64 protein-coding genes and 3 tRNA genes (2 of these 67 only partly in view) are annotated in these 56491 nt (G+C 51.6%); 36 read left to right on the top strand and 31 right to left on the bottom strand.

Features of this window, described 5'->3' with window-relative positions:
- Positions 1-263, top strand: the 3' portion of a protein-coding gene (locus DESMU_RS04740) for an MTH1187 family thiamine-binding protein (RefSeq protein WP_245526405.1). The gene continues 58 nt to the left of window position 1, outside the view; 263 of the gene's 321 nt are visible here — the last part of the coding sequence; the start codon falls outside the window, past its left edge; it ends in the stop codon at positions 261-263.
- A gap of 63 nt (positions 264-326) precedes the next feature.
- Here the strand turns inward: DESMU_RS04740 and DESMU_RS04735 are convergent, their stop codons facing one another.
- Complete coding sequence (locus DESMU_RS04735) at positions 327-1070, bottom strand: bacteriohemerythrin (protein WP_187286329.1); 744 nt, start codon at positions 1068-1070, stop codon at positions 327-329.
- A gap of 470 nt (positions 1071-1540) precedes the next feature.
- On the opposite strand from DESMU_RS04735, the gene DESMU_RS04730 reads away from it, so the two are divergent.
- Positions 1541-2500, top strand: a complete 960-nt coding sequence (locus DESMU_RS04730) for a TRM11 family SAM-dependent methyltransferase (protein ID WP_013562460.1) — start codon at positions 1541-1543, stop codon at positions 2498-2500.
- A gap of 5 nt (positions 2501-2505) precedes the next feature.
- On the opposite strand, the gene DESMU_RS04725 is transcribed toward DESMU_RS04730, so the two are convergent.
- The 8 genes from DESMU_RS04725 to DESMU_RS04680 all read right to left on the bottom strand — a co-directional run bounded on the left by DESMU_RS04725 (position 2506) and on the right by DESMU_RS04680 (position 8083).
- Positions 2506-2799 carry a transcriptional regulator gene (locus tag DESMU_RS04725; RefSeq protein ID WP_013562459.1) on the bottom strand — a complete coding sequence of 98 codons (294 nt, stop codon included), beginning with the start codon at positions 2797-2799 and terminating at the stop codon, positions 2506-2508.
- 69 nt (positions 2800-2868) lie between these two features.
- A complete protein-coding gene (locus DESMU_RS04720; protein WP_013562458.1) occupies positions 2869-3075 on the bottom strand; it encodes a 30S ribosomal protein S27e in 207 nt (68 codons plus the stop codon).
- Positions 3075-3362, bottom strand: coding sequence for a 50S ribosomal protein L44e (locus DESMU_RS04715; protein WP_013562457.1), 288 nt, complete (start codon positions 3360-3362; stop codon positions 3075-3077). Before DESMU_RS04715 ends, DESMU_RS04720 begins: the two co-directional genes overlap by 1 nt.
- A gap of 63 nt (positions 3363-3425) precedes the next feature.
- Entirely contained in the window at positions 3426-3698 is a 273-nt protein-coding gene (locus tag DESMU_RS04710; protein ID WP_048813459.1) for a MoaD/ThiS family protein, read from the bottom strand.
- Complete coding sequence (locus tag DESMU_RS04705) at positions 3682-4050, bottom strand: GNAT family N-acetyltransferase (protein WP_013562455.1); 369 nt, start codon at positions 4048-4050, stop codon at positions 3682-3684. The genes DESMU_RS04710 and DESMU_RS04705 overlap by 17 nt, the downstream gene beginning before the upstream one ends.
- Before the next feature lie 1174 nt (positions 4051-5224).
- Positions 5225-6352, bottom strand: coding sequence for a DNA primase (locus tag DESMU_RS04690; protein ID WP_013562452.1), 1128 nt, complete (start codon positions 6350-6352; stop codon positions 5225-5227).
- A gap of 214 nt (positions 6353-6566) precedes the next feature.
- Positions 6567-7055, bottom strand: coding sequence for a hypothetical protein (locus DESMU_RS04685; protein WP_245526404.1), 489 nt, complete (start codon positions 7053-7055; stop codon positions 6567-6569).
- A gap of 38 nt (positions 7056-7093) precedes the next feature.
- Positions 7094-8083, bottom strand: coding sequence for a helix-turn-helix transcriptional regulator (locus tag DESMU_RS04680; RefSeq protein WP_013562450.1), 990 nt, complete (start codon positions 8081-8083; stop codon positions 7094-7096).
- Between the two features lie 75 nt (positions 8084-8158).
- On the opposite strand from DESMU_RS04680, the gene DESMU_RS04675 reads away from it, so the two are divergent.
- From DESMU_RS04675 to DESMU_RS07185, 8 genes are all read left to right on the top strand, one after another.
- Positions 8159-8785, top strand: coding sequence for a hypothetical protein (locus tag DESMU_RS04675; RefSeq protein ID WP_013562449.1), 627 nt, complete (start codon positions 8159-8161; stop codon positions 8783-8785).
- Positions 8786-8860: 75 nt separating this feature from the next.
- The gene (locus DESMU_RS07190; RefSeq protein WP_013562448.1) at positions 8861-8998 is read left to right on the top strand and encodes a hypothetical protein; all 138 of its coding nucleotides are present in this window, start codon (positions 8861-8863) and stop codon (positions 8996-8998) included.
- Between the two features lie 6 nt (positions 8999-9004).
- Positions 9005-9535: a YkgJ family cysteine cluster protein gene (locus tag DESMU_RS04670; RefSeq protein ID WP_013562447.1), complete on the top strand. Its 531-nt coding sequence runs from the start codon at positions 9005-9007 to the stop codon at positions 9533-9535.
- 234 nt (positions 9536-9769) lie between these two features.
- Positions 9770-10576, top strand: a complete 807-nt coding sequence (locus DESMU_RS04665; RefSeq protein WP_048813507.1) for an aldo/keto reductase — start codon at positions 9770-9772, stop codon at positions 10574-10576.
- Between the two features lie 85 nt (positions 10577-10661).
- A complete protein-coding gene (locus DESMU_RS04660; RefSeq protein ID WP_048813457.1) occupies positions 10662-11180 on the top strand; it encodes an Lrp/AsnC family transcriptional regulator in 519 nt (172 codons plus the stop codon).
- 120 nt (positions 11181-11300) lie between these two features.
- Positions 11301-11981, top strand: coding sequence for an adenylate kinase (locus DESMU_RS04655; RefSeq protein WP_013562444.1), 681 nt, complete (start codon positions 11301-11303; stop codon positions 11979-11981).
- A gap of 5 nt (positions 11982-11986) precedes the next feature.
- A complete protein-coding gene (locus tag DESMU_RS04650) occupies positions 11987-12271 on the top strand; it encodes a hypothetical protein (RefSeq protein WP_013562443.1) in 285 nt (94 codons plus the stop codon).
- Positions 12272-12422: 151 nt separating this feature from the next.
- Positions 12423-12581 carry a hypothetical protein gene (locus DESMU_RS07185; protein ID WP_187286328.1) on the top strand — a complete coding sequence of 53 codons (159 nt, stop codon included), beginning with the start codon at positions 12423-12425 and terminating at the stop codon, positions 12579-12581.
- A gap of 1 nt (position 12582) precedes the next feature.
- Here the strand turns inward: DESMU_RS07185 and DESMU_RS04640 are convergent, their stop codons facing one another.
- The 3 genes from DESMU_RS04640 to aspS form a co-directional block, all read right to left on the bottom strand.
- Entirely contained in the window at positions 12583-13743 is a 1161-nt protein-coding gene (locus DESMU_RS04640) for an inositol-3-phosphate synthase (protein WP_013562441.1), read from the bottom strand.
- Positions 13744-13753: 10 nt separating this feature from the next.
- A complete protein-coding gene (locus DESMU_RS04635; protein ID WP_245526402.1) occupies positions 13754-14068 on the bottom strand; it encodes a helix-turn-helix transcriptional regulator in 315 nt (104 codons plus the stop codon).
- A 112-nt stretch (positions 14069-14180) separates the two neighbouring features.
- Complete coding sequence (gene aspS / locus DESMU_RS04630; protein WP_013562439.1) at positions 14181-15443, bottom strand: aspartate--tRNA(Asn) ligase; 1263 nt, start codon at positions 15441-15443, stop codon at positions 14181-14183.
- A gap of 493 nt (positions 15444-15936) precedes the next feature.
- Between aspS and DESMU_RS04625 the strand changes: the two genes are divergently transcribed.
- Positions 15937-16785 (top strand): hypothetical protein, encoded by an 849-nt coding sequence (locus tag DESMU_RS04625; RefSeq protein WP_048813454.1) that lies wholly within the window; start codon positions 15937-15939, stop codon positions 16783-16785.
- Here DESMU_RS04625 and DESMU_RS04620 read toward each other — a convergent pair.
- Positions 16783-16856: transfer RNA gene (locus DESMU_RS04620), tRNA-Met, on the bottom strand. The genes DESMU_RS04625 and DESMU_RS04620 overlap by 3 nt on opposite strands.
- A 164-nt stretch (positions 16857-17020) precedes the next feature.
- Here DESMU_RS04620 and DESMU_RS04615 point away from each other — a divergent pair.
- Positions 17021-17094 (top strand) — tRNA-Thr (locus DESMU_RS04615).
- Between the two features lie 30 nt (positions 17095-17124).
- On the opposite strand, the gene DESMU_RS04610 is transcribed toward DESMU_RS04615, so the two are convergent.
- Positions 17125-18669 (bottom strand): protein kinase, encoded by a 1545-nt coding sequence (locus DESMU_RS04610; protein ID WP_245526517.1) that lies wholly within the window; start codon positions 18667-18669, stop codon positions 17125-17127.
- A 76-nt stretch (positions 18670-18745) separates the two neighbouring features.
- Between DESMU_RS04610 and DESMU_RS04605 the strand changes: the two genes are divergently transcribed.
- Positions 18746-19582 (top strand): inositol monophosphatase family protein, encoded by an 837-nt coding sequence (locus DESMU_RS04605; protein ID WP_013562436.1) that lies wholly within the window; start codon positions 18746-18748, stop codon positions 19580-19582.
- Here the strand turns inward: DESMU_RS04605 and DESMU_RS04600 are convergent.
- Complete coding sequence (locus DESMU_RS04600; RefSeq protein WP_013562435.1) at positions 19579-20691, bottom strand: M24 family metallopeptidase; 1113 nt, start codon at positions 20689-20691, stop codon at positions 19579-19581. The two genes, DESMU_RS04605 and DESMU_RS04600, sit on opposite strands and share 4 nt — an antisense overlap.
- Positions 20692-20774: 83 nt before the next feature.
- Between DESMU_RS04600 and DESMU_RS04595 the strand changes: the two genes are divergently transcribed.
- Complete coding sequence (locus DESMU_RS04595; protein WP_013562434.1) at positions 20775-20984, top strand: hypothetical protein; 210 nt, start codon at positions 20775-20777, stop codon at positions 20982-20984.
- Here DESMU_RS04595 and DESMU_RS04590 read toward each other — a convergent pair.
- Positions 20950-21339, bottom strand: a complete 390-nt coding sequence (locus DESMU_RS04590) for a hypothetical protein (RefSeq protein WP_425358426.1) — start codon at positions 21337-21339, stop codon at positions 20950-20952. The two genes, DESMU_RS04595 and DESMU_RS04590, sit on opposite strands and share 35 nt — an antisense overlap.
- Before the next feature lie 832 nt (positions 21340-22171).
- Here DESMU_RS04590 and DESMU_RS04585 point away from each other — a divergent pair.
- The 5 genes from DESMU_RS04585 (at position 22172) to DESMU_RS04565 (ending at position 27836) form a co-directional block, all read left to right on the top strand.
- Positions 22172-23326, top strand: coding sequence for a pyridoxal-phosphate-dependent aminotransferase family protein (locus DESMU_RS04585; protein ID WP_013562432.1), 1155 nt, complete (start codon positions 22172-22174; stop codon positions 23324-23326).
- A gap of 64 nt (positions 23327-23390) precedes the next feature.
- Positions 23391-24341 (top strand): D-2-hydroxyacid dehydrogenase, encoded by a 951-nt coding sequence (locus DESMU_RS04580; protein ID WP_013562431.1) that lies wholly within the window; start codon positions 23391-23393, stop codon positions 24339-24341.
- Positions 24338-25105, top strand: coding sequence for an ADP-dependent L-serine kinase SerK (serK, locus tag DESMU_RS04575; RefSeq protein ID WP_013562430.1), 768 nt, complete (start codon positions 24338-24340; stop codon positions 25103-25105). Before DESMU_RS04580 ends, serK begins: the two co-directional genes overlap by 4 nt.
- A 210-nt stretch (positions 25106-25315) precedes the next feature.
- Positions 25316-26572, top strand: coding sequence for a glycosyltransferase (locus DESMU_RS04570; RefSeq protein WP_013562429.1), 1257 nt, complete (start codon positions 25316-25318; stop codon positions 26570-26572).
- Complete coding sequence (locus tag DESMU_RS04565; RefSeq protein ID WP_013562428.1) at positions 26553-27836, top strand: glycosyltransferase; 1284 nt, start codon at positions 26553-26555, stop codon at positions 27834-27836. Before DESMU_RS04570 ends, DESMU_RS04565 begins: the two co-directional genes overlap by 20 nt.
- 2 nt (positions 27837-27838) lie before the next feature.
- Here the strand turns inward: DESMU_RS04565 and DESMU_RS04560 are convergent.
- Both DESMU_RS04560 and DESMU_RS04555 read right to left on the bottom strand, forming a co-directional pair.
- Positions 27839-27939: transfer RNA gene (locus tag DESMU_RS04560), tRNA-Thr, on the bottom strand.
- Between the two features lie 52 nt (positions 27940-27991).
- On the bottom strand, positions 27992-28219 hold the full coding sequence (locus tag DESMU_RS04555) for a hypothetical protein (protein WP_187286327.1): 228 nt from the start codon (positions 28217-28219) through the stop codon (positions 27992-27994).
- Between the two features lie 151 nt (positions 28220-28370).
- Here DESMU_RS04555 and DESMU_RS04550 point away from each other — a divergent pair, with 151 nt between their 5' ends.
- A complete protein-coding gene (locus DESMU_RS04550) occupies positions 28371-29405 on the top strand; it encodes a hypothetical protein (RefSeq protein ID WP_048078690.1) in 1035 nt (344 codons plus the stop codon).
- A gap of 38 nt (positions 29406-29443) precedes the next feature.
- Here DESMU_RS04550 and DESMU_RS04545 read toward each other — a convergent pair whose 3' ends face one another.
- Positions 29444-30262, bottom strand: a complete 819-nt coding sequence (locus tag DESMU_RS04545; protein WP_013562425.1) for a D-aminoacyl-tRNA deacylase — start codon at positions 30260-30262, stop codon at positions 29444-29446.
- A gap of 222 nt (positions 30263-30484) precedes the next feature.
- Between DESMU_RS04545 and DESMU_RS04540 the strand changes: the two genes are divergently transcribed.
- Together DESMU_RS04540 and metG are read left to right on the top strand one after the other, a co-directional pair.
- Positions 30485-31183 carry a tRNA(Phe) 7-((3-amino-3-carboxypropyl)-4-demethylwyosine(37)-N(4))-methyltransferase gene (locus tag DESMU_RS04540; protein WP_013562424.1) on the top strand — a complete coding sequence of 233 codons (699 nt, stop codon included), beginning with the start codon at positions 30485-30487 and terminating at the stop codon, positions 31181-31183.
- Positions 31184-31277: 94 nt separating this feature from the next.
- Positions 31278-31604 (top strand): methionine--tRNA ligase subunit beta, encoded by a 327-nt coding sequence (metG, locus tag DESMU_RS04535; protein ID WP_013562423.1) that lies wholly within the window; start codon positions 31278-31280, stop codon positions 31602-31604.
- Here metG and acs read toward each other — a convergent pair.
- Genes acs through DESMU_RS04520 form a run of 3 tightly spaced genes read right to left on the bottom strand, consistent with a single transcriptional unit; the run spans position 31579 to position 34626 of the window.
- The gene (gene acs, locus DESMU_RS04530; RefSeq protein WP_013562422.1) at positions 31579-32964 is read right to left on the bottom strand and encodes an acetate--CoA ligase alpha subunit; all 1386 of its coding nucleotides are present in this window, start codon (positions 32962-32964) and stop codon (positions 31579-31581) included. The genes metG and acs overlap by 26 nt on opposite strands.
- 43 nt (positions 32965-33007) lie before the next feature.
- The gene (locus tag DESMU_RS04525; protein WP_013562421.1) at positions 33008-33592 is read right to left on the bottom strand and encodes a metallophosphoesterase family protein; all 585 of its coding nucleotides are present in this window, start codon (positions 33590-33592) and stop codon (positions 33008-33010) included.
- Positions 33589-34626, bottom strand: coding sequence for a hypothetical protein (locus DESMU_RS04520; RefSeq protein ID WP_245526401.1), 1038 nt, complete (start codon positions 34624-34626; stop codon positions 33589-33591). The genes DESMU_RS04525 and DESMU_RS04520 overlap by 4 nt, the downstream gene beginning before the upstream one ends.
- 38 nt (positions 34627-34664) lie before the next feature.
- On the opposite strand from DESMU_RS04520, the gene DESMU_RS04515 reads away from it, so the two are divergent.
- Positions 34665-35345, top strand: a complete 681-nt coding sequence (locus tag DESMU_RS04515; RefSeq protein WP_013562419.1) for an HAD family hydrolase — start codon at positions 34665-34667, stop codon at positions 35343-35345.
- Positions 35346-35591: 246 nt separating this feature from the next.
- On the opposite strand, the gene DESMU_RS04510 is transcribed toward DESMU_RS04515, so the two are convergent.
- Both DESMU_RS04510 and DESMU_RS04505 read right to left on the bottom strand, forming a co-directional pair.
- The gene (locus tag DESMU_RS04510; protein ID WP_013562418.1) at positions 35592-36770 is read right to left on the bottom strand and encodes a nicotinate phosphoribosyltransferase; all 1179 of its coding nucleotides are present in this window, start codon (positions 36768-36770) and stop codon (positions 35592-35594) included.
- 2 nt (positions 36771-36772) lie between these two features.
- On the bottom strand, positions 36773-37189 hold the full coding sequence (locus tag DESMU_RS04505) for a secondary thiamine-phosphate synthase enzyme YjbQ (protein WP_013562417.1): 417 nt from the start codon (positions 37187-37189) through the stop codon (positions 36773-36775).
- Between the two features lie 126 nt (positions 37190-37315).
- Here DESMU_RS04505 and hsp20 point away from each other — a divergent pair, with 126 nt between their 5' ends.
- From hsp20 to DESMU_RS04475, 6 genes are read left to right on the top strand one after another with little or no spacing between them, the layout of a single operon-like run.
- A complete protein-coding gene (hsp20, locus tag DESMU_RS04500; protein ID WP_013562416.1) occupies positions 37316-37894 on the top strand; it encodes an archaeal heat shock protein Hsp20 in 579 nt (192 codons plus the stop codon).
- Positions 37895-37920: 26 nt separating this feature from the next.
- Positions 37921-38439 carry a metallophosphoesterase gene (locus DESMU_RS04495; protein ID WP_013562415.1) on the top strand — a complete coding sequence of 173 codons (519 nt, stop codon included), beginning with the start codon at positions 37921-37923 and terminating at the stop codon, positions 38437-38439.
- A gap of 21 nt (positions 38440-38460) precedes the next feature.
- Positions 38461-39324 (top strand): uridine phosphorylase, encoded by an 864-nt coding sequence (gene udp / locus DESMU_RS04490; protein ID WP_013562414.1) that lies wholly within the window; start codon positions 38461-38463, stop codon positions 39322-39324.
- A gap of 2 nt (positions 39325-39326) precedes the next feature.
- A complete protein-coding gene (locus DESMU_RS04485) occupies positions 39327-40274 on the top strand; it encodes a carbohydrate kinase family protein (protein ID WP_013562413.1) in 948 nt (315 codons plus the stop codon).
- 2 nt (positions 40275-40276) lie between these two features.
- A complete protein-coding gene (locus tag DESMU_RS04480; protein ID WP_048813452.1) occupies positions 40277-41104 on the top strand; it encodes a hypothetical protein in 828 nt (275 codons plus the stop codon).
- Complete coding sequence (locus DESMU_RS04475) at positions 41088-41390, top strand: hypothetical protein (RefSeq protein ID WP_013562411.1); 303 nt, start codon at positions 41088-41090, stop codon at positions 41388-41390. Before DESMU_RS04480 ends, DESMU_RS04475 begins: the two co-directional genes overlap by 17 nt.
- Here the strand turns inward: DESMU_RS04475 and DESMU_RS04470 are convergent, their stop codons facing one another.
- Entirely contained in the window at positions 41391-42320 is a 930-nt protein-coding gene (locus DESMU_RS04470) for a cation diffusion facilitator family transporter (protein ID WP_425358425.1), read from the bottom strand.
- A 120-nt stretch (positions 42321-42440) separates the two neighbouring features.
- Between DESMU_RS04470 and DESMU_RS04465 the strand changes: the two genes are divergently transcribed.
- Positions 42441-43415, top strand: a complete 975-nt coding sequence (locus DESMU_RS04465) for a UDP-N-acetylglucosamine--N-acetylmuramyl-(pentapeptide) pyrophosphoryl-undecaprenol N-acetylglucosamine transferase (protein ID WP_148222813.1) — start codon at positions 42441-42443, stop codon at positions 43413-43415.
- A gap of 648 nt (positions 43416-44063) precedes the next feature.
- Positions 44064-44861 carry a nucleotidyltransferase family protein gene (locus DESMU_RS04460; RefSeq protein WP_245526400.1) on the top strand — a complete coding sequence of 266 codons (798 nt, stop codon included), beginning with the start codon at positions 44064-44066 and terminating at the stop codon, positions 44859-44861.
- Here DESMU_RS04460 and upp read toward each other — a convergent pair.
- Both upp and DESMU_RS04450 read right to left on the bottom strand, forming a co-directional pair.
- Complete coding sequence (upp, locus tag DESMU_RS04455) at positions 44810-45475, bottom strand: uracil phosphoribosyltransferase (protein ID WP_013562407.1); 666 nt, start codon at positions 45473-45475, stop codon at positions 44810-44812. The genes DESMU_RS04460 and upp overlap by 52 nt on opposite strands.
- A gap of 32 nt (positions 45476-45507) precedes the next feature.
- Positions 45508-46530: a DUF7343 domain-containing protein gene (locus tag DESMU_RS04450; protein ID WP_013562406.1), complete on the bottom strand. Its 1023-nt coding sequence runs from the start codon at positions 46528-46530 to the stop codon at positions 45508-45510.
- A gap of 77 nt (positions 46531-46607) precedes the next feature.
- Here DESMU_RS04450 and DESMU_RS07180 point away from each other — a divergent pair, with 77 nt between their 5' ends.
- From DESMU_RS07180 to DESMU_RS04430, 5 genes are read left to right on the top strand one after another with little or no spacing between them, the layout of a single operon-like run.
- Positions 46608-46778, top strand: coding sequence for a hypothetical protein (locus DESMU_RS07180; RefSeq protein ID WP_013562405.1), 171 nt, complete (start codon positions 46608-46610; stop codon positions 46776-46778).
- 2 nt (positions 46779-46780) lie between these two features.
- Positions 46781-48220 carry a sodium:solute symporter family protein gene (locus tag DESMU_RS04445; protein ID WP_013562404.1) on the top strand — a complete coding sequence of 480 codons (1440 nt, stop codon included), beginning with the start codon at positions 46781-46783 and terminating at the stop codon, positions 48218-48220.
- Positions 48221-48275: 55 nt separating this feature from the next.
- Positions 48276-52256, top strand: a complete 3981-nt coding sequence (gene rgy, locus DESMU_RS04440) for a reverse gyrase (protein WP_013562403.1) — start codon at positions 48276-48278, stop codon at positions 52254-52256.
- A gap of 5 nt (positions 52257-52261) precedes the next feature.
- Entirely contained in the window at positions 52262-53158 is an 897-nt protein-coding gene (locus tag DESMU_RS04435) for a nitrilase-related carbon-nitrogen hydrolase (protein ID WP_013562402.1), read from the top strand.
- A 38-nt stretch (positions 53159-53196) separates the two neighbouring features.
- Entirely contained in the window at positions 53197-53550 is a 354-nt protein-coding gene (locus tag DESMU_RS04430) for a hypothetical protein (RefSeq protein ID WP_013562401.1), read from the top strand.
- Here DESMU_RS04430 and DESMU_RS04425 read toward each other — a convergent pair.
- From DESMU_RS04425 to gatE, 4 genes are all read right to left on the bottom strand, one after another.
- Positions 53547-53945 carry a translation initiation factor IF-5A gene (locus DESMU_RS04425; RefSeq protein WP_013562400.1) on the bottom strand — a complete coding sequence of 133 codons (399 nt, stop codon included), beginning with the start codon at positions 53943-53945 and terminating at the stop codon, positions 53547-53549. The genes DESMU_RS04430 and DESMU_RS04425 overlap by 4 nt on opposite strands.
- Positions 53946-54056: 111 nt before the next feature.
- Positions 54057-54965: a helix-turn-helix domain-containing protein gene (locus tag DESMU_RS04420; protein WP_013562399.1), complete on the bottom strand. Its 909-nt coding sequence runs from the start codon at positions 54963-54965 to the stop codon at positions 54057-54059.
- 22 nt (positions 54966-54987) lie between these two features.
- Positions 54988-55338, bottom strand: a complete 351-nt coding sequence (locus tag DESMU_RS04415; protein WP_013562398.1) for a hypothetical protein — start codon at positions 55336-55338, stop codon at positions 54988-54990.
- A 477-nt stretch (positions 55339-55815) separates the two neighbouring features.
- Positions 55816-56491: the 3' end of a Glu-tRNA(Gln) amidotransferase subunit GatE gene (gene gatE / locus DESMU_RS04410; RefSeq protein ID WP_013562397.1), read on the bottom strand. It continues 1241 nt past the right edge of the window; the window shows 676 of its 1917 coding nt (coding positions 1242-1917); its start codon lies off the right edge, out of view; it ends in the stop codon at positions 55816-55818.

Raw genomic sequence — 56491 nt, 5'->3', positions numbered from 1 at the left:
GGGTTTTCGAATCACTAGGGCTCAAGCATGTGTTAACGGCTTCAGCCACGATAATAGAGGTGAATAATGTAGAGGAGGTGTCTGAAATACTTAAAGCGGTGATCGACGTGCTCACGCATAAGGGCGTTAGAAGAATACTAATAGATCTATCCATAGATTACAGGGTTGACAAGGATCTCTCAATAGAGGGAAAAGTGGCATCCGTGCTCGAGAAGCTGGGCCCAGGGACAAGGGTGGCTGAAGCCAGTGGACTCCGACGGTAGGTTCTTCAGTAGCGGTATAGTTCATGGATGCATGGTGCTGGAAGCAGGCTTAAAGCCGGGTGTTCACATGCCGCACGTGTTCTTGAGGAACTCTGCTATATCCTTGTCGTCTCTCAACATGTAGTCAAGGTATGAGGCCATGTACTCGTAGAGCTCTCCGAACATTGCCACGAACTCGGAGGCCCTGCCCGCTGCAGTCAACTTGTCGAGTACTTCCTTGAACTCCCTGTGTCTTTTCATATGCTCCTTCATCTTCTTTTTATCGTAGCCGCATCTAGCCATGTATTCCTCCTCAATCTTGAAGTAGAGTAATATGTAGTCGTATGCCTCTTTGAATGCTTCAGTTATCTTGTCAGGCTTCCCCTCCACTATGTACTCGATAACACCGTTGAGTTTTTCGAACATTACTCTATGTGCGTCATCCATGGGCTTGAATCCCAGCCCATACTTCTCCATCCATGCCGTGAATGGAGAGAGAACCCTGTAGATGGAGAGTTCCTCGACATCGCCCAGGGATGTGAGAACACTGCGATCCCTGCAGGCGACAGGGTTACCCGATGATTTTGAAAAACACTCAGCGTTGAGGACAACCCTGCCCTTGGAAAGTATCCTCCGGCAGAAATCCCCTGTGCACCCCTCTACGAGGTAGTATTCGTTCGATGAAACATACTTCTCCAGGATGCCTGGGTCTATCCTCCTATCCCCGGTTCCAAACACTTCTACGGACTCTAACTCTAAGTAGCGTAGTAGCTTGTTTAACGGGATCTCCTCCATCACTCTTTCAATATCCTCATCCTCTCTAACCATGAAAATGTTGGATGCCATGTGATATCACTGTATAAGAAATGATCTTGAACGCCATTATTATACATTGAGGCTGAAAACGAGTATGTGAAACAAGCTACTCGCCGCCTAGCGGAGGACGCAGGGCGTGCTGTTGAAAAGCATTGAATCCATAGTGCCGAGTCGCAGAGATGATGGGGGCGGTGGGCCGGGGACCCGGCCTAGAGCCGGATCCACCTGGGGATGTAGCCCTAAATCTTCCCCGCCTCCTAGAGTAGGGGGCCGGCGGCCAGTGTATGGTTTAAAAAACTGGTGCCTAAGTGTAGACTCGATCCCCTTTGTAGGTTCTCCTTAGCTTCCAGGCCCTACGCGGCATGCTTCCCGGAAACTTAGACGCCTTTGATTAATTAAGCATTAAGGAGCCCCCGTCATATAGTATGTGGGTCGCATAGCATCCGTGTTGAAGGCTTGTACTATGGGGGAGATAGTCAGCTATGAGGGAGGTAACTGTTGGAGAATACCTGGATTTCGTTTCAAGGAACAGGAGAATCATTGTTGGAGGCCAAGAAGTTGATCTTAGCCCGATTGAGGTTAGAAGGCTTGAGCCCTCCGCGGATGAGCTAACCGATGTTTCCACAACCATATGGAGTTTCCCTAAGAGGGGTTCCTGGGCCACTCACAGAGGTGACTACAGGGGTAATTGGCCTCCCCAGATGGCTAGGGCACTCATATTAGGCTATACGGAGCCAGGCGAGATTGTTCTAGACCCCATGGCTGGCTCCGGGACCACATGCATAGAGGCAGTCCTCCTCGGGAGAAAATGCATAGCTGTCGACATAAACTATAACGCTGTCATGCTAACCCATCACAGACTCTACTATCTTGTCAACGCGCTGAGAAAACAGGGAGCCTTGCCCGGCTTAGATGCTGGGGGAGAAGGCACTGGTGTACAGGGATACAGGGTTTTCCACGGTGATGCTAGGAGGCTTGATGAGATAAGAGATAACACGGTGGACCTGGTTGCCACTCACCCACCGTATTTCAACATAATAGGGTATGGAGGCAATGTAGACGGGGATCTCTCCAATGCTAGAACGCTTGAAGAATACCTGGAGTGGCTCAGGGAGGTGGCTGGGGAAATATACAGGGTTCTTAAGCCAGGCAGGTACTGTGGGATCCTCATCGGCGACACAAGGGTGCACGGACACTATGTTCCGATAACACATTACGCCCTGGAAGTCTTCCTGGACGCGGGCTTCATACTGAAGGAGGAGGTCATAAAGATCCAGCACAAGATGAAGACAACTAGGGAAGTTTGGAACAGGCTGAGGAAGAGAAACTTCCTCTTGATCTACCATGAGAAGCTATTCGTATTCAGGAAGCCAGGCGTGGGGGAGGACACGGGAAAACTTAGGTACAGTATGAAGCTCCCTGTGGTTAAACTAATGGTTTAAGTGTTTTACGCTGATGGCTTACTCTCGCTCGCGTTATCCTTGCCGGTGTTCTCCTCGAGTTTTTTCAGCTCTGCCTCTATCTCCTTCTCTATCTCCTCAATGGGTTTTGGTGGAGGCGTTGTAGCCAGTGTGTACCCTATCCAACCCAGGATCCCGAAGACCCCGGCGACAGCCACCATTAATGTTATCTGTATGAGTAGGCTTGAGTAGGGTGTCAGGAACAGGATGTACGCGTAGACCACTACGACTACTACTGATAATGCGAGTAAGCCCCATCCAACCAATTGATCCCTGCCCATCCCGTGGCACACCTCTATACATCAATAGATGTGTGATCCAGGGCTAAGTATAAAAACACAGCGGGTTCGCTAGCCTAGCTCAGCCACTATCTCAGCCTTATCCTTAAGTATCCTGGCCTTTCCACCGGTCGGCTGGACAAGCTGTGTTCCACACACCTTGCAACGGGCTGGGAAAGATGCATGGCTGAAAACCACGTTTTCAGCACCGCAGACTTTGCATATAACCTTGTAAAACCTGCTTCTGGGAGCCGGTATCAGTATTCTCTTCTTCTTCACTACTTACCCACCTCAGCCAGCTCAGCCTTCTTGAGCCTTATGCCCTCCCTGTGGATCGTGTAGCCGCATTTCTGACACTTAAGCTTTAACACTGTTTTCTTCGTCACCTTCGCAAACCGTTTTTGCTCAGGCTTCCTCTTTGAACCATAGCCCTTCTTCTTCCTCGCGTACCTTCTCTCTCCCTCAGCTAAACTCCTCCTTTTCCCATGCTTGTATATTGTGACGCTGTGCTCAGTGTGCGTTCTACACCTGGGGCAATACGTCACAATAACCTTTGGTATCTTCAAGCCTGCAACACCCGTAAACACTCAACTACCCAGGTATGGGTTGAGCAATTTAAAAACATTGCTTCACCCCCCTGAAACCGGGGGCATCAAGACTACTTCATCCATGTCTCTTAAAGGGGTGTCCATTCCCTCCTCAGGCGTCCTAGAGTTGTGGAGGACTATTATCCCTGACTCACCATGTAAGAGTTCACCGATGAGCCTGGATAATGCGGTATGCCTCTCTCCAAGCATTTTCACGAGGTCTCGGAGCCTGCAGTTGTCGCCTACCTCAACGACTTCTTCCCTCAAACCGGTTTTACTCTCCAGCCACAGCATGTACTTAACTCTTACCCTCACTATTTTTCTCCCTCGCAAGGGCCTCCTCGTAGAACCTCTTCCACTCCTCCTCCGTTAACCCCCTGTACTTCTCTAGCAGTACATCTCTCACGCCGGGGTTCTTCATGAAGTAGTATACTGCGTAACTACATATCGGCTCAACAAGCCAATTGTTCTCCCTGGCCAGCTTCAACGCGTACTCCATGAGTCTCCCGGCTATCCCCCTACCCCTGAACTGTGGCGGTGTATACGTTGATATAAGCTTCATGACGCCGCCTTCAACACTGTACTTTATGTAAGCCTTGCTTCCATCGGGCAGCCTGGCATATATCACGGTTGACGTGTGCGAGACCTGGTATTCATCTGCACACATGTAGAATCACCTACCCTGCTTCTACTGATTCAAGGGTTTTATAGATGTTTAACCATAGTAGTCAAGGACCCTGGATGGTGAGCGGCCACGGAGAAGAGTGCATGTGTAGCGATCCTGCTGGTGCTCGCAGCCTCCCTGATGACGCCGGGTGTCGCGGTGGATGCAGGTGTCGTGGAGAAGACATTGGTCTACGAAGCATTAGTCGACATAGTTGCCACAGGGATGCCTGCTAGAGAGATATCGGGGTCCAGTGAGTATTCGTCTCTCTCGATATCAATAGCATACAGGATTGAGGAACACGTGAACATGACGCTTCTCGAGCTGCAACCGGTTTCATGCATTGTTGAGATAAAGGTTCTATCGGTCTCCGCGTCGCCGGCGTCCCTCACCAGTATACTGGGCAACGTGTCCTCACAGGGAAACCTTCGCCTGGAGGGAGAGGACTGCTTTAACCCACCCTTGATCCTTAGTTTCAGGAGTGGTGAGGCAACTCTTGAGAAACCATTGAGGAACGGTACGGTTATCGGTGTAGTGAGGCTTGACGTGGACGCGATCCACATGGTTGGCGGCAACCCCTTTCCCTCCATGGATCAAACCAACCACACTAGCTTCTGGAGCATCTACTATGAGCCTTTAACAACAGCCCTAGTGTACTACACTTACACGTACAGTGAGAAGAGCCCGTATGGTGGTTCATACTTCTACTCCGTAACCCTTTCTCTCATCAATTACCGGGATGCATTCGGCGACCTCGTAAGCAGGAGCGTCATGGAGTTGAGGTTCCTTAACTCCACTGTTAACCCCAGCATAATAGTAGTATACCCCTCGCTGGTTGCACTTAAGGGATCGCATGAGGGCTCCATGTATACTATATCCTTTAATGAAAGCACGCGGTGCTTCATACTAGTAGGCCCCTTCGACTCCTCGGTGAATTTCACCTCGAGCATCAGTATGTTGAAGTACACGTCTCTAAACGGGCTCACAGTGTACTATAGTGTGCAGAAGGAGCCATGCGACACCATATGGTTTAACATCACGGCACCCATCAGCAACGGGAAGGATGTGCCTGGAAGCGAGAAGGGGGTGCCGCCGAGTTACAGTCCACCCAGCATTGATGCAGTAGTCTTCACTATACTGGTGGTCTCAATAATTCTCTACACCATATACTCCGTGATCAGCTGGCTTGTTGGGAGGTACCATGGATTGATCCGGGGCGGGCAGACCTCAGGTTATACCTATATACCGCCAAGGGGTTCCTTCCCCCCTTACACTTCCCTTCCACCGGGCATATCCCCATGGATTTCATCTTCTCGCAACTGTAGGGCATGTACTTCTTACCGCTACCCCTTACACCAGATATGTGCTCTATTTGATACCTAGCTATCTTCTCATTGAAGTCCGGGGTTTTTCTAAAGTATTCTAGAATGGAGTCGACGTCGAGCCCTATGTTGGCTAGGAATGCAGCTAGGTTGAATCTCTCCTCATGGCTCGGGTTTCCCCCTGACTCTATGATCCCAATTATTCTCAGGATGCATGGAGGAAACTTCTCCGGGGCCACTTCTCCAGCCTTACCATACCCTTGTTCAACCCGGAGGGTTTTAAACCACCCTGCCTCCGAGAGTATTTTTCTCGCTTCCTCCAGGAAGAAGCCTAGGTCTATTCCAAGTGTACCTATGCCAACGGATGCATCAGACACGATGTAGCCGGTGATGGCTTCCTCGAGCACCCTTACCACGGTCCTCTTATCCATGTATACTTTTCCACCTTCCACCACATTGTTTTCGAGACTGTACGATGGATCCTGGGACAGCCTCCCGGAGACTATCCCAGCATACTCAGCCCATGGGAGAGAGTAGTTGAGCGGGGTGAAGAAGCCTTTAACCCGCTTCCTCCCCGTGGACTCCCCGAAGACGGGTAGGGTTGGCGGGTTCTCAAGATACTCCAGGTGAAGGCCTATCCTGCTCGACAGCGAGATCAATACAGAGTCCTCTTCCTCCATGAGGCTTTTCCCAGCGGTTTTAGCGTATGCCAGTGCCACCCTGTTAACCAGTCTCCTGTCGCCGATGGCCTTCGCCACGGCGAGTAAAAGCCTGTAGCAGGCAACGCTTTCAGCATCATCTATGAAGACACGTGGATCAATCCTCATCTCTGCATGAACTATGCTCCTGAAGACTATTGGGAAAACCTCGCGAAGCCTATCGCTCAGGGAGTCTATCACTATGGAGAAACCTGCCTCATCAGGTAGCCCAAGGTCACTGGGCCTCGCGACAAAAGGGTACTTTACAAGGTTCAGGTACCCCATTTCAAACACCTCAGTAGGGTCGGTTCAAATCACCGGTCATGCGATGACGTATTCATCACCTTGATCACGCCTTAACAGCGATCCCTGGGGGTAAGCCTCCTACACGACGAGTAAGCGGGCTCAGCGCTTTGGCCCCACATCACTTGTCAGGCGACCTCCATCAATGGAGGTCCCCATACATCATTCCCGCATGATATAGCTATGTGGAGGGTAGCTAATTAATCCTTTTCTCTATTTCGAAAACTATTCTCTCGTATCCTCTTACTCTTACACCTGCATCCACGGTGAACACGAGGATCCTGTTGTTGGCTGACAACATGTAGGGGACTCCTACATCGACCTCGGTGAATCTACCGGTAGGGGGGAGAATCCAGTAAACCCTGTAACCGTATTCAGCCACCTCCTCTTCATATCTATCCTCGAAGACGTTTACGCCTTCAACCAGCTCGCCCTTGAAAACTATTGTGAAGACTACATAGGGGTGATCCATGCTCCCTCTGAAGCCTACATCCACATCTAAAACCCTTGGGAAACAGGGTTTACCGTTAAGCCTCACATCCTCTAGATCCAGGTAGAACTGCATGTTTCTGGCAAGGGCCTCTTTCTCCTCGAGGAGTTCATCCCGCGTGAGGCTCGCATAGTAGTGGTCTGGGTCATAGTAGTCGAAGACCACTGTCTCATCTATCCAGCCTGATTCCCTCACATGGAAAAAGCCCATTCCGTAGAGGGGTATGGGTCCCTCTACTTCTTCCCCGCTATCTTCCTGTATGCCTCCACACCCTTATCCGTTAGCTTCAGGTAGTTGTATTTACCGGTTCGGTCGACAGCGATATATCCTTCTTCCTCAAGCCTCTTGATCCTCCTGCTGACGCTTGACTTGGGTGCCCCGGTTCTATTGGTTATTTCAGCCTGCGTTAAGCCTTCCCCGCCAGCCTCCCCAAGGATCCGTATAATGCTTCTTGAAACCGGGTCGTTGAGCACATCCGCGGGCTCCACGCCCCCTATGCTCTTAGGCCTTCTCAGTATCAGGTAGAGTATTATTGCGACAGCTGACACGGCTGCAATTACCAGGGCGACTATAAGCAAGTTGATGGGTTGGGCTGGGGCCGGGGGTACTCCAGGAGTGGTGATCGGTACCGTGAGCACTATGAAGTACACTGCTGGTGAAGACGCTTTGATGATCGTCATGTTATTGGCTACTTGGATACTGTAGTCAGCGGCCCTGGGGTAGGAGTCCACTGTGGCGTTGTATACTCCTAGCAGGTACATCTCCACTGAGGGACTTATACCGCTACCACTGTACTCAGTTAAGTCGAGTGTCGCAGTGTAGGAGCCCACTGAGACTTCCTCGGTTAAGTTGCTGACAGAGAAATACATGGTTACTGAGGATACGTTGACAGCTGTTATCGAGGCGTAGCCAGTGGTATCATTGTACTCGACTAGCAGGTAGCCTGTTGCCGGGTAACCCGTGTAGTTCAACAGCTCCAGGGATGCATCACTGAAAACCTTCACAGGTAGGTCTGGGATGCTGAATGCCTGCTGACTGGCATCCGGGGTCATTGAAACAGTTACTCTGAGTGTACCTACTCCTTCGGTGGGATCGTAGAAGACTATGTACTCAACGCTTGTGATTCCCGCTGGCAGCCCGTATGCAGGAGACGGGTAAGCGAGGGTAAATAACAGTACCAGGAGAACCAGGATAAACACTATGCTCCTCATGGTTAAAACCATCCTCCGCCACCTGTTTCTTTGGATTATATAAGCCGGGTTAATAATCGTAATCTACGCGAGTGGTGTGTAAGCGGGATGTGGGTGTACGATGAACTATACAGTTGCCCCCTGGTAGTGATCCTTGGCTCCTTCACGCATAGAGGTCACACTGGGTGGGTTACACTACCTCTACTCAACTATAGGGTGGCGTTGCTTAGGAAAAACGGGGAGTGGCGGGTGGTCTCAAACATCGACTGGGAGCGGGGATACGTGAGGAGCATGGAGGCATGTCGGAGTATAGCTGGGGAAGCAGTAGAAGGCTTCAATGTGGAGCTGGATCTCGCGGTTCACACCTCATTCTACGGGGGGATAGGCTCATACATCCTCGGTGAAACCGGGTTGCGACCCCTCTCCATCGACATAGTTAACACAAGGGTGTTCAAGTTCTACTTTAAGCCGAGGGAGGGGGATCCCCGTAAGCCGCCTGAAGGAAATATAGGGGACTGGCTCCTCCTGCAGGCAGCGCTAAGGGAAGGGTGGGTGAAGCCCGTGGCGGAGACGTGTAGAGCACTGGGATCTATCAGGGATGGAGTATGCGTGGTTGAGGCGGACATAGGTGATATAGCTATTGCAACAAGCATGATCCAACTGGACGGCTGGCTCAGGGTGACCCCGGACAACTCTCCTCTCAGACACGTCGTGGCCGTGGAGAGGATTAGCTAGCAATGCCTCCGATGCGAAGCTATAAGATGGGCCTTACGCATAGTAGTCGATGAAAGCGCTTACAGGTGGGCCTGCATGGCGGGGAAGGATGATAGGGATGGGAAAAAGAAGTTCATTCCAGGCGTCATACTTGACGATGCAGACGAGGATGTAGTGTATAGTCTAACCGGCGATAAGTGTAGTCGGTGCCCGTTGAAAGGCTTCTGCGGGTAATGCGTGTTGGAGCGCGTTGTCTCAAAGGGTGAAAGGGTAAGGTACAGGTGTATTAGAAGCGGTACGTGTTGTAGGAGCGGGCCTAATGTGGCTTTAACGGCTTTCGATATATGTAGGATCGCTAGGTTCCTGAACACTGAGTGGAGGGGCCTCAGAGGTAGATTCATATATGTTGTCATAGCGGATCAAATCCCGATACCGGTTCTACGGGGGATCAGTGATAGATGCGTGTTCCTTAAGACCGAGAACAGTGTACCGTCATGCAGTATTTACCCAGCGAGACCCATGAGATGCAGGCTATTCCCCTTCATACCTGTCTCCCCATCTATAAGGGATAAAATGTATGTGTCGAGAATATGCCCCGGCGTAGGCGTCGGCGAGGAGTCTGAGCCACCCTGGGGCGACCTAGAGAAGTTCAGCGATGAGTCGACAACTCATTACAAGCTCCTCTACGAGTACATCTTCAACAAGGGCTATGAGCCCCTCCAAGCACTGGAAGCAGTCATAGATGAAGTATGCTCTCGTACCGCGTGGTGATTTTCGAAGCATCGACATGACAGGGTCGCCGCCCCTAAACCATCCTCCGTGATTCCTTCAGCACGCCGATGGAAAAGCTTATAGGGATTGAAACATTATCTTAAAGCTTGAGGCGGCTTTAAGCATTCGCCTTGCAGCCGCCTCACATAGGGCTCACGGGGTCCAGCGGTTGCCTCAGAGATGCTGGACCCTGGTTCAGGTTGGAAATACAGGTACCCGGGGATCAGGGTCGTCATGTACGAGTTCACCGAGTGGAAAATCATAGGCTCAGACCGCGTCTCAGCCATAGGGCTCGGTACATACGGCATCAGGAATTATGAGAAAGCATTTGAAGCCTTTACATACGCCTTAACCCACGGGGTTAACCTTGTTGACACAGCTGAAATGTATGACACTGGGAGAGCCGAGGAATTCGTGGGCAGGGTTGTAAAGGCGGTTGGCAGAGACGGGGTCTTCATAACCACCAAGATGCTGCCCAACAGGCTTGAGGACAGGGAGAGCATTGTGAAGGCAGCTGAGGAGGCGTTGAGGAGACTGGGAGTGTCCTACGTGGATCTCTACCTGATCCATTGGCCTAATGAAAGACTCCCCATAAGTGTCCAGGTAAGGAACTTCGAGGTGCTCGCAGAGAGAGGGTTGACTCGATACATTGGTGTAAGCAACTTTGAGCCAGCTATGTTGAGGGAGGCGATAGAGTCAACGGGTAGGCACGAGATCGTTGTAAACCAAGTGCACTATAGTGTGATAAATAGACACTACGTGGAGAAGGAGCTTCTACCGTTCTGCATTGAAAGGAAAATCACCCTCCAGGCGTACACCCCGCTTGAAAGGGGGAGTGTAGTGATAAATAGCGCGGTGAAGAAAATGGCTGAGAAATACGGGAAGACCCCTGTCCAGGTAGCATTAAACTACCTGATAAGCCACTCCAATGTTGTTGCAATACCGAAGGCGGAGAACATGGTGCATGTAAAGGAGATACTGGGCTCCATAGGCTGGTGGATGAGGGTCGAGGACCTAGAGTACTTGAGAAAGTATGCGTAGCTTTAGCGTCAAGCAGCGGCTTTCCCCTAAGACACGTGACGAATACATGGTATAAAATCCGGTTTAAAGTAATGATCTAAAAGCGGTGAACAAGGGCTTGGAAAACGATGGCCTAGAGCTGACGCGGAAACTTGTTGAGAACCCGAGGATAAGTATAAGGAGGCTTGCAAACGAGCTAGGCGTCAGCTACATCGCCCTGAGGGACAGGCTTAGAAAACTATCACATAAGGGATTGATAAGCTTCACTCTCTCAGTATCCCCGCTTCTAGCCGGGTCGGTTGCAGCAGTCGTCAGGGTACATGGTCATAGAGTGGACGACATGCTCTCAAAGGCATCGAGGTGCAACAGGGTTATAGCGGGATTGAAGATGGGTGAGGGAGAAGCAGTACTCGTGATCTACGGGAGGGATAAAGGCGACATAGTATCCGTCATAGACGTGTTAAGGAACAATGTGGACGGCGACGTCGAGGTCGACATAGAGTATGGTAGATTGCCCCTGGATTTCAAGGTGCAGATAAGGAATCCGCACCCAGACTGCAACAATACCTACTGTAATAGCTGCCTTCCTCTGCTCAGAAACAGGAATGGAGGCAGAAACACGTAGGACGCGGTGTACACGTGGCTGGATGATACAGGTGTCCTCCTGCAGCGGGTTCAGAATTAAATATCCTGCTTCACAATGGGGATCACAGGTGCAGTAACCAGGTATTCAAGGGTGTCCAGCTTGAGGATAGTATTGATAGGTGCACCTGGAGCTGGAAAAGGCACTTATGCCCAGATCATTAGGGACAAGTACTGCATCCCCCATATATCTACGGGGGACATTCTCAGGGAGGAAATAGCTAAAGGCTCCGAGCTTGGGTTGAAGGTTAAGTCATACGTGGAGAGAGGGCTCCTGGTTCCAGACGAGATCGTGATAGAGGTTGTAAAGAGGAGGCTGGAGCAACCGGACGCAGCCAACGGCTTTGTGCTCGACGGCTTCCCGAGAACCCTCGAGCAAGCCAAGGCACTCGACAGGATGACGCGTGTCGACGCAGTAATACACTTAGTGATCTCCGAGGAAGTAGCTGTGAAAAGGCTGAGTGGTAGGAGGATATGCCCTGTATGCAACAGGGTTTACAACATATATTACGAGCCCAAGCCGCGTGAAGATGAGAAATGCGACTACGACGGTGCCCAGCTGGTTAGGAGGCCTGATGACGAGCCGGATGTTGTGAGGAACAGGTATAAAGTGTTCTACGAGACCTTCGCACCCATAATAGATTACTACAAGAAGACGGGGAGACTAATAGAGGTTGACTCCAATAGGTCGGTTAGAGAGGTGTATCCGGCGCTCGAGGAAACCCTTAGAAGGGATGGTATTCTCAAGTTGAAGCCGTGTAGGGAGGAGAGCAGGACAGGGTAGTAGTGATGCATGTGGATAAAAGAGACGAATATGTGAGAAGCCTCGTATTGAAGCTCTACAATGGAATAGACTACTATTTTCATGGAGACGAATTAAACAGCGAGGGTTGGAAGGTATTCAACGAGATAATATACCATGTTATGAGGAGCAAGCCATGGTACAGGAAAAGAATAAGGGATTTGAGAAGGAGGCCTAGGGCTGAGGACATATTTGCATTCACAAGCGAGGCATACGGTGTTCCACCGGATTCTAGCGGTGGGTACATGGATCGGGAAGAGACTGTTCACTGAGTGAAGGTTTTTAGGCTGGTTCAGCCGCTGGAAGCACTGGAGGCGTGGCGGTGAATGGGGCTCTGCCGGATACGTGTTCCCTCGCCTCGATGACGGTGGAGTGGCCATTAGATGCATGGGTATGTCCCTGGTTCCCCGTGGGGCGGGCCCCGTGGTGCCCGTTGATGCAGCCCCCGGTGAAGTACTGAGAATAGATAAGGTATCGGAGGGGAAGCCCGTGCCCAAGACGACTACAAGTACCCAGAGCGTTCTAAGCGACTGGGATTACGGGCAGCCACGGAGTGAACATGACAGTGGAAAAAGCCATTGAGTTATCTTCTAGCTTGCTGCATCCTTGGATCGCTTATTCCAAGCCAGTTGAGCAACCCTTGGAATGCATGGTACTTCGACACGGCCTTTGACCCTGGGGGACCCGGCCTCTTCATGTAGAAGGCGTTGACCTCGTAGATTGAGCCATACGCCTGTCTATCGAGAGCTATCCTCCCTATTCTACTTAAGTCGACCAGTAGGCCTGCTAGAGCCGGGCTGTCATTTATCCTCATAACCACGTAGAATTCGTCTTTGAACTCGCCGAAGCTATAGTATTCAACTATCATGGCAACGAACTTCTTGTCTCCGAGGGGCTCTAGGTAACCGGTTGGCCTAATATAGTTCGGTGCGTCATAACCCAGTATGTCTTCAACTATTGCACTCTTAGTCTTCTTCTTCATGATGTTTCTCTCCGGCAGGTTTAATGCGAGGAAGTCTGTGTTACCTCCTATGTTGAACTGTGCTATATCGATAACCTTCCTATTCCTCTCATACATGTGTTCAAGCAGGTCGGCTGTGAATGGTGTGGCACCGGTGGAGCCATCGTCACCGAACACAACGCATCTCCGTTCACTGCAGAGCTTGATGAAGCCTGGGTCATTGGCTATAGGGGATGGTATAGCGTTGACGAATGCAACAGGCCTGTACTTAGCGGAGTAGAGTGTTGCTGCATAGGCATAGGTCTGGCTAGCCGTTAGATCACCGTTTAGGGCTCTCCTCTCTATTTCACCAGCGTTTCCAACGGGCTCAACGGGCTCGGTGGTCATGATGTTTATCAATACATCTATGTTGAGGCTCCTCCACTCATCCACCAGCTCGTTGATTGCTGCCTCAATACCCTTGTCTTCTTCTCTCCCCCTGGCCTTAAACGGGAGCCCCTTCATGCTGTTCAGGTGGATGCCCCTGCTTACAACTATGTCCTTCAGCGAGCCCGGTATATGGTTACCTGGATAATCCCTCTTAGCCAGCTCGTATACTGTTTTCCCAACCTTAGATTCATCTACATCGTATGATGCGACTATCTCTATATCGTCGTATTTATAGGGGAGCCAATTCCTCAATGGGACCCCGTAGTCTGGTATTTCATTATTCTTCAGCTTCTCCAATCCTACCTCGAAGTGCAGTGCAACCAGGCCTTGACCTATTATAGCTACATGGATCACTCCAACCACCTCATATCTTGAGCTTGCTAACCACCTCCTCGAGGAAAAGAAGGGCTTTCCTAAACGCGTCTACCCCTCTCTCAGTCACGGAGTACACGGTTTCCTCACCCTCCTGCCTCCTAGCTAGGATTCCATCCCGGCTCATCCTGTATATGACGGTGTACACTGTTACAGCTGGAGGATCTATGCCGAATCTCTCTCTGAGCCTGACTTTTACATCATAGGCCTTCAGGGGTTTCCCCTCGTCCAGTAGTATTTTCACTATGTAGAGCCATAGGTTTTCCACGGTGAGCTTTTTTACGAGCCGGGTGTACGCTCTAGGCATGGACATGGCTTTTACCCTATATTCACGATCACAAATATAGAGGCCAAGGGGTTAAAAACTATACGGCCCCAGAGACCCCGCTCCCAGCGGGTCAAGAGGAAGGGTGGTTTCCTCAGGGAACCAGCCTTACACGATCCCTGACGAAGAGTATGGCCTCCCTCACGTTTTCCAATCCAAGCATCCTCATCAGTAGTCTTTCAACACCGAGCCCGAAGCCACCATGCGGTGGCATACCGTACTTGAATGCCTCGAGGTAGAAGTCGAAGCTAGCTGGGTTCAAGCCCTTCTCCCTCAGGGCTTCTACAAGCCTCTCATACCTGTGCTCCCTCTGCCCTCCGCTAGCTATCTCCAGTCCCCTGTAATCAAGGTCGAACTTCCTCGTGTAGACCCCATTCTCCTCTCTCATGTAGTAGAAGCCTGTTGAAGACCATGGGAAGCCTACTATGAAGTAGAGGTCGTGTCCTTTCTCAGCCATTATCTCCCCCAGCTTCTTCTCGGCTTGATCGCTTAGGTCTTCCGTGTCCGAGACCTCGATTCCCTCGCTTCTAAGTATGTCTACGGCTTCCTGGAACCTCAGCCTTTTGAAGGGGGTGGACGGTTTTCTAAGGTTGACGCCGAGCACTTCTAGCTCTTCAGCATTGTTCCTTGAAACATAGTCTATGATGTAAGCTACAAGGTTTTCAAGGGTGTTTAAGACGTCCTCCAAGCTGTTTATGAAGCCCTGCTCTACATCTATACCCCATGACTCGTTCAGGTGCCTGGTGGTATTGTACTTCTCGGCCCTGAAGTAGGGTGTAATCTCATAGACCCTTGTGAAGCCGGCCATTAACATCTGCTTGAATAACTGGGGGCTTTGACTCAAGTAGGCTTCGTTCTCGAAGTATTGAACCCTGAAGAGGGTTGCACCGCCCTCGGCACCCGCTGCAACTATCTTCGGTGTCTGCACCTCGGTAAACCCGTTGGACGACAGGTACTCTCTTGCCGCGGCTAGCATCGCGCTTCTCACCCTGAAGATGGCTTTCTCAACGGGGTTTCTGACGAGAAGCCAGCGGTACTTTATCCTTGTGTCGAGCAGTGCCGGCACCTTGCCCATGGTGTCAACGGGGAGGGGTTCAATGGGTTTTGCATAGACCTCTATCTTTCTGGCAACATATTCTATCCCCCTGACACTCTTCTGTTCTTGTGCCTCCTCGCCCTCGAAGCATAATGCTGTGCCTACGTCGAGCTCCTTTCCCACAGCATATAGTTCCGGCTCTCTTTCCTCCTTCAACACTACGACATAGGGTTTTACTCTGTCACTACTCACCTCAATGATGACTACTCTGCCGATAGCCTTCTTCCTAATGATCCACCCGCAGATCCTTTTCAAACCCATCCCGCAACACCGTGAAACTGCATCACCAACCACTATAGTGGCGACGCATTCTTAAAATCATTGCATCCACAAGCCTTGTCCCCACGGGAGGGCTTGGTGGGCATAGAGTTGTGCTTGAAAAGTTTATTACGGCTTAAACATGTTTAATCAGATCCGTCGGGTGGCTGAATACCCCTGAGCCCGTGACCAGGCAGCCCGGCTGCCAATATGCCTAGCAGGCTATTGAGTAAGCCGGGCAGAGCCCCCGAGGGCTCCAAAGGTATCTAGGGGGCGAGCCTGGTTAGGATACCGGGGGTAGGCTACAACCATGCCCCGCCCTGGGTTTCACCAGGGCGGGCTATTCTTTAAACACGTGTCGAAAACCACATGGCCCCTAATCCTCTGGAAGGGTTTCACCTGGGTGCTTCCCTAGTTTCTCCCTCTGTTCCCACGCTCCATCAGCTGGCTTAAGCTAGCGGTGTTTGTTTTAACCCATCGTTTAGTTAATAGATGCATGGTGAGCCCTGTGGGTGCTTCAGTGGTCTTAAGGCTAAGCCGGAGGTGTGTTAAACGCTTAGCAATACTCCTAGTCGTGGTAATCGCGGCGTCATGGTACTTGCTAACGGTTTCGCCGCCGAGGCTGATGCTTTCACAGTATAGTGTCGTGATTAAGGAGAGGTATGGAGAGGTCTATCTATGGGTGAATGCAAGTGGCTATATTACCCCGCCGAAGACCCTGCTGAGCGCTAATGACACGTTGAAGCTGAGTCTCCGTATAGGTGATCACACCATGCCTATTGGTGAGGTTCACGTTGTTGAGGGCGTTGACATGTATGACGTAGAGTATGTAGGCGGGGTGCGTCTACCCGTAGATGTAGAGAACCTCACCGCTATTACCAGTGTAAAGCTTGATGCAGGGTTGAAGGGATACGAGCCCTATCCACCCTCAGTATTAACGAGCCCTGAGCAAGGGCACTGGCTCCTCGTATTCTACTCGCCGTACCTGCTTAATGTAACGGTTAACCTATACGTGCTCCCAGTGGATCCCGCCATAGAGATACATAATGAAGGGTGGGGCTTCTACAAGTGCACCATAGAGGTTCACGGAGTAGACGGCCTAGCCAGCAGGATCGAGAAGCAGCTACCTCCCGGCTCCACTGTAAACCTGAGCATAAGCGGGATTGGGATACCTGTGTTCACTCTGCAGGAGGTTTCATTAGGCCCCTTTGTCTTCACGCTCACCGATGGGCGTCTAGCACTGGATCTCGGTAGATACATAGCATGGGTGATCGCGGTGGAGGCATCGGTTCTATCAGTGCTAATGCTTGTAGTATGCAGGAAAAGGCCGAGGAAAAGGAAGTAGCGGGGGGTGGATTTGAACCACCGACCTCGGGGTTATGAGCCCCGCGGGCTACCTGGCTGCCCTACCCCGCTATGGAGCCCCGCTGCATCTAATTAATGGTGTATGAGGGGTTATAAGGCTTTATCAATGAGTCGGAGACATGGGGGGAGCTTAATTGCGTGGAGCGATGGGTTCGCGTATTCCTCGGCGAAATAAAAAAATATAATCCCAGCCCCCCATACATTAAGCCAAGCCTGCCGCCGTAGCTCAGCCTGGTGGAGCGCTGCCCTGGTAAGGCAGAGGACCCGGGTTCGAATCCCGGCGGCGGCTCCTACTCCACCCTTATCCTCGGCGATGCTTCTATGTTTTCAACGCAAGTATTCCCGAATACCCATCCTCCAGCAATGCCTCCTCCAGGGCTTTGAAGGCCTCAATAGGGGAGCCATAGCGTCTATCCGGGTTGAGGCTCAGCGTCCTTGCTAAATACTCTGAGGTCTTCGCCCCAATCTTATTCTTCAACAGCTCAATAATCCTGCTGAACTCTTCTTCAACCAGTTTGTCGAGGCTGCGGAGGGCTTCCCGGTGATCAATCTCTCCTTTCAGCAACTGTTCGAGGATCCCTCTTGCATTCTTCACATATTCTTCGAGGCCTGGTTCCCCGGGTAACTGTGCTTTCACCCCGTGGAGCGTCTGCAGGATAGCCAGGTTTAACTGTAGGTATGGTGTGACCGGCTTACCCAGCAACACCAGTAACGCTGTGGATGACGCCGTAAACATGCTGCTCATCCATGTGAGTCGCCCGGTCACCAGGGTTAAGGGGTCAATGGTCTCCAGCCCCCTGTATAGTCCCCTGTAAGGTGAGTCAAGCCTTTGCACATTGCTGCAGCCCGTCAGCAGGAACCTGTGCCCCGTGGGCTCGCTCTTGTCCTCCACGAGCCATATGTCGCTGGGTCTCAGCGTGTTCAACCCGTAGCCAAGTAAACCCATGACTGCCGCTAGCCCTGAGAACCTGTGGAGGATAAGCAGGGAATCATTCGCATCGAGCCCGCCGCTCTTCAACCTCTCATAGAGGCTTACACCACCCTCGTAGGCCTCGATGATGCATGGCGGAGTATCGAGGTATTTCTGCTCATCCATTCCACCGTATTCAGCTATGATGCCCCTACAGGGGGCCATGTATCTAGTGAAGAATGCAAGCCTCTTCAATGTCTCGGCGTCAACTTCCCCGAGTTGTGGCCTCCGAAGGGACTCCTGTGCTAGGAGCTGGAAGCCCAGGGCGTCTGCAGCGTTTAGTAGTAGCATTCCGCTGTTCGGCTGATCCCATCTAGGCACTGTAATCAGGTAACGCATACCTGCGGGGTCCAGTGCGTCAAGCCTGAATGAATATTCATCCCCTGGTAGCACACTAGATGCCTTGAAACCATGGATCACCCTGTTAACCCATGCATCTGGAAACACTATTCTCGTTCTCAGTGCGTCCTCTAGGATGGATTTAAGCTGTTGTGGGAGGGCATCCGGGTTCACCTCACCTACAACTATACTGCATAACGCTCCCGGGGCTGATGATGCCTCAAGAAGCAACCTATAGGCTTCATCACCCTTAACGAGGACCCCGGGCGACTCCCCTAGGAGTGCTAGAACCAGGTCGCCTGCGAGTATGAGCCTCAGGGACTTCCTCTTTCTATCATATCTTAGAATGGAGTAAACAACGCTCTTCCTTTCGGAGAGGACACGTCTACTTGTCTCAACCAGTAGCGAGAAGGCTTCCCCGCATCCAGCCTCTCTTTCAGGCTCTATAATGGTGACTTTCCTCACGAGCATTGCGAGGTTAAGGGGGTCGCTGAATATCTCGCTGGCCTCGTTCAAGTACTTATGCGTCCTCAAGTATCTTGTCAAAAATGACACCTTCCCCGCTACTTTATAGAGTAAAAGCGTCAACTAAATAAAACTAACTCTCAATAACGCTGTCATGGTGCTCGGGATGCATGTAGACAGCAGCATAGTGGATGCCTCCAGGAGGATTCTTGCTGGGCTAAAAACGCTTCTACGTGAACACTATGGGGACGCATACTACGGCAACGTTGTAGGGGAAGGGGTCTCAGGCGATGTGACGAGACGCATAGATTTACTCGCGGAGGAATACGTTGTAGAAGAGTTCAGTAGAGCAGGCTTCAACACCTGGGTGATAAGCGAGGAGAAAGGAGTCTATAAGCTGAGGGAGCGCGCAGAGTACATAGTGTTGCTAGACCCCTTGGATGGAAGCCTTAATTACGCATCACAAATACCTTTCTCAAGCGTATCGATAGCAGTGTATAAGGCCAGTGATCCGCCTCCTCTACTTCACGAGGCCATATACGGCGTTGTTGCAAGCATCTTCAGCGATATACAGGTGGAGTACGTCAACGGTAAAGTACTGTATAATGGGAGAGTGTTCGAGCAACGTGCCGGGAAAAACACGGGATTCAAGGTGGCCTCAATATACTTCGACAGCGTTGAGGAGCTTTCGATTCTCCGCGATATGTTCATGAATCATACGGGTGGCTTCAAGCTGCGGGTAATGGGGTCGGCTGCACTAGAGGCAACGCTAGCTGCTCTAGGGCTAATAGACTACTTCATCTCGTTAACCGGGCGCTTGAGAAACACCGATGTAGCACTAGCTGTGGCAACTGCGGAAAGACTAGGAGGAAGGGTACTTGTGGATCCCCCCTTGAGCAATCTACGTGTCGACGGCGTGAAAATACTCAGGAGGCTGGCCATAGGTTCAAGCAGGGATGCCTTCATGGAGGAGCTGAGAAACAGGTGGTTTAGTGGAGGCTAGGCAACCAGTAATGGCTTAAGACGGCCTGAGAGTACTCTAGCCCCCTTCCTAGTCACCAGTACGTCTTCCTCCATTCTAACACCATACGCCCCGTTGAAGTATACGCCGGGTTCAACAGTGAAAACCATGCCTGGCTCTATCACGGTGGAGTTTCCAATCCTCAAGTATGGTGGTTCATGGACGACTACTCCTATGCCGTGTCCAAGCCCATGTATGAATTTCTCACGTAACCCGTGTTTCTCAAGCACTTTAACAGCTGTCTCAGCCACGTCGCCGGCCTTGACGCCTGGATATATGTGGTCTATTGACTCCCAGAGCGCCTCTTCAACGGCCTCCAAGCTCTTCCTCTCCTCGGGGCTCGGCCTCCCCCACGTGATCATCCTTGTGAGGTCGCTGCACCGGCCCCCGTGTTTCACACCTACGTCAACCAGTATTAGATCCCTCTTGCCGAGCCTCCTGCGACCTGGGAGAGTGTGGGGGTAGCTGTTATTGGGTTTGAAAGCTATGATTGGTTCAAAAGCATACTTCCCGACTCCCTCCCTGCGAACCCTCTCCTCGAAGACGCCGGCTAGTTCAGCCTCGGTGACCCCATCTGCCACGTTATCCTGGACAACTCTTATACCCTTGATGGTTATCTCGACTGCTCTCCTCACGGCTGCTATCTCTTCCTCATCCTTTATCATTCTATGCCTCCATATATCCTCCGATACATCCACTATCCTCTCAGCGGGGAGGCTCTGTAAGACTGCTGTAAGACTGCCGGGGTGCGATTTATCCACGCCCACCCGGTTGCTTGAGCCAGCTATCTCCTTCACTATATCTGGGTAATCCTTCTCAGAGGCCTTTACATCACTCGGCTTCAAAGTCTTAGTGACGGCCTTAACCTCTATGCTACCGGGCAGTGAATCCCTGTACCTGTAGTATTCTAAAAGCGGCACGTAGAGGCTTATGCTTCCTCCCCGGGACACATGGAGCATCATGACGGCATCGGCTACTGCTTCAACGCCAGTATAGTACTCTATGTTCTCGGGTGACACTAGTATCAGGTCTTGGAGGCCTTTCTCCTCCATTAGGCTGAGCAGTTTCCCCAACCTGCTTCCCGTACTCATCGTGTGCACCGGTGGCTAACTATAATGTTGCAAGTATAAATAGGGCTCCGCTAAGGATCTACATGGATGCATGGTGAGCAATGATGTCCACGGAGGTAAAGTGCCCCAGGGACGGTAACACGATGATACTGGTTCTGGAGTCAGAGAAACTCAGCGATGGCACAGTGAAGGCTTATTTCAGCTACAGGTGCCCTATATGCGGCTTCAGGCTGGAAGCCGAGAGGATCGAGGTGACGCGGGGCGAAGGAGTGCTCAGCGTCAAGAGGACTGTGACTCCTCAGCCTCCCGGCTAGGCTCGGAGCTCGCGGTTCTCCTCCCACTGCTGAATACGTCTTCAACAATATTCTTCAAGAGTGAAAGCGCCTCCATTGATTCTGCCTTAGCAGTATACTCGTCTACGCCTGTCTTCTCGAAGACAATGATGTACCCCTTACCCTCCTCAATCAGCCTTAGGATAACCTTGTTCAGCTTACTAGCCGGGATTCTCAGAGCATACTTGCCATCAAGCTTAGGCAACTCCCCAACGCTCTCTCCAACTAGCACATACCTGAGGCTCTTCCTGCCTTTGGAAACCACCACCTGCTTCAACCTGCCGGTGACACGTATCCAGCGGTTGCCACGTAGCTCCACATAGACCTCCACAGGCATCACCCCGGTGCAGACTACTACTGGTGAACACTGCGACTACCTGGTAGTCCACCGCTAACTATATGCCCACCGCGATTTAAAACCATGAGAGCGTCATCCAAGGGGTCCCAGAGTTCCCTCAGCTCAGTAGCAGAGTGCCTCCACTTCTACAATCACTAATATGCTTTTTGAACCCTCTCTATTGGTGCTGGTGTTGAATTGTATGCCTCGGCGGTGAAGTATTGCTCCAAGCCGGAGCAATCCATGGCCTCACCGATAGAGTAATAATCCATGGGCCCTAGGCCTAGTGGAAGTACATGAATGCGAGGCTGGCATGAAGAGGTGGGAGCGGCATTCAGGAATAAATGGAAAAGGTAATTAGGAGCGGTAGCCATCTGGGGCTGTTACCATTTAAATGGCTGGTGAAAACGTTTATAAGCCTTGGTGCTGCATGTTTCCCCTGGATGATGATTAATGAGATAGGCTTGTGGAGTCTAGCCGGGGTGCCCTGGCTGTGAGGGGTGAGCCGGGGCGGGCCCCACGGGGTGATGGGAGCACTGCTCCAAGCCCCTTCGGGGCTGGTTACCTGTAGATGGGAGCCCCATGCCGTTGGGCTCGACCGCCGCCCATGACCCCATAGTGATAGCGCGTGATCTGTGGGCGAGGCGGAAGCCCCTAGATACGATCGAACATAAATAGATGAGGATGAATATCTAGGGGCAAACGGCATGGGATGACCGGGCAGAGACGTACTGAGTTGTGATGTAGGTGGAGCGACTGGGACCGATTCCTTGTCCTCCATTAGCTAGATATTTTAACTGGGCGTTCAATAACTCTTCAAGGGGTGTGAGCCTTGAGCAGTTACATGGATGCTGTGAGGGAGGTTGAAAAGATCCTGTGGCCTAGGCCAATGAAGCTCTTCACGGCTGGGCCCGTAGCCTGTTTCCCCGAGGTTCTCGAGGCGATGAGGATCCAGCAGTTGAGTCACAGAAGCAAGGAGTACCAGGAGCTTCATAGAGACACGGTGAAGAGGCTTGCTGACTTCCTTCTCGCCAGGAAGGCGACGGTACTCCTAATACCGTCTAGTGGGACAGGCTTCATGGAGGCGAGTATTAGAAACGCTGTCACCCCGAAGGGGAAAGTGCTGGTAACCGTGATAGGAGAGTTCGGCAACAGGTACAGGGAGGCGGTTGAACGGAATGGGAGGGTGCCGGTCGTACTGGAGAAGCCACTGGGGAAACCAGTCCTCCCAGAAGAGCTGGATGACGCGTTAAGGAAGAACAGGGATGTTGAAGCGGTCACCATAACGTACAATGAGACTAGTACAGGGGTCTTAAACCCGTTGAGGGAGCTGGCTAAGGTGGTTAAGGAGCACGGTAAGCTACTGTTCGTGGACGCTGTGTCAGCCATGGGTGCAGCCGACATAAGGGTAGATGACTGGGGAATAGACATTGTTTTCGCAAGCAGTCAGAAGGCTTTCGGCGTCCCACCAGGCCTAGCGATGGCTGCTGTGAGCGAAGAGGTGTTCGAGAAAGCCAAGAGTATCCCTGAGAGGGGCCTGTACTTCGACCTCCTAGAGATAAGGGAGTTCCTTGTAAAGCAGTGGTCGACGCCTACCACTCCACCGATCCCCCAGATAGCCGGGTTGAACGTGGCGTTGAGGATAGTTGAGAAAATGGGTGGAAGAGAGAGGTGGCTTGGAATGTATGCTGAAAGGGCTGAGAGGATCAGGAGGGGCGTCCAGGAGCTGGGGTTAAAGCTCTTCGCCGAGCCAGGCTATTACAGCCCCACTATAACCGTCGTGTATAACCCGCCCGGCGTGAAGGGTCCCGTAATATATGAGGAGCTGAGGAAGAGGGGGATAGAGATAGCAAAGGGGTATGGGAAAGTAAAGGATGAAACCTTCAGGATAGGGCACATGGGGTATATAACTAGTGAGGACATAGACGCGTTATTCAGGAACCTGAGGGAGGTACTGATATCACTGGGTTTCAAGCCCGCGGCATAAACATGAGTTAACGGGTTTTTATTCTCTTCAACCCGTTAATATTATACATGTAGGTGCATGCGGGATGAGTACTCCTACAGGGTACAGGGTGCTGGTTGCAAGCCACATACATGAGAAAGCACTGGAGACACTGAGGGCCAACGGGTTCGAGGTGGTTGTAAGGGAGGAGCCAGGCGAGGACGAGCTGGCTTCACTGATAAAGGGGTTCCATGCATTAATAGTACGTAGTAAGCCGCTGGTGTCTAGGAGAGTAATATACTCGGCTGACTCACTCAGGATCATAGCGAGGGCTGGCGTTGGACTGGACAACATAGATGTGGAGGCGGCTAGGGAGCGGGGGATAGAGGTAATCAATGCACCTGCTTCATCAACTATGAGTGTCGCTGAGCTAGCTGTCGGACTAATGATCTCGGTGGCGAGAAAGATAGCCTTCAGTGATAGGCGCATGAGGATGGGTGAATGGCCTAAAAAACACGCCGTGGGAGTTGAACTGCATGGAAAAACCCTGGGGATAGTGGGCGCTGGCAGAATAGGGTCAACCGTAGCAAGGATCTGCAGGTTCGGCTTCAACATGAACATCATTTACTACGACCCCTACAGGAACGAGCAGCTCGAAAAAGAGGTGGGGGCTAGATACGTGGACTTAGACACATTGCTAAGGGAATCCGATGTAGTCTCAATACATGTGCCGTTAACACCTCAGACACAGCACCTGATAAACGAGGAGAAGCTGAGACTCATGAAGAAGACGGCTATACTCATCAACACGTCTAGGGGGCAAGTAGTCGACACAAACGCGCTTGTCAAAGCACTCAAGGAGGGTTGGATCGCGGGCGCTGGGCTAGATGTGTTCGAGGAGGAGCCACTGCCAAAGGGTCATCCATTACTAGGGTTGGAGAACGTTGTGTTAACACCCCATATAGGTGCGAGCACGGTGGAGGCTCAGGAGCGGGCTGGGATAGAGGTAGCTGAGAAAATAGTGGAGTACTTTAAGAAGCATGGTGCACGCCTATGAGTAGTAGCACCGGTAAGGTGATAATAAAGCTGCCTAAAACCAGTATACCATACAAGTATGTGGAGCCCGTCCTAATAGAAGTCGACAAACTGGTAAACCATGAAGAGCTTGTTGATGCGAGACTCAGGGAGCTCATGGATAAAATCCGTAGTGAGAACGCGGTCGACATGCCCATAGTGGTGACACCTATACCTGGCACCGATAAATACTTGATAGTCGACGGACACCACAGGTGGGCAGCTGTTAAAGCACTTGGTTACAGGAAGATACCGTGCATAATCATAGACTACTTCAGTCAGGATGTGAAGCTGAAGACCTGGCTGCCTGGCATAATAGGCGATGTGAAACCGGTCCTCGAGGAAGCCGCCAGGAGAGGGCTTGGGGTGGCGGAGTGCAGGTACAGTGTTGACACCAGCGGAGACATCGATGCGAAACTATTGGAGGAGTCATCCTTCATAGTGCTCGGGAGAGACCTGTGTAGAGCTATAAGTGGAGGCGTTGAAGGGCAGAAGATAGTGTCGCAAGTACTGAACGAGCTCAACATGAAGGGGCTTTTCACACTGGTATACTACGGGGAGCTTTCAGAGGCACTGGAGGACCTTAAGTCCGGCTGGCTTCACTACCTCTTCATACGTAAATCCCTCACGAAAGAAGACGTGATGAGATATGTGAGGAACGGAGGGGTCTACGCGCCGAAGACCACTAGGCATATACTACCCTTCTACCCTGCGAAAACCTATACTCCACTAGATGCACTCCGCTAGGATGAAGCATCCCATATACCACCAGTTTGCTTTCTCCCCCTCTTTTATTACCCTCATCCACTAATGTAGTCTCACAAACCAGGCTTCCAGCCCTTTGAAAGCAGGGAGCCCGCGAGCCCTCTGGAGGAATAAGCTTTAAGGCTGGAGGGGCCTGCGACATGTTGACAGTGTGGCTGCGTGAAAAAGCCTTGTTCCCATGGTGGGGGCACCGTGACTAAGAGAGTTAAAGCTGTGGTTGGCCCCTTTACAACCATCGTAGGCGGTGCCGAGCTAGTTAAAGCAGAGGCATCTAGGGTTCTCTGCAACATGGGCTACAGCGTCGTGCTCGCCGGCCTCACCCATGTGGAACTACGGCACCTACCAGTCGACGTCTCAGCGACGGGTTGTATGGAGTTCAACTATTTACTGCCATGGTTTCCTCAAGCACTCGGCCTGTATCAGGTGCACCTGGCCAGCAAGGCTGTTGAGAAAGCGATACGGCTTCACAGGCCCTGCCTGGTCTTCATAGACAGCGAGGGTTCAAGAGTTATTGACGGTTTAAAGGAGAGAATGGGGTTCAAGCTGGTCAAGTATATTCACTTCCCGCACAGCCTCTATCTTGCAACACGTAACTGTAGTCGCACCGGGAGCAGGGTTCTCTCACTCTACTGTCGTGATGCATTATCCTACTCTAGGAAGTATTTCTCATCCATGTTTTGGAGAACGTATTGGGCGACGTACCTTAAGGTACTTGAATCAACATTACCGGAGAACCCTTTCCAGCACGCCGACCTCGTCATGGTTAACTCAGAGTACACGAGGGATCTCCTGAGGGAGCTCTACGGCGTGAAAGCACGGGTAGTGTACCCCCCTGTCCACATAGAGGATCTCCTCGAGTGCGGGAGGAAGGGCTTCAATGAGAGAGATAACAGTATAGTGATGGTTGGCAGGATAAGCAGCGAGAAAAGGCACGACGATGTTATCAAGGCGGTAGGCATGCTTGACGATAAACCCGTTGTCAGGGTCATCGGCGCATTAACCAGGGGGAACCTGGGCTACCTAGCATACCTGAGGAAGCTGGCTTCAAAACATAACGTAAGGCTCGAAGTATACTTCAACGCCCCTAGGAGAACACTCGCGGAGACCCTTTGCTCATCCAAAGCCCTCGTCCACGCCGCCATCGGGGAACACTTCGGGATCGCTGTGGTGGAGGCAATGGCTGCCGGAGCCCCAGTCATCGTTAACAGGGAGAGCGGCAGCTACAGGGACATCCTGGGAGGCGGCTACTACGGGCTTGGCTACTCCTCTATCGAGGAGCTCTCCGAGTCGATATATTTAATCCTCCACGACTCATCCCTGTGGACAAAGTACCATGAGCTCTCAAGGCACAGGAGCATCAGCTATGATTCCCGGGTGTTCGATGAATTGTTCTCCAAGGAAATACATGGTCTGGGAGGTGGATCCACGTATGTCGGCGAAGGATCGTGAAATACTGTTCATTGCGAATCCATTTGGCTCCGGAGGCGGGGGATCGTACAGGGCTCAGCGGGGACTACTATACTTTGCGAGAAAGGGGTTGAGAACATACTTCATAGTGCCCTGGGCTTCCATCCCGGATTTGATTGCTCTCGAATCATCTGTTAAAGGGGTATCAAATCTTATGAGGAACGGCGTCCACCCGCTTGCAGCCAGTTATCTTCCATCAATAGTGAATAGAAAATACCTATTGCTCACAGCCCTATCGCCACTGCTTCATAGAGTGTCAACGGGCATAAGGTTCTTCAGCGACAAGCATCTCAAGCCACTAATAGTAGTCAGCTACCATGAGGGTTTTGACGCGATAAGCTTAGCCCTGAGGTTTTCAACCATGTATGGTACGCCTGTAGGCGTGTTCCTTCAACTACCGCCTTTCTATGAGAGGAGGCGTTGGATACATATACTTCACTCCCACAAGCTATTCTACAAATACTTGTACAGGGAGCTCTATCCTTCCCTCTTTTCTCTCAGCAAGACCGCCCTAGAGCTCTGCATGAAGGAGAACAAGAGGTACATAGAGGAGGTGGTGAAGAGGAAGGGATGTATACTGGCTGTTTCCAAATCCATACCCATGGACATGGGCGGAGCCGGCTACGTAAGCTATCTTGATCCCGGTGTATCCCTGGATCCCGAGGATGAAGCCCTGATAAAGAGTATAAGGGACACGGTGAAGGAGAGGAAGGGTATAGTAGTATTTGGAGGGAGGCCGATCCCAAGCAAGGGCTTAATTGAAGGCATACTCGCGTTCAGTAAACTAGTTAGGGAGCTCAGTGACTTGAAGCTTGTGTTCACAGGATACATTGGACGGCAGAACAAGGCCAGGGTATTAGCCTTTGCGGAGAAGCTGGGTATCCGAGAGAAGGTATTATTCACAGGCTATATTAGCAGGAAGGAGCGGTTGAGGCTTGTTAGAAGGGCCATGCTAATGCTTTACCCGAGCCATGAGGATTCATACTCATACGCGGTGTTGGAGGCGACGTTGCTGGGTACTCCCGTGGCAGGATACGGTATCCCAGCCTTGCAAACATACTTCGGGGGCCTGGATAATGTGAGGCTAGCACCAGAAGGGGATTTAGAGGGGCTCGTACAGGATGCCATGGATCTAATCGAGGGTAGGGCATGGAGGGATGAGGCCGATTTGCATGTGAAGGAATGGGATGAAATACTCGAGGAGGAGCTCGGGTTCTGGCTGAAGTGCTCCGGGGAGTATGGCTAGAGAGCCGCCGGCGGGATTTGAACCCGCGTCCACCGGCTTTCTCGACGGGCCTACCTAATAGTGCTTACAAGGCCGGCGCTCCACCGGGCTGAGCTACGGCGGCGTACTATCCAACCATGATTACCTTCAGGGTTTAAAATTGTTTATGGGTATGGCTATATTCTCCTTGGCGGTGTTGAGTACACGTGTACCTCTTTACGGTCTTCAATGAATTTAACTGTGTATGCCTCGACGAATACTTCATCGGCGTCCATGATGGCCTTGTCGTCAACGTATACCATGACGCTCTTATACCTGCTGAAAGGATACCCGTACTCTGAGAACACTGAGGCGTCGAATCCCCTCTCACGGGTCTTCTTGATGTGGACTATCATGTTGCCCACATTACTTAACGTCTTTAACACAGGGTTAAATACTGTGTCAGCCAGGGGTTCAAAGCGCTCATCGATCGCTTGCGGCAGGGCGTCTTCATCCAGAAGCCACTAAATAACCCTTCTAGGATTTATATCTAATGCCTTGAGTGGAGGATGTGGAATGGTGCAGGGAGTGGTAGACGTCATCGTGGATAGGGTGTTACAGGGGGATCTGTACGTAGCCTTCAAGCCCCTTGATCTACAGCTGCATGGATACTATTCGAGGGAGAGCGTGGCTTTGAGCACGCCTAATAGAAGGGGGAGGAGGATGAGCCTAGGGTTGCTTGAGGTGGTGGCTGAGTCTCAGAGTGAAAGCGTTGACTGGAGGCTTAAGCTCAACGGTATAAGCGTCACCAAGGAGTTTAAGCCTCATTACACGGCTAGGCTCAGGGATAAACTGGTCTCGAAGTTCGTCTACGACGTCACCTCCCTCCTAAATACAGAGGACTCCATGGGGAAGGACTGGGTGAACCTGACGTTCAGGCATGAGGGAGGCTCACCCGTTAGGCTTAGGAAGGCGCAGCTCATAGCTGTATATGAGGACCCTGATGCCTCAACGAGCCTAAAGTATTGGACGGGGCTACTCAGCCTCAGCCCCGGGGACTCCCACTTCCTCACGAGTAGTGTAGTCGCTGGGGAACCGGAGATACGTGTCTCAGGATGCATGTTGCAGCATGCGGGCAAACTGGTTCTACTGGTTAACGATGCAAGGTACGAGTTCGAGGGTATGCATGGCGATGGCTTCGAGGAATACGTGGTGCAAGCATCGTCATCCAACGGCTACAGGATCGGGCTCGTCAATGAAGGCAACGGCTCCTTCATGGTGTCAAGCGTACTATTGTATTCCTCGTCCATGAGGAAACCGGTTCTCGTAATCGAGGGTGTTGAAGTAAAGCAGGCTGGAGACGGGCTAAGACTCAATGTCTCATTGAGGAATAAGGGTGAGGCCTCGCCGGATTTCACCGTCTACACGGTAATCCATAAGGGGAATATCGTGGCCACGGTTAAGGCTTTAGATGCGGTGCAACCGGGTGAAGCAGTTGTGAAGGAGCTCGTGGTGCCGGTGACGCCTAGTCCCGGTGAAACCCTTTCCATCAGGGTGGTGTGGGGCAAGCTCTCTAAGACATGGTTTACAACTGAAAACCTCACCCTTTAGGGCGGGGAGAAGGCCGGTGAGACACAGGTGAAGGCTCCCTAGATGTAGCGGAGGGTTAAACCCTTATTCGAAGCATACTCCTCTACGAGAACCCTGTGCTCCTGCCTCGTCCCCTTCTTCTCGACAACTATGATGGATGGTTTAACGGCACTCCTGTGAACCATCTTATCCAGTGTATCCATTGAAAGTGCTCCCAAGGCGTACTTGGCCATTATGTGCCCGTAGCACACGGGCTCCGATAACGCTAACTCAGTGTGCTTCCTCGGGTAGTGTCCTCCTCCAATACCTATTGCGGGATTACACTCGTCTCCACCGGGCTCCTTGAGCAGCCTGGCCACGGCTTCACCCACCACCCTATGGTTTACTTCATCCCTCCACTCGCCAAGCGTGCTCCCGATCTCCACGAAGACAAGGGGCTTCGAGATGCTTGTAGGCCCATGGTGCGTTGCCTCATAGCTGACCTCGTACTCGCTTCTCCCATAGCTGTCTCTAAGGGTTTTAAGTAGTCTGAGAAGCCTCCACGCGGTGAGCGGGGAGGCGACGCCGAGTTCCCCGGGTTTACCACCGTAGGCGGCTTCACCACCGAAGTTCCCTGTATGATGCACCGTGTAGCTTTTCACGCCTGCCTCACTACTATGCCTCGATAAAACAATGTACTCTGAGGCCGAGGGCAATCTATCCTCGAGGAAGTCGAAGTATATGACGTCTTCTTCGAAGCCGGCTAGTATGAAGCCGTCTCCTCTGAAGCACTCAACGGCTCCGGGGCACTTAGCGCTAGTTAACCCAAGTGACTCAGCAATGTAGAGCGCTATACCTCTCCCAGCTGGATCCCGTACACTGTAAGCGAGACTCTTCATGGAGGTTCATCATCCCGTCGTATTCAGCTAATTAGAGCCTCGAGGCAGCTTATAAGTATTCCACGATCCAGCCTACTGGATGAGCCATCATCACGGCTCGTGAATAATGGATTCTCGAACACGGTTTTAATACGCTGAAAACCCATCAGAAGACGTGAATCCAGCGGACCATGCTCCCACAGTATGCTGGATTAATACTCGTGCACCAGGGTGGGTTTAGGAGTGCAGGAGGATGCATGGGTTAGGAGGAAAAGAATGTTCTGGCGGAGGATGTGGGAGGATCTGGAGATAGGTTACCTAGACAAGGATCTGCTTCCACTGTTAATCCTGCTGAATACCGAGAGGAAAGTATACACTATGAGCAGCTGCAGCGGGAGGATCGTTGCCAGCGATTCTGAGACGCCATGGGAGAGAGGCGTGGATTCCACGGTGATCTTTAAGAAACATGTACCCGTGGAGCCGGGTGAACTACTCAGGTTGTACAGTATCCCGGTTAACAGGAAGATATGGCTCAATGTGACGGGACCCATTATCCATTTGTCGGCGAGAGACCTCCAGACGGCGGCGAGGATCCTCAGAATAGCTAGGTTGAGCGGTTACAAGCATAGCGGTATCATAAGTCTTAGTAGGAGCAAGGGGGTTATCCTGGAGTTGACTACCGGCGTCTACTTATCCATACCCTTAAGGACACGGGGAGGCGATGTTGTTGGATCTGAAAGCATAGATGGACTGGTTGAGCTGGCTAATGCAACACTCTATGAGGGTAAGAAGAGGCTTTCAAGACTCTATATGGAATTGAAGAGGAGTATACCGTGGAGCCCGGATGACGAGGTGATGGAGTACATTGTGAAGCACGGTATTAGGATACATGAAAGAGACCCCTTGGAGGTGTTTGGAGAGCTTTCAAGAGGCATGTGGTAGGATGCTTTTCATATCCACACTTCAAGGCACGGGTTTCAATGCTTATAAACTACATGCGTGCTCATTGATCACTGTGTAATCCCGGTGGTGCTGGATGGAAGTGATCGGAATAGAGGATTTTCAGAGGGTGGACTTAAGGGTTGGACTAGTGAAATCAGCTGAGAGGGTTCCGGGAAGCGAGAAGCTGATAAGGCTAATAGTCGACCTGGGTGAGCTAGGGGAGAGGCAGATAATTGCGGGGCTCGGTAAATGGTATCAGCCCGAGTTCTTCCAGGGTAAACATGTTATTGTGGTGGCAAACCTGAAGCCCAAGAAAATGATGGGGTTGGAGAGCCAGGGAATGCTTCTAGCCACCGATACTGATCCACCGGTCTTAGCTACTGTGGAGAAACCCGTCAAGCCTGGGGCAAGGCTCTTCTAGCCTCCAAGTACCTTCTATACCACACCATTTTAGAGAGGGCGTATACTGCTCTCTCTGGTGAAGGATACGCTGGGATATTATGCCTGTTGAGGTACTTTATTGCCTCATACGTGTCCTCACCGCCCACGAACCCGGCTACCGTGGTCTTATCTATGTGCTCGGCCTCGTAGAGTTCAACTATTGCCTTCGCTAGGTCACGTGGGTCGAGGACGGCTGTCCTGCAGTAGAGTATAACTATGTTGTCTACCTCGCTGGATTCAGCAGCTATCCTTAACGCCTTCACATAGTTATCTACGACTGCCTGCCCGGTTAAGTCAACCGGGTTCTTGGCACTGCCGAACCATGGCATTGTTGTTTTAAGCTTCTCTCTGAGTTCCTGGCTTGGCTCCAGGAGCTTTACATCGTTGAATTCCGCTGCATCGGTGGCTAGTACGCCGACGCCGCCTCCATTGGTTATTATAATGGTGTTTTCCCCCTTCGGCAACGGCTGTGCTGCAAAAGCCCTCGCTATGTCAAACATCTCCTCAACGGTGTAAGCCCTGATGATACCGCTTTGCTTGAAGGCCGCCTCATATAGGTTATCGCTTCCAGCTAGGCTGCCAGTGTGGCTTGCCGCGGCTGCCGCGCCACGCCTGCTCCTACCCGCCTTTATAACTACCACCGGCTTCTTCAATGTAACCTTCCTCATCTTCTCAACGAATTCTCCTCCCTTACCTGGCTTTATCCCCTCCAGGTATATCGTTATAACCCTTGTATTCGGGTCATCAGCCAAGTACTCTGAGAGCTCTGCTACATCGAGATCCGCCATGTTTCCAACGCTGAGTAGTGCTGAGAGACCTATTTCATTCATTATCGTCCATCCCATCAATGCTATGCCGAGTGCCCCGCTCTGCGAGATGAGAGCGATGTTGCCTTTCGCAACCTCCAGCGGCCCGAAGGTAGCGTTTATGCTTGACGGCGTGTAGACATAGCCGAATATATTGGGGCCCAGTATCCTCATCCCGTATTTTCTCGCTGTCTCAACAATCCTGTTCTCCAGTTCGACGTTGCCTACCTCGGAGAACCCAGACGTGATTATCACTGCTACCTTGACTCCTTTCCTACCGCATTCCTCCATAACCTTAGGTACTGCATCGGCTGGAACAGTCACTATGGCTACATCGACCTCGTCCGGTACATCCAGTATTGAGGGGTAAGCCTTATACCCCAGTATTTCATCCGCCTGTGGGTTGACAGGATATACTTTGCCTGGGAACCCGTATCCCTTAATGTTCCTAAGCACCACGTACCCTATCTTGCCGGGCGTGCGACTAGCCCCGATCACCGCTATGCTTCGAGGCGTGAACAGGGCTTTAACCATCGGTAATCACCGTGGGGAGTTACAGCTACTTATATATTTAAATTTAATCAGCCCCGAGTTCCCTGAGCACCTCCCAGAAGACCCCTTTCTTCACGATGTAGGAATCCCCTTCTATAGCTACATACATGAAGTGGTTTTTCAAGGCGCTGCCCGGGGAGATGAGATTACCCTCCACACAGGGCTCTACACAGGCCCCCGCCAGGATAAGCCTCGGCTTCAGTGATTCAACAGCCTCTCCAACAATATCGCTGCTTACACTACAGCACCTCACACCGGGGCCCGGCCTATAGGTTGCAAGAACATCAACCCTGCTTTCTCCAAGCGGGCTTGGTGAGACCCCTATACCGGTTAACACGTATCCCTTCAGGTTGACGAGTCTTCCTTCGAGTAGGCCGTTATGCCTCCTCAAGCTCTGTGAAACAGATGCGTCGTCAAGCCTTCCCAGGACACCGTATGTTGGGATCACGCATCTCTCCACCAGCCAATCAATGATCACAGGGGAGACTGTGTCACCCAGGAGGATCACTGCATCAACCCCTAGTGTTCGCGCAATTACGCAGAGGATCCTTGAGAGGGTTTTAGAGGCCTCCAAGTCGTAAACTGCTAGTAGTCTGAGCCTGCTGCTCAAGCCGTGTCACCAGGGGCGATGAATCCTTTTTCCTCGACGCCGCCCACCAGTATCTTGCAGAGACCCTGGCTGCATTGAAGGAGCCCCCTGATGAATGCTTTCCCACCCTCGTAGAGTAGCGGAGTGTACAGGGACTCGAAGCTCTCGACATACACTATATCGAACGGGGTGTTGGAGCCCCCGATGACCCTGTACCTCTCTATGCGGCTCTTAGAAGGATAATCCAATGCATCGACACCGCCGGAGAGCTCAGCCGTAATCTCGGTTACGCCAATAGTTCTGAAACCCTGTAGAACGGAGAGAGATCCATGTATGTTGCCGCTGTACGTGACCGAGTACTCTCTTCCATTGAAGACCCCGCGTCTCCAATTCCTATAGAGTAGCTCAACCTGTCTACGTGTCAAGCCGGTTCTCTCGGAGATCCTCTTGGACCATTCGAGTAGTCTGCTTCCGGTGAACGGCTTGAAGACATCTCTGTTTTCAGAGATTGCCTCAACCACGTCTAATCCTTTCCTCCATCCGTATACAACGAGATCTATGTCGCTGAAGAGAGGGTTGTGTATGCCTGGCAGGAGTGAACCCGTTACTCCAACATCGTCTAAGCCCCCGATTAGGCTCCCGAGGCAGGTGGACACCTCGATCACCTCCTGCTCCAAGCCATCTCTCGGAGACCTAATGATCTCCAGTAATCGGTCGACAGGGTTGTAGAACTCGGTTACCAGCCACATGGGGACGTAGGGTAGCTCTGCATCATAGTATGGGATGTATGTCTTCCAGGGAGTGTATTCATGGATCTCCCTCGCATCATACCATTTAACAAGCCTCTCCAGTGGAATGCCTCTTGAAGCCCATATTGATGATCCTTCTTGAAGAGGACAGTACTTGATGTACCCTATGAAGCCGTAGCCTAGATGCCTATTTCCAACTACGACGAAGAAGCAGTTGTTTGCAAGCCTCAGGTAATAGTGATCGAGTATTTTCAGGTTGTTCCCCACCATTAATGTATAGCCTCCTACTTTAATCAGGAGCCTCATCATCTAATATAGGTGTTAGCAGCAGTGAGGTGGAGGCAGTGAAGCTGGCTGTCGCATTAGACTATGATGGCGTACTGGTTGACAGCTACAGGGGGATCCCGGTTTTCTACATCATGGATCTCCCCGTTCTCACCGGGGCTGCATCAGATTACGCTAGGCAACTACTGTACCTTGAATACCTAGCCGAGGGAATAGGTCTTCTACGGGAGGAGTTGTGGCCAAGGTATATTCCAGGGTTTTCGCTAAGCCTCTACGATGAGTTGATAACAAGGTACTGGGAGAGGAGGATGGAGTATTCACATCCCCTCCCGGGAGTGAGGCACGCGTTAAAACTGCTGATGGAGAACGATGTAGACCTGTACCATGTGGGCCACAGGGACGACATCTATGGGTTGAAGGAGCACAGGGTTGAAGTAGACGGGTTTTCAGAGTACTTTAAAACACTATACATCGTTGAGGAGAACACGCGGTCCAGGCTTAGCGCGCTCCTTGAAATACTGGAGGATTACGATGCAGTAGTTTACGTGGACGATAAACCCGTGAACCTAGCAGTGATAGACCAGGGTCTCGGAGAGTACAGGAACAGGGTTACACTGGTTAGAAACACATTTAGATCCGAGTATGACGCCCCCTGGATGGATCCCGTTGGAAAATACAGGGCTGTAAATAATCTGCTTGAGCTCGTAAGACTCGTCAAAGAGCTGAGGGGAAAGCCGTGAGCCCGACGTCCCCTCGCTCTCAGCTCCCGCCCCGTGATCGCCGCCCCGCCGCTTCACGGATTCAGCCCCTCTCCACCCTAAAGGATGAGGGTTCCCTTTAGGGGCGAGCCCTGTAGGGCTGCCTGTGGATGGGAACCGTTGGGCTCAGCCGTCCGCGAGATGTGGGCGAGGTGGAGGCCCTTGGACACGTGTAAACATAAAGACGATGAGGATTATGAGGATGAATATTCAGGGACAAACGGTTGATTAGTCAGCTAGGGTGGGTTCCGGTACTTCCCTGAGTTGCTCGAGCACATATCTCCTTATGTCCTCTAGACTCGGGAGTTCCCTTACTGGTTCGCCGTTATCAAGGTACTTCAGGAGCAACGGTGTGTAGTCCTCCGGTATGTTGCCCGGGTTATCCATTAATGCAACTATGTCGTTTAATCCCGGCCTCTTCCTGTATACTTGTTTCGCACCCGGTAACTTACCTCTCTTGGTGAACGGTTTCCAGGCTCCATTCTCGTATACTTCAACAATGTCAGCACTTATGTCTACACTGGGGGGCATGGAGATGCTTGTCCCGACGCCGAAGGCGTCCACAAGGTCTCTGAGCCTCACTATCTCCTTCTCGTCGAGCCCGCCGCTTACAACTATCTTAACGTTCTTGAAGCCGTTAATGTCAAGGGTCCACCTCACCTCTTCAACAATATGTTTCATGTCACCGCGTCTACTGCTCGGCGTGTCAAGCCTGACGCCGTATAGTCTCCCGCCGAGGAGGCGTGCAGCCATTAATGCTTCTTCACGTTCGTCATAGAGTGTGTCCACCAGCATTATTCTCGGCACATTGGGTTCAACTACTTCGTCGAATGCTTTCCATGCTTCACGTTGATCGCCAAAGGTAAGGATCAGTGCGTGAGGCATGGTTCCCGATGGTTTTAGTCCAAGGTATTTTTCACTTAACACGCCTGAAACAGCGTCGACTCCACCTATGTATGCGGCTCGATCAACCATCGGGGCTATTGCAGGGTGCACCGCCCTGAGCCCGAAGAATAGGATGGTTTTATCCATGGCCAATCTCTTAACACGTGCAGCCTTGCTGGCTATACTGGAGTAGTGTCTCAGTATGCCGAGCACCGGGGTCTCGTAGAGTGCGAAGTCATCGTAGTACCCCTCTATGATGAGTAGGGGTTCCCCCGCCTTGAAGAGTGTTCCCTCAGGCATCGAGTATACTGTGACGGGTTTACCTTTAAGCAGGTATATGACCTCCTCGAGCCCTGCATACACGGCCCACTCATAGCCCTTGGGTAGCTTCATCACATGGAACTCCATCCTAACCTTTTTCCTGACGCCTTTAGCCTTGAGCACCTTGAATGTTCTCGTGAAGTATACGTCTGTGGCGAGTCCTCCAAGTATCTCTTCTTCACGGGCTATGTAGAATCCCAAGGCTACTCACCCATAACGGTTATAATTACCTCCCTGCTTGAACGGGGGCCATCCATCTCTATGAAAAACACGTTCTGCCATGTTCCCCTGGCGACTCTGCCGTTTACAACCGGGATCACTCTCTCAGCTCCAATAATGGCTGAGCCTATGTGGGCATGGGCGTTGTCATCTATCCTGTTATGCCTCCATCTTCCACTATCGGGCTCTGTTAGGTCTTTAAGCTTGTCTACTATATCGTTGATCAAGCCCTCTTCATTCTCGTTGAGAACTATGGCTGCCGTCGCGTGGGGAGCGTGGATCACGACGATCCCGTTGGCTACCCCTGATTTTTCAACGGCTTCTTCAACGATCCCCGTTATATCTATTAGCTGGAAACGCGTACTCGTCGAGAATCTGGCGACATGATGATATATTTTCACAGGCGACCCCCGGGAGTATACAATGTGCTACGAGGATTTAAAATACTAGATTTAAACAGCGTCTTCCTTAGCATGGTTTAAAGGTTTAATAGAGTCTCTAAATAAGTGTTCTACATGGTGGCACGCATGGAGGACGACTGGTGGTATAGGAGGAGGAGAAGGCCGTTCTGGGAGGAAGGCTTCTTCGACGAGATAGACAGGATGTTCGAGGACATGGAGAGGATGATGTGGGATTTAATGCGTAGATTAAGCAGGGGATTCACGCCTGAAGGATTCGAGGAGTTTGAGCGCGAGCTGGAGAGGAAGGGTGTGAAACCATATGTATACGGGTTCAGTATAACAATAGGGCCCGATGGTAAGCCGGTTATCAAGGAGTTCGGCAATGTCAGGAGGGTGCGGGGTAAACCCGTGATCTCTGAGGAAAGGGAGCCCTTGATCGATGTATTCGAGTCCGGGGACGAGGTAACAGTCATAGCTGAGATACCTGGCGTGGAAAAGGATAAGATCGATGTGAAAGTTTCAGACGACGGCAGGACAATTGTAATCAACGCCAGCGACACTAACAGGAAGTACTACAAGGAGATCGAGTTACCTGCCAAGGTGGATCCAGCATCAGCCAAGGCCTCCTACAAGAATGGAGTACTCGAGGTAAAGCTGAAGAAGACCGGTAGGGAGGATAAAGGCGTCAAGATAAAGGTCGAGTAATAGAGCCATTTTTAACGGTGCCCTCAATGCTTATAGGGGTTCTAAGCGATACGCATGATAATGTGTCAGCCACTAGAAGCATAGTTGAACGCATGGTGGAGCAGGGAGTAGAGTTAGCGATACATCTCGGTGACGTGGTAAGCCCCTTCACGCTGAGATTCATGAGGGATTCAGCGAGAGGGTTGAAGTTCATTATTTTGAAAGGCAACAACGATGGCGACGTACACTTGCTGAGTAGGATCTCAGCCAGCTACGGATGGGACTACTATAGTGAGCCAGTTTTCCTCGAGATAGGTGGCAGGAGAATGCTGGCTTTGCACGGCTATGGTGATATAGCTGCAACCAATAAAATGGTGGACGCGCTTGCAAGATCCCTGGATGTGGACATGGTGCTATATGGGCATACACATGTAGCCAGGGCTGAATTCCTCGAGGGCAAGCTTGTTTTCAACCCGGGTGAGGCATGCGGCTATATAACCGGTAGACGCAGCTATGGCATCGTGGATACCGATACCATGAAGGCTAAAATAGTGGAGGCCGACTGAATCCATGTAGAGGCGGGGGGCATGGATGCAGGGGAGAGATTAAAGAGTGCGAGCCGCCCTGAGAGCGGGGAGGGCAGGCAGTATCATCTACAGGTTAAACCCGGTGATGTCAGCCGATACATCCTCCTCCCGGGTGACCCGGAGAGGGTTCCATGGATCGCTAGCTTCTGGGAGAAGTCATGGCTTGTGGCGAGGCATAGGGAGTATGTTACTTACAGTGGATACTACAAGGGAGTATTTGTCTCGGCTACAAGCACCGGTATAGGTGCACCGGCCACGGCGATCGCGGTTGAGGAGCTTGCAAGGGTTGGAGGGGACACGTTTATAAGGGTTGGAACCACCGGTGCGCTTCGAAGCGATATACGTGTCGGGGACATAGTGATATCAACGGGTGCTGTGAGGCTGGAGGGCACCAGTAGACACTACGTTATGCCGGAATACCCTGCTGTAGCTAGCTACGATGTAGTGATGGCTCTAGTCGAGGCGGCTGATTCCCTGGGTGTCAGGTATCATGTTGGCTTAACAGCCAGCAGTGACAGCTTCTACGTGGGGCAGGAGAGACCGGGCTTCAGGGATTACCTGCCTCCATTCCAGAGAGGCCTCGTCTCATACCTGAGAAGCATCAATGTATTGAACTTCGAAATGGAGGCATCACTCATCTTTACGCTTGCAAACATATATGGGTTGAGGGCTGGCGCTGTCTGCGCCGCCATAGCCAACAGGGAGACAGAGGAATTCATAGTGAACGCTGGTGTAGGAGACGCTATCAGGGTTGCGAATGAAGCTGTGAAGATACTGAGCGAGTGGGATGAGGAAGCCAGAAGGGAGGGCAAGAAATACATAACGGCATCCGTCATTAAACGCACAGCCTCCCGGAGGAATTAGACTTGCCTAAAGCCAATACACCACTACATGTGAGCGTTGGGAACTTCAACATTGATGTAGCAGTATACGTGGATAAGATGCCAGGTTTAGATGAGAGCGTGAATGCAAGGGAGGTAGATATACGGCCAGGCGGTGCAGCCACGAATTATGCTGTTGCCGTATCACATTACGGCCATCGCTCATCACTCATAGCGTCAGTGTCAAGCAACCCATTGGCGAAGATGGGTCTTGAAACAGTGAGGGACATGGGTGTAGATGTCTCCCACGTCTCATACGTGGATGCACAGCCAGGCATGGTTGTATCAATAGTCTACCCGGATGGATCAAGATCCATGATCAGGAGTCTCGGCGCTAATGCCTACCTGACACCTGACAAGGTGAGTCAGGAGCTCCTTGATTCATCCAGCGTGGTGCACATGGCGACTCTCCACCCGGCGAAGGCACTGGAGATCTCGCGGAGAACCCGTGCAGCCATGAAAAGCTATGACCCAGGCGTCTACGTGCACACAGATGTAAGCGAGCTACGTGAGGTATTGAGGCACATAGACGTGCTCTTCCTGAATAGGCAGGAGTACGCTGTGCTCACCGGTAAGGTAGATGTACGGGAGCTCTTCAATCTAGGCGTAAACATAATAGTTGTTAAGCTCGGCGGTAAAGGAGCGGTGGCGTTGACCAGGGATGGCGGGGTCTACCATGCGTATACAGCACCGCAGGGGAAGCCTGTGGACACCACGGGGGCCGGCGATGCTTTCAACGCGTTCTTTAACGCTGCATACATAGACACAGGGAGCGTGAGAGAGGCACTTAGGTATGGTGCCTCCGCCGGGGCTTTAAAAACGCTTTGCAAGGGAAGCATGTTGTGCTGGGATAGAGGCCTCTTCAAGAGGCACCTGGAGGCAAGCATAGTTGAGGAGGGCGTCAACGCGTTAAGCCTGATTTCAAAGGGATAGTGTTGAAGCTTCCCGAGCTCATACGGGATTTACTCTCATCCTGGGATCGCAACGCATTCCATGTGGAGGCATGTGAGCCACATATGAGGATTGTTTTCACTGATCGAATGCTGATTGAAAAATACGGGGCGGTACAAGTGGTGGATGCATCATCACTGCTTCTCGTGCCACCGATGCTGACACCCGTGGAACCCATTAGTAGACTCCTGAAGTTCTACAGGTATCTAGCAGGCTTCACCCGGGTCGCCAAGTGCGTCACCCTACTAGTATTACTTGATGATTGCAGCCCTGAGGGAAGGGATATGCTTACAGCGTACACGGCTCTATCAGTCAACATGGAGCCCGGGGAAAACACACTGGAGCTAAGCGTGATCATAAGTGAGCTATTGAAGTGCAGTAAGGAGGTTAAAAGCCTCAGCAACAGGGATGTCAGCAGCGAGGAATACATTAGATACCAGGAGCTCCGAGAGAGGCTCAGCAAGCTGGTTTCACGAGGCATACAGTTGTCAGGCGGAGAGCGTCAACTCCTCAAGGCGATCAGAGTAGTAGAGGAGGCCCTTGCAGGAGGCATACAGCCGGCTCCGGAAGACATGGTTAAAGCAGTGCTGGGGGTCGAGATAGATGAGCACTTAAAGATTACAAGGCTATCCAGCACGGTTAAAGAGTGCGGTGGAAGCCGTGCCGAACTCTACGGCAGAGCAATCGAGGCGTTGAACGCAATGCACGGCCACGTATACCCGGTTCTCACACCCGAGTATGTTTTCCTCAGGGATTTACCAGGGGTGGAAGGTAGGGCAATAGTGGTGGATCCTGATGCCCGGCGAGGTTAAGATCTACAGGAACGAGGATGTAGACGAGATAGTTGCATGTATCCCCGAGGGCCATCGACACGTCAGGATCGTGTTGAAGCTGAGGGATCAAACCATAGTCCTCCAGGAGGCTACAGTGGCAGCTATAGTGAGAGCATATGTAGCTGTGGCACTACACCCGACTCGACGATACATGAAACTGGTTAAACACATCATAGAGGGTGCCAAACCCGGCTTCGCGAAGGCGCAGCTGGTGGAAGTTGAGGAGGGAGACAGGTGTAGTGATCCCCTAACGCAGGCTACATGATTACCTCGTGTGCTGTCGTCTCCGCGTTTTCACGCGGTGATTAGGGTAGAATTTAACATCAACATGATATATCAGTTCGGAGCAGGATGTAATGCTTCTCACTATTCTCTTCCTCAACCGGTGGATCTCACGCATCGTCATATCCGGGTCCACAAGTATCTTGGCTGACACCACGTAGAATGAACCTATCTTCCTGGCATCCACATCCCCTACCTCTACATTACTGAAGTCCTCGATCAGGGAATCCTTTATCCTTGCCCGTAACTCGTAATCTATGTTCGACCCTGTAAGCGTTCTCACTATGTCCTTGAAAACCTCGAAGAGACTGTGTACTACGAACATCATTGACATGAATGTGAATAGGAGTTCCACGGAGTGACTGCCACTCCAGTATGTTAGAGCTATGCCTATGGATGCTAGGATGGATGCTATGAAGTCTATCAAGGCATGGGCTGCGTCGACTCTGAGGAGCTCTATTCTATACCTTAGATAGTTCCTCCGCTGTATAATGTACATTGCAACAGTTATGACGCCTCCTGCAAGGGTTGCCACCAGTGGGATCAAGCTCCTCGTGGATACTCCTTCAGCAGTAGAGGAGATGTAGTCGAGGAATATGTAGCCGTATAATCCAAGTATCACCAGGATAGCGGTGGTAACGGTAACGCCCTCTATCATTACTATCGACCACGGGAACCTCTTACTGAACCTGCTGGCCAGGTACACCACTAGCAGGAATACTGCTTCCAGAACAGTGTCCACTGTCCAGTGGAGTAGATCCGTGATGAGTATTATGCTTGGAGCTATTAATGCCACAGCCAGCTCTAGTACGAGGCCGGTGAAAGACAGCAGAGCTGACGCTATGAAGCCGCTGCGTGCACTCCGCAATCTAGCCTCTATGCTGGAGACCGGGGTGAAACCCAATGTGATCACCTTGACACCAAGGCTTTCTCCGGGCAGTACTCTCCCTCTATTGTCTTTCTTATTGCCTCATCCAATATTAATTGTTAGGAAGCATACATTAGCTCGAGGACTACGAGCATGGGGACCCGTATGGATAAAGTGCTCTTGATCGCCGGGTACGGGGGGCACGCTGGCTTCGCCTACACTGTGGGACACTATCTCGCTGAGAGAGGCATCGAACTAGACATACTTGTACCTAGGGGATACAGCTGGGTTAGAGAGAGAATGATGAGGCTGGGCAGAGTGATAGAGATGACACTGCCTAGGAAACCAGCTGAACCAATATACAGGGGGCTACCCAGGTGGATCCAGGCGTTGAAGGAGTCGATCAGGGTGTGCCGGAACAAGTATACCGTAGTGTTTGCATCAGGCTCAAACTTCTCTATTCCCCCATCTCTTACATGCATGCTGGCGGGATCCATGATTCTAACAATAGAGGATGTAGCAAGGTTCACAGAGAGATCCAGGGCGGTGAGCACCCTGTACAGGCTGGGTGCGAAGGTATTCCTCCATTGGGAGGAGCAGTTGAACCTCTACGGGAAAGGCATAGTCTCGGGACCCGTGTATGAGCCCCCTCTCTACGAGCCTAGAGACGAGGGCTACATACTTGTCTCAACCGGTACATTTGGGCATAGAACACTATTCGATACTATCAGCAGGCTTGGGTTGAAGAGGGTCGTTATGCAGACCGGGGACGTGGATCCAGAACCCTATAGGAGGGGACACCCTGAGTGGGTGGTTTTCCAGTACACGAGTGACATACATAGGTGGATAGCTGGTGCAAGCCTAGTGGTGACCCATTACCCCGGTACAACCGCGCTTACAGCGAGATTGGCTTACGGTAAACCCGTTGTAATGGTTTACTCACCGAGGCATACATTGGCGGCTCCACGGGGCGACTCCTCTAAGCTGGCCGAAAAACTCAACGCTGTATACCTCGAGGAAGTAGACCCGGCGAGGCTGGCTGAGGCAATAGAGGAGGCCAGGGGGATGAAGGCACCCAGATACAGCAACGGGGGAGAATACATAGCGGAATACATTCTAAGACTGGGGAGCAAGCACTAGTCTTCTTCCAGCCCTAAAGGACGAGGCCTTCAGTTGTAAGTGTGCAGCGACCAACATTATTAAGAAGGCCTGGGATAGCATTCGCGTCACAGGATACTCCAGGCATCTTTAGGGTTTCAGGAGGCTAGAGTGGAGAAAGCTGGAGAGCTCCGTGTGCTGGTATCCCATCTGACCTCCTCTCCGCCCTAAAAGGGTGGGGGCTCCCGTTTAGGGGGTTCACTGGTTCCCCTGCATCTCCCCGGGTTTACATCTGTAATAGTTCAAGGAGAGGTGGGTGTAGTGAAGGTGGTGGGCTATGGTACCGTGATGTTGCAGCATGCTGGGGCCTCCTCAAAGCCTGCCTAGGTGATGAGGGTATTGTTCCAAGTCACATGGAACCTGTTCCCGTGGACAGGGTTCAGTATCGCCGGGCTCAACCACGCTCATAACCCTATACCGGTAGCCTGCGAGGAATGAGTGAGGCGGAAGCCCTTGGAGGGCACTGCACTCTATCCTCTGGGGCGAAGGGCTCTCTGGATGCCATGGGTTCACGGCTCGCAATGCTTATCGAGGTCTATGTGAAAGGTATGGTAGCTTTCACGGTGTTTGCGTATTGATTCCACGGGCTTGCCAGAAGAGTTATATAGTTTAACCACGGTAAATTTACTGGTGGTGACCTTATTGCAGGGAGACGTTACAGCCGTCGTGCTTGCCGGGGGGCAGGGTGAGAGGTTCCGCCCCTACACGGAGATTATACCCAAGCCCATGATTCCCGTTGGAAACAATGAGAAACCGGTGCTCGAGCTGGTTGTGAAGTGGCTTAGGAGGCACGGGGTGAGCCGCATAGTGTTCCTCGTCAACTATAAGTGGAGATACATCTATAATTACTTCGGGGACGGCTCCAGGTTCGATGTGAGTATTACATACTCTATAGATGAGGAGGGAGGATACTCTAACACTGGTGGCGCCATACTGAAGGCGTACCGGGATGGATTGATCAAGGGTAGGGCACTCATATGGTACGGAGACATCCTCGCACCCCTAGATGTACCCGACCTTTTAAGGTATCATAGTGGGGCTGGGAGCGATCTAACGCTTGTGGTGACGAACAGGTATAGGGTCCCGGTTGGAGTTGTGAAGGTGGATAACGATTACAATGTGGTTGAGATGCGGGAGAAGCCCGAGCTGGATATAAATGCAACGATAGGTGTAGCCGTGGCGGAGCTCCGGGTTTTCTCAGAGGGCCTTGAGAGGGAGCTTGGAAGGGATTTCGACTTCATGGGGAACCTTGTGCCATGGTTGATCAACAATGGTTACAGGGTTAAAGCATATATTTATAGCGGGGAGTGGTTTGACGTGGGGAGCCTTGAGAGGTATAAAAAGCTGGATATGGAGTGGGTTACCAGGGTATTTGATCAAGAGCCGAATGCTCTATCTCCTGCGTCCCCGAGGCCCGGCACTATGTAGCCTTTTTCATCGATTTCAGGATCGATCGCTATTGTGTATAGTTTCAAGTCTATTCCAGCCTCCTCAGCATACTTCTTCAACCTACCTATGGCGTGCGGTGTCGTGATGACTGATGCAACATAGTACCTTTTGGCGATCCCCTTCTCCCTGAGCTTTTCCAGCACGCTCACGAGGGTTGACCCTGTGGCAACCATTACATCGCTTATGACCACTACATCCCTGCTAGTGATCCTCGGTGTTTTAACATATGATATTTCTATCTCAAAGGAGCCAGCCTTCATGCCTTTCTCCTCAACCCGTCGGGCAGCTACGACCCCTTGCTTAGCTGTGAAGAGCACTTTTATCAATCCCTCAGTCAAGGGCCACGCGGCCCTCAACACCGTGATGACCACTATGTTGTCGAGATCCTTTATCCTGCAGCCATCGACCCGGGCTCCAAGAGGGGTTTCGACAACCGTTTTCTCGCACTCGAAGTCCTCGATCAACTCTAAGCCAAGGATCCTTCCGAGCCTTACAAGCCCCTTGCGAAACTCTATCTGGCTAGTATTCTTGTCGCGTAGAGTTGTGAGAACGGCTTGCGCATACTTCCTGTTAACCACTTTGACCTCGAACATAATGCCCTTGGGTAATTAATTACAGGAGGTGTTTAAAACCCTGCATCATGGTTGGCGAGGGGTTCAGTGTACAGGGCTTGATCCGGGACGCTTCTCCCCAGCTTTGCCACTATTCTTCTAACGGTTTCCCCATCTATGTATGGCGACGGCTTGTATGCTGATACGGCTTCCCTGAGTATTGATACCGGTATTCCGGTTACGGCGGAGTAGTATTCAAGGAATCTGTACGGGTTCCTAGAGTACTCGCTGATCGATGCCATGTATGCATCCCTTACAAGTGCAATCACTTCATCGCTAAGAGTGTTGGAGGCTGCGAGGGTGCAGCAGTTTCCTACTTCGATCCCGGCCTTACCGGTTAGATCCCTGAGGCCTTTTTCCTCTAGGATACGGTAGAAGGGATGCCATATGACCACGTAGCCTTTCGCATTGGCCACGGCCTCAGGGTTCTTGAAGTACATTGTTTTAACACTGCCTTCAAGCCCCGCCTTCTCCACGTATTCGCTTCTCACATAGTCCATGGTGCTGAGCCTGCTGGAGTACACGAGTGTCGCTGAGGGTGATTCACCGCTCGGACCCAGGATCTTGAAGCCCCCGGTCATGCCTCCCGCTATCACCCTGTAGGATCTGTAGAGGGGGTACATGTATAGTTGCCCTACTAGCGGTGACAGAGCCAGCTCTATTCTTCCCTCGGCTAGTGAGCGTGTCGCTTCAAGCCCGTCCCTGTACACCCTGATCTCAACCCTGTATCCTTTCTCATTCATCCTGCTTGCGAAGTACCCGAGGAAAAGATACTCGCTTGAGTAAACTATGCCCAACCTGAGAACCCTGGAGCTCCTGGTGATCGGTGCCTCCACTAAGCCTTCTTTAACGTAAACTATCTTGCTCCTCCCGATGACACGCCTCTCTATCAACCCCTCCTTCTCCAGCTCGCTGAGTATCTCGCTAATCCTGCTCTTGGAGGCATTAAGGGCTCTGTGTAGATATGATTGCGGCACCTCCTTGCCCTGCATGCTTGATAGGAGCTCTAGTAGTGCTCTGCGTAGATCCCTTCCCATCCCCTGTCCCTTCTCCAGCAGGGTTTATAAGGTTTGCCCCAATATATTTCTAATCGAACATATGTTCGGTGATCACCGTGAAGAGGCTGTACACTATGGGTAGCTTGATCACAATACTCTCAAGCTACGTTGTACCATATGTCTTCCTGAGGAATTCACGTGGATTAGAGCTCTTCTTGTTCTGGACGCTGCTAACACTCGCATGGATTACTGCATCAATAGTGTATCTGAGGAGGGTTCAGCAGTGAACATGTTCGTCGCACTCCTACTGCTATACATACTGGTGGGTACGATCATAGCCTACTTCTCCAGGAAGATGGGGATCAAGGATGCAAGGGACTACATTATAGCTGGCGGTAGAGTCGGGAGCCTGGTTAGCTTCGGCACCTATGCCGCTACAACATATAGTGCTTTCATGATGCTTGGACTAGTTGGGCTAGCGTACTCCACGGGTGTAGGGGCGCTGGGATTCGAGCTACTCTACTTACTGGTGACAGTGATAATTCTCTCAACAATAGGCTTCAAGATATGGAGGCTTTCCAGGGAGAAGGGGTGGATAACTCCTTCACAAATGCTAGGAGACATATACTCCTCGAGGCTTCTAGGCATACTTGTAGCCGGCCTCTACTTGTTCACGATGATACCATATGTGGCTGCACAGATACAGGGCTTAACCATTGTATTCACGTACGCAGGGCTCGACCCAGTCGCGGGGACCCTGGTAAGCGCCGCCGTCGCATATCTATGGATATTGTTCGCCGGAATGTGGAGTATTGCGACAACCGACCTCTACCAGGCTATCCTAATGTTGACCGGCGGCCTCCTCTACATAACACAGCTAATGCTGCCAGCCCCGTGGCTCCCTGGAGCCTCGCCATCCCAGGCCATTGCCCTAGTCGGTGAGAAAGGTTACCTTGGACTCACCGATTTCTGGACCCCCCATGTCTTCCTGGCTTACACCGTGCCATGGATATTCTTCGCACTGACAAACCCGCAGGTAGTCATGAGGCTGTATATCCAGCGCGATGAGGCAGCATACAGGAGGAGCGTGGCATTATTCTCGTTCTACGGGTTGCTGTACACGTTGATAGCTGTTACAGCTGGACTGCTAGCCAGGGGCTTTGCCGAGGCCGGGTTCATCCCAGCTAACCTCAAACGTGACGAGGTAACCATATACCTGATTAGGTTGTTCAACCCCTTCGTAGGCTCCTTGATAGCTGTATCGATAGTTGCAGCAGCCGTATCAACAGTCAACAGTATAGTTCACGCCGTTGCAAGCAGCATTTACAGGGAGGTTATTGGTTCGCCTAGAAGGCAACTGGCACTGCTCAACGCTGTGAGCCTGGTGATCATAGCGTTATCCTCCTTCCTCGCCTATGCCAGGGTCGCCTACATAGTTGATCTCAGCGTGATGACATCAGTATACCTATTACCCTTAGCACCGATCACAGCCATAGGCCTGTATCTAGCCAGGCATGTAGGCTCCCACGCTAGGACGGCTGCCTTGCTATCCCTTGCAACCGGGGAGACCGTAGCGGTGGCCAGCACCCTTCTAAACAGGGGTTCCAGGGCTTTCACCTCGGTCTACGCTGGTGTCCCGGCATCCCTATGGGTGCTCACCGTGTCAACACTAGTGCTTCTGGCAGGGTTCATGCTAGACATATATGTCTCGAGGCGGGAATCGAGGTAGGCGAAGGCTTAAAATACTTTGATTGGGCCTTTTTTAAATCAATGGTGAATAATGCTTGCCTGATTTACCCGGTTCACCCAGCTTACCCGACGGGTTTAAAACCCATGGTGTTTACCGTCATGCATGCCCTAACTGCGGTGGTCCGATAAGCGACTATAGGCTCATCTTTAAGGCGCCGTGTGAGAAGTGCCTGAGGGATGAGGAATTCAGAGGCATAGTGGAACTAGCGGGAAAGCGTGGGGGAATCGATCGCTTCCAACTCCTCCGGCTTTACGCTGAGTCAAGCCGTGAGGGGGCCTTGAGGGAGCTCGTTAAAAGAGAGGAGATGTTGAGGGATTTCGAGGCTTTCTTCGAGAAGGCCACAGGCTTCAAGATGTGGAGTGCGCAGAAGACATGGGCTAGACGCGTCTTAAAGGGCCTCTCATTCAGTATTATTGCTCCAACCGGGATGGGTAAAACAGTCTTCTCGCTTGTAACAGCACTATACATAACGCAGCGGGCTAGGAGGGAGGGGGATCCACGTGGTTGGAGATCCTACTTAGTCTTCCCTACGACACCGCTCCTTCTGCAAGCTGAGAGAAAGCTGAGGGCTTTCGCCGAGAACCTCGGTGTAAGCATATGTAGCAACGACAACTGGGATAACGGTGACTGCATCAGGATTCTATGCATACATGGACACCTCGGTAAAAGAGACCGGGAGACAGCCATGAACAGGCTTAAGGAAGGCAGCTTCGACATCCTCTTAACGACGAGTGCTTTCATACATAGAAACTACGAGTTGTTGAAGGGTAAGGGGTTCAGGCTCATCGTTATGGACGACGTTGACGCCGTCTTGAAGAGCGGTAGAGCTGTGAGAAGGCTACTGGGCATCATAGGGGTTGAAGAGGAGCACATAGAGAAGGCGTTGACCCTCGTCAAGGCTAGATCACGACTCGTTGCGGCCAGCGGGGAGGAAAGGGCTAGACTCGAGGAGGAGATCAGGGGTCTCGAGAACGAGGTTTCAAGCGTCAGGAGCAGGATAAACACGATGCTACTCGTTAATAGTGCAACAGGTAGGCCAAGGGGGATGTACCCTAAGCTCTTCAAGGTGTTCATGGGTTTCGAGGCTGGTTCGAAGCCTGAGGCCATCCGTAACATCGTGGACTCATATGTTGAACCACAGGGAGGTATTGAGGAGGAATTAGTCAAGCTGGTGCTCACTCTCAGGGATGGGGTACTGGTCTTCGTGCCCGTTGACAAGGGGGTGGAATACGCTGAGAGGATCGTTGAGTTGCTACGTGAGAAAGGGTTGAGAGCGGAGGCTTTCCACTCAAAGACATCTATAGAGCTCCTCGACGCGTTTGCGAAAGGAGACGTGAACGTGCTTGTTGGAGTTGCAACATACTACGGTGTCATGGTTAGGGGCATAGACCTCCCGGAGAGAGTTAAGTACGTGGTCTTCGCGGGTGTTCCCCGTCACAGGTTCAGCTCAATGCTTGAAGCCCTCTCACCAACAGACATACTCAGGGTGCTCGCTGTTCTAAGGGATATTGCCGAGGGGGAGAAGAGGGATCTTATTGAGAGGCTTCTCGGAAGGATTTCGAGCAGGCTTAGAAGAATGAGTCCCGGCGCGGTGTTAAGGCTGAGGGAGGAATTAGCCAGGAAGATAAGGGGTGAGAGCGTTGAAGAAACACCATTGCTCTCCACCCTGTTTGAGGCTTACAAGGTAATTGCAGAGGAGTTCTCCAAGGAGGAGACATGGCAAAGGATCTCGGGCCTGGGTGATGTAGGGATATTGAAGGAGAATGATAAATACTACATGCTGATACCGGATGTAGCAACATATATACAGGCTAGTGGTAGGGCTTCAAGGCTCTATCCTGGAGGGATAACAAAGGGGCTTTCAATAGTGGTAGTCGACGATAAGAGGCTCCTAAATGGCCTAGTGAGGAGGATGAGATGGATCTTCGAGGACTTCACCATGACTCCCCTGAGCCAGGTTAACCTGGAGGAGCTCATGAAGCAGATAGAGGAGGAGAGGAGAAGGGTTTCAGAGGTCATTAAGGGTGGTACAGCTGCAGGAACATGGGTGGAGCCGGTTAAGACAGCGCTGATGGTGGTTGAATCGCCTAATAAGGCGAGAACAATAGCAGGCTTCTTCGGTAAGCCAAGCGTGAGGATAGTGGGGAACATTCTCCAAGTCTATGAGGTGACGATTGGAAGCTATGTTTTATCGATAACCGCTAGCGCTGGCCATGTTTACGACCTGGTGACAGATAAATCCCTCCCGGAGGCCGAGGGGGCTGAAGCCCTCTACGGCGTGTTAAGGGTGGACGGGAGGTTCATACCGGTCTACACGGATATCAAGAAGTGTTCTAATGGACACCAGTTCACAGAGGAGCTTGGAGGAAACACGGTTGAATGCCCCAGGTGTAAGATGGATAATAAGCAGTCACATGTGATCAGGAAGCTCGACGTGATCAAGGCCCTTAGGGAGCTCGCTGAAGAGGTTGACGTAGTCTTCATAGGCACGGACCCCGACGCCGAGGGAGAGAAGATCGCCTGGGATCTAAGGGTGCTCCTGGAGCCGTATGCAAACGAGGTAAGGAGAATAGAGTTCCACGAGGTAACGAGGAAAGCCATACTCAACGCGCTGAGGGAGCCCAGGGACTTCGACATTAGACTTGTTGAATCCCAGATCGTCAGGAGAATAGATGACAGATGGTTGGGTTTCTCGCTCTCCGAGAAGGTTCAGAAGTACGCGTGGATGGATTACTGTTTAAGATACCTGTTCCATAAGAGGGGCTTGGTCGAGAAGTCGACTTGTTGCAGACCCAACGGGAACATGAGTGCTGGCAGGGTTCAGACACCGGTACTAGGGTACATTATAGAGGAGACAGATGCACGTAGCAGGCCTGAGAGATACGTCTACAGGATGAAGATATATATTGAGAGAATAGGGGACTTAGTGGAGGTCTCAATCCCCTATATTGATGCTAAGAATGCGGGCATAGTGGATACCGTTAAGAAGCGTCCACACCCAGTGGAGGTGGAGGTCGTCAGCGAGGAGGAAGTACAGTTGAATCCCCCGCCCCCCTTCACAACCGACTCGCTTCTTGAGGAGGCATCAAGAACCCTGGGATTACCCGCTACGAGAACCATGGAGATAGCTCAAGACCTCTTTGAAACAGGCCTTATAACTTACCATAGAACAGACAGTACGCGTGTAAGCGATACAGGTGTGAAGATAGCTAGACAGTACCTTGAAGACAAGTACGGGGAGAAAGCCCCCCATTACTTCAAGCCTAGAACATGGGGTGAGGGCGGAGCCCATGAAGCTATACGTCCAACCAGGCCGATAGACTCGGACAGACTGGTTGAACTAGTCAAGGAGGGCGTGCTCTCCCTCCCTCTGAGGTTGACGAGGGATCACGTGAGGCTCTACGACCTCGTGTTCAGGAGGTTTATCGCTAGCCAAATGGAGGCAGCGAAGCTCAGGAAGCTCGTGTTAAGGGTCTACATCGGGGATCGTAGCTATGAAACCGAGATATACACAGAGGCTGTTTGGAAAGGATACCTTGAGGTATACGAGAATGTGAGACTACTGGGGAGGGAGCTCGGGTTAAAACCCGGTGAACGGGTTGAAGCCGAGATACATGACGGGAACAGAGTTACGCCGCCAAGGTTGAGGTCGCATGACGTCATAAGGTGGATGAAAGAACAGGGCATAGGGCGGCCGAGCACCTATGCGAAAATCGTGCAGACATTGATCGATAGGGGATATGTAAGGGTGACGGGGAAGGTCAAGGCCCTGATACCTACTGAGAGAGGTAGGAGCGTGTTTAACTTCCTTGGGAAATACTACGGCAATGTCGTCAGCGTCGACACCACTAGGAGGCTGGAGGAGTTAATGGAGGACATCAGTAAAAACACCGTCGAATACCAGAGTGCACTGGAGGGAATATATAGGGAGGTTACGACGGCTGTGATAGGGAATCACCGTGTTAACGAGCTACTGGAGAAGATGTATAGGGAGAAGTGTTCCGAGGAGAAGTGACCTAGTTGAGCACGGAGGGATTCAAGCTAGTTGAACTAGGCAAGGGGGTTCCCGGTTCAAGGCTTGGGATAGCCCATATGCCAGTGGTCACCGACGCGTTCGGGATAAACCTTAACCATCTACGTAGGATAGTTTTCTACGCCAGCGAGAGAAATGTGAACACCCTGATCATACCGTACTCAGCCGCCTTCGGCCCGGTCATCGAAGCCTACTCGGACATTATGGAGGCTGAGGAACTCCGTAGAAGGTACGCTGTTGACAGTGAGCATCAATACCTTAAAACCCTCAGGTACCTGTCGGCTAACTACGGGTTGAACATTATTTCCCCGGCCCTCATCGAGCGCGCGGGGAGCAGGTACTATATTTCATCAGTGTTCGTGCCCTATGGGAACGGGGAGGAGCCGGTCTCGCAGAGAAAGATCCTGGTCTCCAGCGAAGAGAAGAAGATCGGCATTAGACCCGGACACGAGATCTCGGTGTTAAATGACTACTACTTAAAGTACGTGGTTCTAGTCTCCAATGAAATAGTGGTTCCCGAGCTGGGCAGGGTGGGTGTGGCTCAGGGCTGCAACATGGTGGTGTCAACGATCTCTCCCCTGAAGCCCGTTAGAAACTATGTGGATATTGTGAGGGCTCTTGCACAGATACTAGGGGTATGGGTTCTACATGTAGGCGGGATCTTCATAGTCAACGATGACAGATATGTTTTAAACTCCCTGGTGGTGAATCCTCAGGGAGAGCTCGTGGTGATGTACAGCGAGGCCACGCCCGGACTGGTGACGGTGCCATACAGGGATATACTTGCAGCGGAACACGTTGACCACGGGGTTGATGCAGCAGGGATCCTTGGTTTCCTACTGAGATATGTGAGAAAACGGAGGAAGGCAGGCAAGCTGTTTTAAGCCTTGAGACACATGGGTTTCACATGGGTGTTGCCGGCGTGAGCGAGGTTGAGAAAGTCGTACCGATAAGGGTTGCATCCCTCGGCGATCTCGTGAGGCTTGCTGTTTCAACAATGATACCCCAGCAGTTCAGTACCTATATAATAAGGTTTAGACACAGAGACAAGGTCTACCTGGGTATCCTCGGGGTTTTCCGCGACTACTACAAGTACTATGGTATCCCGGTCTTCTACTATTATTCGACTAGCCCTGAAAGCGTCGGGGACGCAAACTACATTATTGTGAGCACCGGTGAGGAAAAGATAGAGCTGTCTAAAAACCCGAAGCCAGGTGTAGCTATACCTATAGTGAGCATTGCGGAAAAACCAGTGTTCATCCCTGATGATATTTAGCGTGGACGCACTATGAGTCTCTTACCCATTACAACCCAGTACTCTACTTCCGAGCCAACGCTCAGCTTGTTTCTCACATCCTCCTCTACAGCGTCTTTTTCAACCTCGAATGTCTCATAGGTCTCCATATCCATTACCTGGTACATCGTCCCCATGTCAGCTATTATTTGACCCACGCGTTTCTCTATGACTGGCACCTCTACCTGCGTGTCCACCGGTGCTACAAGCGTCTTCTTGGCCTTGGAGAAGAGGCCTATCGCGATCACGTTGGCTTTAGCACTGCCATGCTTCCCTGTCTTTGCACGGGACATCTCGACTATTCTGCAGGGCTCGCCGTCGATCACTATGAAGCTACCTATCTTCAGGTTGCCCAGCGTATCGTACACCTTGCTCATCGCAAACCACCTCAGGTGTTTAATGGTGGTTTAGATTATTTAAACTTCAAGGATCCCTTGGCGGAGGCTACGCATGGTGGATGCATGGATGGGTTCGAACCATCTAGAAGCCTATTTAGCCGAGATGACAGGGTATATTGAGTAGGATGCGCCATCAGTGAACTCATGCCCGTTCTCAGGCTCGTATAGCTTATACGGCGATATCCATGCGTGGATCAGCCCTGTGAAGGGATTGGAGCCAATCATGTTGACTTGCTCCACATCTATGAGTATCCCCGACTCCTTTAACTGGCTTAGCAGTGTTGCAAGCGTCTCAAGAGTATCTGAGGCTACAAGTATCACTGCGTACACGCCGTCACCCCTATACACGTATCTCCTAAGCGTCAATGCGTTGACATGCCTGACCATATGGTGCCGGGTATCTCTAGCACCTAGACTCCCCTCTACTATTTTAACCAGGTCGTTGAGCCTCCAGTTACCTGTTATAGTGCATGGGTTGAAGACCCTGAACAGCTCTAGTGCTATTATTTCATCGGCTTCATCCAGAGGTGCAGGGCTCCCCACAAGTTCTCTTGAATCGATGAGCCTGAAGCGCGGCTTCACGGCTTCAGCCTCTTGGAGGGGTATCAATACCTGTGTAATCCTACCGTAGAACACTGCTCTGCATGTTCCTGCAACTATGGAGCCGGCGTCGACCCCGCTGTAGTCATCCCTCACATAGCTTATCGTCACAGGCCTGGCGGCGTAAGAGTAATATGATATCACGGTTGGCGGGCTTCCAATAAGACACCTGAGTCCCTGCGCCTTCTGCTTGGCCTCCGAGATCACCACGGATACCGGTGTATGCAGGCGGTCTATGAAGACATTCAGATACTTGAGCACAGCACCCCTCTTCATCAAGGTGTTTAAACGCCTTGAAAGCTGACTCCTACTGATGCCAAGCATCCTTGAGGCTTCTGCTAAGCTGACACCGTTATTCAACAGGGCTATGGTCTCCGCTAGGGTGTCATCTAATATCATTCCATGCTTCCCCATGAATTGCTTAGGCGATGGCTTCTTGGATAAGCTCGCCTAGTGAGGACGCATCCATGGCGTTTTCCACTTTAAGCGTAACTATGGTTTCATCCTCCGCTACATCGACCCGCCACCCTTTCTCCTCCAAGCTAGATGCTCTCTCATCGTCGAGCTGGTGTTTTATCACGAGTGTCAGCTTAATGATTCCCCCGCTTATCCTAGCCATGAACACGCTACTATTCTTCACCCCGTGTATGAGTCTAGCACGGGATATACCTCCCTTAAGGGTTCTCTCCTCAACGTCTTTCACCGAGACCCTGTAGCCGTTGCGGCTGAGGAGTTCAACTATTGCTTCCTCAACTACTTCGGAGGCTACCATTTCTCATCACCTACCCTTGCTCAGGGTATCCGTGCGGCCAAGGATCCTCATCTTCCAGGTCCCAGAGTATATCTATAAGTGGCATCTGGCTATAAAGCAGAGGTCTACGGGAGATAGGTGTCAGCACGCTCGTATAGAGCTCATTGCCTGATGCTCGCACCGGGGATTCACATCATCCATGCCTACTACCATAGGTATTTCCTCACGCAACATTTAAGCTTTCCAGCGGTGGCACTGGTGAAGGGTCATCTTTCTCCATGCAGCTTGGTTTACGGGTTGCCTCTATTTTGTATGGTTGCTGGATGGGTTTCAAGGGCTTGGGGCGCCCGTACTATGCGGTGATGGAAGCCCCTGGATATGAGTAAACATGAAGGAGATGAGGGTGAATATCCAGGGCGAAGGGAAACAGTGGTTGCTCAGCCAAATGCCTTCTAATCATCATTCATTGACGGGAGTACTCGTCATCGCCGTGTAGTATTACACGGTTAAACCCTTTAATTTCTCTTTCACTCTTTCAGCCACGAGTCCACCATCCACTTTTCCTCTGGCAGTCTTCATGACCTCGCTCATAATTATTTGGAAGGCTTTCTCCCTTCTCGCCTCTATCTTTTCCCTGTTCCTCGCGATTGCTTCATCTATAAGCTTGTCCAGCTCTTCAAGGGACACGGTGCTTAAGCCCAGCTCTCGTACAATGTCCTCGACCAGCTTTCCTGGATTCCTGGCGACTCCAGCCAGGATTTCTGGTATGGCCTCCTTGGCTACCGCACCCCTGGCCACCATGTCTAGGACGCCCTCTATTGAGTCGTCATCTATGTTTTCAACTGGTACTCCATCACGCCTCAGTGATGGTATCACATTGACTAGTGTTGACGCTATCACGGATGCGGGGATTCTTCCACTATACTTCTTCACAAGCTTCTCGTATAGATCCAGTCTTAAATCCCCTAGAATAGCCTTTGCGAGCTCCACGCTTAGACCATGCTCCCTAACAAATCTCTCGAGTTTCCTCTCGGGGGGCTCTGGCACTAGTTCCCCTGCCTTGCTCACTAGTTCCGGTGTGACATATATGGGTGGTATATCTGTCTCAGGATACATTCTCGCCGAGCCCGGTCTCGGACGCATGTACCTTGTTGTGCCGTCAGGGTTCGCTGCA

Source organism: Desulfurococcus mucosus DSM 2162, from assembly GCF_000186365.1.
Taxonomy (GTDB): Archaea; Thermoproteota; Thermoprotei_A; order Sulfolobales; family Desulfurococcaceae; genus Desulfurococcus; species Desulfurococcus mucosus.
Note: the sequence above shows the minus strand (reverse complement) of the source record. Positions and strands in the feature narration are given on the sequence as shown.

Coding starts and splice junctions, on each gene's coding strand:
- DESMU_RS04725 (WP_013562459.1), bottom strand. CDS start 2,799: ATGGGCAGGGATCAATTGGTTGGATGGGGCTTACTCGCATTATCAGTA.
- DESMU_RS04475 (WP_013562411.1), top strand. CDS start 41,088: ATGCCCGGCGAGGTTAAGATCTACAGGAACGAGGATGTAGACGAGATA.
- DESMU_RS04625 (WP_048813454.1), top strand. CDS start 15,937: ATGGTGAGCCCTGTGGGTGCTTCAGTGGTCTTAAGGCTAAGCCGGAGG.
- DESMU_RS04580 (WP_013562431.1), top strand. CDS start 23,391: ATGAGTACTCCTACAGGGTACAGGGTGCTGGTTGCAAGCCACATACAT.
- DESMU_RS04450 (WP_013562406.1), bottom strand. CDS start 46,530: ATGGGAAGGGATCTACGCAGAGCACTACTAGAGCTCCTATCAAGCATG.
- DESMU_RS04665 (WP_048813507.1), top strand. CDS start 9,770: ATGTACGAGTTCACCGAGTGGAAAATCATAGGCTCAGACCGCGTCTCA.
- DESMU_RS04495 (WP_013562415.1), top strand. CDS start 37,921: ATGCTTATAGGGGTTCTAAGCGATACGCATGATAATGTGTCAGCCACT.
- DESMU_RS04420 (WP_013562399.1), bottom strand. CDS start 54,965: ATGATATTAGATGACACCCTAGCGGAGACCATAGCCCTGTTGAATAAC.
- DESMU_RS04520 (WP_245526401.1), bottom strand. CDS start 34,626: ATGAGGCTCCTGATTAAAGTAGGAGGCTATACATTAATGGTGGGGAAC.
- DESMU_RS07190 (WP_013562448.1), top strand. CDS start 8,861: ATGGCGGGGAAGGATGATAGGGATGGGAAAAAGAAGTTCATTCCAGGC.
- DESMU_RS04635 (WP_245526402.1), bottom strand. CDS start 14,068: ATGCCTAGAGCGTACACCCGGCTCGTAAAAAAGCTCACCGTGGAAAAC.
- metG (WP_013562423.1), top strand. CDS start 31,278: ATGGAAGTGATCGGAATAGAGGATTTTCAGAGGGTGGACTTAAGGGTT.
- DESMU_RS04690 (WP_013562452.1), bottom strand. CDS start 6,352: ATGGGGTACCTGAACCTTGTAAAGTACCCTTTTGTCGCGAGGCCCAGT.
- aspS (WP_013562439.1), bottom strand. CDS start 15,443: ATGGGTTTGAAAAGGATCTGCGGGTGGATCATTAGGAAGAAGGCTATC.
- DESMU_RS04415 (WP_013562398.1), bottom strand. CDS start 55,338: ATGGTAGCCTCCGAAGTAGTTGAGGAAGCAATAGTTGAACTCCTCAGC.
- DESMU_RS04730 (WP_013562460.1), top strand. CDS start 1,541: ATGAGGGAGGTAACTGTTGGAGAATACCTGGATTTCGTTTCAAGGAAC.
- upp (WP_013562407.1), bottom strand. CDS start 45,475: ATGTTCGAGGTCAAAGTGGTTAACAGGAAGTATGCGCAAGCCGTTCTC.
- DESMU_RS04565 (WP_013562428.1), top strand. CDS start 26,553: ATGTCGGCGAAGGATCGTGAAATACTGTTCATTGCGAATCCATTTGGC.
- DESMU_RS04600 (WP_013562435.1), bottom strand. CDS start 20,691: ATGAGTACGGGAAGCAGGTTGGGGAAACTGCTCAGCCTAATGGAGGAG.
- DESMU_RS04735 (WP_187286329.1), bottom strand. CDS start 1,070: ATGGTTAGAGAGGATGAGGATATTGAAAGAGTGATGGAGGAGATCCCG.
- DESMU_RS04425 (WP_013562400.1), bottom strand. CDS start 53,945: ATGAGCAAGGTGTACGATACGCTGGGCAACCTGAAGATAGGTAGCTTC.
- DESMU_RS04545 (WP_013562425.1), bottom strand. CDS start 30,262: ATGAAGAGTCTCGCTTACAGTGTACGGGATCCAGCTGGGAGAGGTATA.
- DESMU_RS04680 (WP_013562450.1), bottom strand. CDS start 8,083: ATGGTTTTAACCATGAGGAGCATAGTGTTTATCCTGGTTCTCCTGGTA.
- DESMU_RS04465 (WP_148222813.1), top strand. CDS start 42,441: ATGGATAAAGTGCTCTTGATCGCCGGGTACGGGGGGCACGCTGGCTTC.
- DESMU_RS04675 (WP_013562449.1), top strand. CDS start 8,159: ATGTGGGTGTACGATGAACTATACAGTTGCCCCCTGGTAGTGATCCTT.
- serK (WP_013562430.1), top strand. CDS start 24,338: ATGAGTAGTAGCACCGGTAAGGTGATAATAAAGCTGCCTAAAACCAGT.
- DESMU_RS04605 (WP_013562436.1), top strand. CDS start 18,746: ATGCATGTAGACAGCAGCATAGTGGATGCCTCCAGGAGGATTCTTGCT.
- DESMU_RS04550 (WP_048078690.1), top strand. CDS start 28,371: ATGGTGCAGGGAGTGGTAGACGTCATCGTGGATAGGGTGTTACAGGGG.
- DESMU_RS04705 (WP_013562455.1), bottom strand. CDS start 4,050: ATGTGTGCAGATGAATACCAGGTCTCGCACACGTCAACCGTGATATAT.
- DESMU_RS04650 (WP_013562443.1), top strand. CDS start 11,987: ATGCATGTGGATAAAAGAGACGAATATGTGAGAAGCCTCGTATTGAAG.
- DESMU_RS04595 (WP_013562434.1), top strand. CDS start 20,775: ATGTCCACGGAGGTAAAGTGCCCCAGGGACGGTAACACGATGATACTG.
- udp (WP_013562414.1), top strand. CDS start 38,461: ATGGATGCAGGGGAGAGATTAAAGAGTGCGAGCCGCCCTGAGAGCGGG.
- DESMU_RS04590 (WP_425358426.1), bottom strand. CDS start 21,339: ATGCCTGTGGAGGTCTATGTGGAGCTACGTGGCAACCGCTGGATACGT.
- acs (WP_013562422.1), bottom strand. CDS start 32,964: ATGGTTAAAGCCCTGTTCACGCCTCGAAGCATAGCGGTGATCGGGGCT.
- hsp20 (WP_013562416.1), top strand. CDS start 37,316: ATGGAGGACGACTGGTGGTATAGGAGGAGGAGAAGGCCGTTCTGGGAG.
- DESMU_RS04445 (WP_013562404.1), top strand. CDS start 46,781: ATGTTCGTCGCACTCCTACTGCTATACATACTGGTGGGTACGATCATA.